The 57,671-nt window shown below is 46.6% G+C and carries 55 protein-coding genes and 1 riboswitch (2 of these 56 running past the window's edge); of the genes, 36 read left to right on the top strand and 19 right to left on the bottom strand.

All coding sequences use genetic code 11. From position 1 onward, the window contains the following. On the top strand, positions 1 to 753 hold the 3' portion of the coding sequence (locus tag VNE01S_RS03410) for an IucA/IucC family C-terminal-domain containing protein (RefSeq protein WP_053395967.1). The gene continues 27 nt to the left of window position 1, outside the view; only the last 753 of its 780 coding nucleotides appear in the window; its start codon lies off the left edge, out of view; its stop codon occupies positions 751 to 753. 49 nt (positions 754 to 802) lie between these two features. Here VNE01S_RS03410 and VNE01S_RS03405 read toward each other — a convergent pair whose 3' ends face one another. Together VNE01S_RS03405 and VNE01S_RS03400 are read right to left on the bottom strand one after the other, a co-directional pair. Then, positions 803 to 2,911, bottom strand: a complete 2,109-nt coding sequence (locus VNE01S_RS03405; protein WP_053395966.1) for a TonB-dependent receptor — start codon at positions 2,909 to 2,911, stop codon at positions 803 to 805. 208 nt (positions 2,912 to 3,119) lie between these two features. Continuing rightward, positions 3,120 to 4,004 carry an AraC family transcriptional regulator gene (locus VNE01S_RS03400; RefSeq protein ID WP_053395965.1) on the bottom strand — a complete coding sequence of 295 codons (885 nt, stop codon included), beginning with the start codon at positions 4,002 to 4,004 and terminating at the stop codon, positions 3,120 to 3,122. A gap of 179 nt (positions 4,005 to 4,183) precedes the next feature. Here VNE01S_RS03400 and VNE01S_RS03395 point away from each other — a divergent pair, with 179 nt between their 5' ends. Next, entirely contained in the window at positions 4,184 to 5,395 is a 1,212-nt protein-coding gene (locus tag VNE01S_RS03395; protein ID WP_053395964.1) for a sugar efflux transporter, read from the top strand. Between the two features lie 98 nt (positions 5,396 to 5,493). On the opposite strand, the gene ribB is transcribed toward VNE01S_RS03395, so the two are convergent. Both ribB and VNE01S_RS03385 read right to left on the bottom strand, forming a co-directional pair. After that, positions 5,494 to 6,150, bottom strand: a complete 657-nt coding sequence (gene ribB / locus VNE01S_RS03390) for a 3,4-dihydroxy-2-butanone-4-phosphate synthase (protein ID WP_053395963.1) — start codon at positions 6,148 to 6,150, stop codon at positions 5,494 to 5,496. Between the two features lie 169 nt (positions 6,151 to 6,319). Then, a riboswitch (FMN riboswitch) is annotated at positions 6,320 to 6,459 on the bottom strand. Between the two features lie 189 nt (positions 6,460 to 6,648). Next, positions 6,649 to 7,008, bottom strand: coding sequence for a DUF4870 family protein (locus VNE01S_RS03385; RefSeq protein WP_053395962.1), 360 nt, complete (start codon positions 7,006 to 7,008; stop codon positions 6,649 to 6,651). A gap of 548 nt (positions 7,009 to 7,556) precedes the next feature. Between VNE01S_RS03385 and VNE01S_RS03380 the strand changes: the two genes are divergently transcribed. From VNE01S_RS03380 to VNE01S_RS03345, 8 genes are all read left to right on the top strand, one after another. After that, the gene (locus tag VNE01S_RS03380) at positions 7,557 to 7,904 is read left to right on the top strand and encodes a hypothetical protein (protein WP_156309877.1); all 348 of its coding nucleotides are present in this window, start codon (positions 7,557 to 7,559) and stop codon (positions 7,902 to 7,904) included. Between the two features lie 210 nt (positions 7,905 to 8,114). After that, positions 8,115 to 8,684, top strand: a complete 570-nt coding sequence (locus VNE01S_RS03375; RefSeq protein ID WP_053395961.1) for a GNAT family N-acetyltransferase — start codon at positions 8,115 to 8,117, stop codon at positions 8,682 to 8,684. Positions 8,685 to 8,839: 155 nt separating this feature from the next. After that, positions 8,840 to 9,262, top strand: a complete 423-nt coding sequence (locus VNE01S_RS03370; protein WP_053395960.1) for a hypothetical protein — start codon at positions 8,840 to 8,842, stop codon at positions 9,260 to 9,262. Positions 9,263 to 9,387: 125 nt separating this feature from the next. Then, complete coding sequence (locus tag VNE01S_RS03365; RefSeq protein WP_053395959.1) at positions 9,388 to 9,783, top strand: OsmC family protein; 396 nt, start codon at positions 9,388 to 9,390, stop codon at positions 9,781 to 9,783. A 233-nt stretch (positions 9,784 to 10,016) separates the two neighbouring features. Next, positions 10,017 to 10,466, top strand: a complete 450-nt coding sequence (locus tag VNE01S_RS03360) for a GNAT family N-acetyltransferase (protein ID WP_053395958.1) — start codon at positions 10,017 to 10,019, stop codon at positions 10,464 to 10,466. A gap of 70 nt (positions 10,467 to 10,536) precedes the next feature. After that, positions 10,537 to 10,887: a hypothetical protein gene (locus VNE01S_RS03355; RefSeq protein ID WP_053395957.1), complete on the top strand. Its 351-nt coding sequence runs from the start codon at positions 10,537 to 10,539 to the stop codon at positions 10,885 to 10,887. 24 nt (positions 10,888 to 10,911) lie between these two features. Beyond that, positions 10,912 to 11,286: a GFA family protein gene (locus tag VNE01S_RS03350; RefSeq protein WP_053395956.1), complete on the top strand. Its 375-nt coding sequence runs from the start codon at positions 10,912 to 10,914 to the stop codon at positions 11,284 to 11,286. 44 nt (positions 11,287 to 11,330) lie between these two features. Next, complete coding sequence (locus tag VNE01S_RS03345) at positions 11,331 to 11,948, top strand: NUDIX hydrolase (protein ID WP_053396143.1); 618 nt, start codon at positions 11,331 to 11,333, stop codon at positions 11,946 to 11,948. Between the two features lie 20 nt (positions 11,949 to 11,968). Here VNE01S_RS03345 and VNE01S_RS03340 read toward each other — a convergent pair whose 3' ends face one another. Further along, positions 11,969 to 12,523 carry a TetR/AcrR family transcriptional regulator gene (locus VNE01S_RS03340; protein WP_053395955.1) on the bottom strand — a complete coding sequence of 185 codons (555 nt, stop codon included), beginning with the start codon at positions 12,521 to 12,523 and terminating at the stop codon, positions 11,969 to 11,971. Between the two features lie 96 nt (positions 12,524 to 12,619). Between VNE01S_RS03340 and VNE01S_RS03335 the strand changes: the two genes are divergently transcribed. The 5 genes from VNE01S_RS03335 to VNE01S_RS03315 all read left to right on the top strand — a co-directional run bounded on the left by VNE01S_RS03335 (position 12,620) and on the right by VNE01S_RS03315 (position 15,705). Next, the gene (locus VNE01S_RS03335; protein ID WP_053395954.1) at positions 12,620 to 13,066 is read left to right on the top strand and encodes an HPP family protein; all 447 of its coding nucleotides are present in this window, start codon (positions 12,620 to 12,622) and stop codon (positions 13,064 to 13,066) included. A 271-nt stretch (positions 13,067 to 13,337) separates the two neighbouring features. Next, complete coding sequence (locus tag VNE01S_RS03330; protein ID WP_156309875.1) at positions 13,338 to 13,655, top strand: DUF6176 family protein; 318 nt, start codon at positions 13,338 to 13,340, stop codon at positions 13,653 to 13,655. A 199-nt stretch (positions 13,656 to 13,854) separates the two neighbouring features. Continuing rightward, a complete protein-coding gene (locus VNE01S_RS03325) occupies positions 13,855 to 14,457 on the top strand; it encodes a histidine phosphatase family protein (protein WP_053395952.1) in 603 nt (200 codons plus the stop codon). A gap of 233 nt (positions 14,458 to 14,690) precedes the next feature. Continuing rightward, a complete protein-coding gene (locus VNE01S_RS03320; protein WP_053395951.1) occupies positions 14,691 to 15,113 on the top strand; it encodes a GFA family protein in 423 nt (140 codons plus the stop codon). Between the two features lie 52 nt (positions 15,114 to 15,165). Further along, positions 15,166 to 15,705: a hydrolase gene (locus VNE01S_RS03315; RefSeq protein WP_053395950.1), complete on the top strand. Its 540-nt coding sequence runs from the start codon at positions 15,166 to 15,168 to the stop codon at positions 15,703 to 15,705. A 60-nt stretch (positions 15,706 to 15,765) separates the two neighbouring features. On the opposite strand, the gene fdhF is transcribed toward VNE01S_RS03315, so the two are convergent. After that, the gene (gene fdhF, locus VNE01S_RS03310) at positions 15,766 to 19,989 is read right to left on the bottom strand and encodes a formate dehydrogenase subunit alpha (protein ID WP_053395949.1); all 4,224 of its coding nucleotides are present in this window, start codon (positions 19,987 to 19,989) and stop codon (positions 15,766 to 15,768) included. Positions 19,990 to 20,351: 362 nt separating this feature from the next. Between fdhF and VNE01S_RS03305 the strand changes: the two genes are divergently transcribed. From VNE01S_RS03305 to VNE01S_RS03285, 5 genes are all read left to right on the top strand, one after another. Beyond that, positions 20,352 to 21,248: a Fe(3+) dicitrate ABC transporter substrate-binding protein gene (locus VNE01S_RS03305; RefSeq protein WP_053395948.1), complete on the top strand. Its 897-nt coding sequence runs from the start codon at positions 20,352 to 20,354 to the stop codon at positions 21,246 to 21,248. 2 nt (positions 21,249 to 21,250) lie between these two features. Beyond that, positions 21,251 to 22,249 carry a FecCD family ABC transporter permease gene (locus tag VNE01S_RS03300; RefSeq protein ID WP_245649866.1) on the top strand — a complete coding sequence of 333 codons (999 nt, stop codon included), beginning with the start codon at positions 21,251 to 21,253 and terminating at the stop codon, positions 22,247 to 22,249. Continuing rightward, positions 22,246 to 23,223 carry a FecCD family ABC transporter permease gene (locus VNE01S_RS03295; protein WP_053395947.1) on the top strand — a complete coding sequence of 326 codons (978 nt, stop codon included), beginning with the start codon at positions 22,246 to 22,248 and terminating at the stop codon, positions 23,221 to 23,223. The genes VNE01S_RS03300 and VNE01S_RS03295 overlap by 4 nt, the downstream gene beginning before the upstream one ends. Next, positions 23,223 to 23,987 carry a Fe(3+) dicitrate ABC transporter ATP-binding protein FecE gene (gene fecE / locus VNE01S_RS03290; protein ID WP_053395946.1) on the top strand — a complete coding sequence of 255 codons (765 nt, stop codon included), beginning with the start codon at positions 23,223 to 23,225 and terminating at the stop codon, positions 23,985 to 23,987. The genes VNE01S_RS03295 and fecE overlap by 1 nt, the downstream gene beginning before the upstream one ends. Before the next feature lie 288 nt (positions 23,988 to 24,275). Then, positions 24,276 to 25,856: an ABC-F family ATP-binding cassette domain-containing protein gene (locus VNE01S_RS03285; RefSeq protein ID WP_053395945.1), complete on the top strand. Its 1,581-nt coding sequence runs from the start codon at positions 24,276 to 24,278 to the stop codon at positions 25,854 to 25,856. A gap of 46 nt (positions 25,857 to 25,902) precedes the next feature. Here VNE01S_RS03285 and VNE01S_RS03280 read toward each other — a convergent pair whose 3' ends face one another. Both VNE01S_RS03280 and VNE01S_RS03275 read right to left on the bottom strand, forming a co-directional pair. Continuing rightward, a complete protein-coding gene (locus tag VNE01S_RS03280) occupies positions 25,903 to 26,337 on the bottom strand; it encodes an acyl-CoA thioesterase (RefSeq protein ID WP_053395944.1) in 435 nt (144 codons plus the stop codon). Between the two features lie 199 nt (positions 26,338 to 26,536). Further along, the gene (locus tag VNE01S_RS03275; RefSeq protein ID WP_053395943.1) at positions 26,537 to 26,863 is read right to left on the bottom strand and encodes a hypothetical protein; all 327 of its coding nucleotides are present in this window, start codon (positions 26,861 to 26,863) and stop codon (positions 26,537 to 26,539) included. A gap of 193 nt (positions 26,864 to 27,056) precedes the next feature. On the opposite strand from VNE01S_RS03275, the gene VNE01S_RS03270 reads away from it, so the two are divergent. After that, positions 27,057 to 27,404: a DUF6404 family protein gene (locus VNE01S_RS03270; protein ID WP_053395942.1), complete on the top strand. Its 348-nt coding sequence runs from the start codon at positions 27,057 to 27,059 to the stop codon at positions 27,402 to 27,404. A gap of 89 nt (positions 27,405 to 27,493) precedes the next feature. On the opposite strand, the gene arfB is transcribed toward VNE01S_RS03270, so the two are convergent. Then, positions 27,494 to 27,907, bottom strand: coding sequence for an alternative ribosome rescue aminoacyl-tRNA hydrolase ArfB (gene arfB / locus VNE01S_RS03265; RefSeq protein WP_053396141.1), 414 nt, complete (start codon positions 27,905 to 27,907; stop codon positions 27,494 to 27,496). Positions 27,908 to 28,081: 174 nt separating this feature from the next. Between arfB and VNE01S_RS03260 the strand changes: the two genes are divergently transcribed. Next, on the top strand, positions 28,082 to 28,462 hold the full coding sequence (locus tag VNE01S_RS03260) for a VOC family protein (protein ID WP_053395941.1): 381 nt from the start codon (positions 28,082 to 28,084) through the stop codon (positions 28,460 to 28,462). Between the two features lie 70 nt (positions 28,463 to 28,532). On the opposite strand, the gene VNE01S_RS03255 is transcribed toward VNE01S_RS03260, so the two are convergent. The 3 genes from VNE01S_RS03255 to VNE01S_RS03245 form a co-directional block, all read right to left on the bottom strand. After that, a complete protein-coding gene (locus VNE01S_RS03255; RefSeq protein WP_053395940.1) occupies positions 28,533 to 29,321 on the bottom strand; it encodes an EAL domain-containing protein in 789 nt (262 codons plus the stop codon). Positions 29,322 to 29,543: 222 nt separating this feature from the next. Then, complete coding sequence (locus VNE01S_RS03250; RefSeq protein ID WP_053395939.1) at positions 29,544 to 30,956, bottom strand: YfcC family protein; 1,413 nt, start codon at positions 30,954 to 30,956, stop codon at positions 29,544 to 29,546. Positions 30,957 to 30,999: 43 nt separating this feature from the next. Continuing rightward, the gene (locus VNE01S_RS03245) at positions 31,000 to 32,064 is read right to left on the bottom strand and encodes an alanine/ornithine racemase family PLP-dependent enzyme (protein WP_053395938.1); all 1,065 of its coding nucleotides are present in this window, start codon (positions 32,062 to 32,064) and stop codon (positions 31,000 to 31,002) included. A 620-nt stretch (positions 32,065 to 32,684) separates the two neighbouring features. Between VNE01S_RS03245 and VNE01S_RS03240 the strand changes: the two genes are divergently transcribed. Next, positions 32,685 to 33,602 carry a LysR family transcriptional regulator gene (locus VNE01S_RS03240; RefSeq protein WP_053395937.1) on the top strand — a complete coding sequence of 306 codons (918 nt, stop codon included), beginning with the start codon at positions 32,685 to 32,687 and terminating at the stop codon, positions 33,600 to 33,602. Between the two features lie 49 nt (positions 33,603 to 33,651). Here VNE01S_RS03240 and VNE01S_RS03235 read toward each other — a convergent pair whose 3' ends face one another. Then, a complete protein-coding gene (locus VNE01S_RS03235) occupies positions 33,652 to 34,947 on the bottom strand; it encodes an alpha/beta fold hydrolase (protein WP_053396140.1) in 1,296 nt (431 codons plus the stop codon). A 167-nt stretch (positions 34,948 to 35,114) separates the two neighbouring features. Between VNE01S_RS03235 and catB the strand changes: the two genes are divergently transcribed. From catB to VNE01S_RS03215, 4 genes are all read left to right on the top strand, one after another. Continuing rightward, positions 35,115 to 35,747 carry a type B chloramphenicol O-acetyltransferase gene (catB, locus tag VNE01S_RS03230; RefSeq protein ID WP_053395936.1) on the top strand — a complete coding sequence of 211 codons (633 nt, stop codon included), beginning with the start codon at positions 35,115 to 35,117 and terminating at the stop codon, positions 35,745 to 35,747. Between the two features lie 125 nt (positions 35,748 to 35,872). Further along, a complete protein-coding gene (locus VNE01S_RS03225; protein WP_053395935.1) occupies positions 35,873 to 36,721 on the top strand; it encodes a pirin family protein in 849 nt (282 codons plus the stop codon). Positions 36,722 to 36,898: 177 nt separating this feature from the next. Then, positions 36,899 to 37,492, top strand: a complete 594-nt coding sequence (locus VNE01S_RS03220) for a LysE family translocator (protein ID WP_053395934.1) — start codon at positions 36,899 to 36,901, stop codon at positions 37,490 to 37,492. Positions 37,493 to 37,512: 20 nt separating this feature from the next. After that, entirely contained in the window at positions 37,513 to 38,340 is an 828-nt protein-coding gene (locus VNE01S_RS03215) for an AraC family transcriptional regulator (RefSeq protein ID WP_053395933.1), read from the top strand. A gap of 19 nt (positions 38,341 to 38,359) precedes the next feature. Here the strand turns inward: VNE01S_RS03215 and VNE01S_RS03210 are convergent, their stop codons facing one another. The 3 genes from VNE01S_RS03210 to VNE01S_RS03200 form a co-directional block, all read right to left on the bottom strand. Continuing rightward, positions 38,360 to 39,082, bottom strand: coding sequence for a PilN family protein (locus VNE01S_RS03210; protein ID WP_156309873.1), 723 nt, complete (start codon positions 39,080 to 39,082; stop codon positions 38,360 to 38,362). Positions 39,083 to 39,109: 27 nt separating this feature from the next. Beyond that, a complete protein-coding gene (locus tag VNE01S_RS03205) occupies positions 39,110 to 40,240 on the bottom strand; it encodes a hypothetical protein (protein ID WP_053395931.1) in 1,131 nt (376 codons plus the stop codon). A gap of 718 nt (positions 40,241 to 40,958) precedes the next feature. Continuing rightward, entirely contained in the window at positions 40,959 to 42,803 is a 1,845-nt protein-coding gene (locus tag VNE01S_RS03200) for an ABC transporter ATP-binding protein (RefSeq protein WP_053395930.1), read from the bottom strand. A gap of 313 nt (positions 42,804 to 43,116) precedes the next feature. Between VNE01S_RS03200 and VNE01S_RS03195 the strand changes: the two genes are divergently transcribed. Next, a complete protein-coding gene (locus VNE01S_RS03195; RefSeq protein ID WP_053395929.1) occupies positions 43,117 to 44,094 on the top strand; it encodes an arginine deiminase-related protein in 978 nt (325 codons plus the stop codon). A 130-nt stretch (positions 44,095 to 44,224) separates the two neighbouring features. Here VNE01S_RS03195 and VNE01S_RS03190 read toward each other — a convergent pair whose 3' ends face one another. After that, on the bottom strand, positions 44,225 to 45,103 hold the full coding sequence (locus VNE01S_RS03190) for a LysR family transcriptional regulator (RefSeq protein ID WP_053395928.1): 879 nt from the start codon (positions 45,101 to 45,103) through the stop codon (positions 44,225 to 44,227). A gap of 155 nt (positions 45,104 to 45,258) precedes the next feature. On the opposite strand from VNE01S_RS03190, the gene VNE01S_RS03185 reads away from it, so the two are divergent. From VNE01S_RS03185 to VNE01S_RS03150, 8 genes are all read left to right on the top strand, one after another. Then, on the top strand, positions 45,259 to 45,657 hold the full coding sequence (locus VNE01S_RS03185) for a RidA family protein (protein WP_053395927.1): 399 nt from the start codon (positions 45,259 to 45,261) through the stop codon (positions 45,655 to 45,657). 74 nt (positions 45,658 to 45,731) lie between these two features. Next, positions 45,732 to 47,192, top strand: coding sequence for an aldehyde dehydrogenase family protein (locus VNE01S_RS03180; protein ID WP_053395926.1), 1,461 nt, complete (start codon positions 45,732 to 45,734; stop codon positions 47,190 to 47,192). Positions 47,193 to 47,261: 69 nt separating this feature from the next. After that, on the top strand, positions 47,262 to 48,251 hold the full coding sequence (locus VNE01S_RS03175; protein ID WP_053395925.1) for a membrane dipeptidase: 990 nt from the start codon (positions 47,262 to 47,264) through the stop codon (positions 48,249 to 48,251). 110 nt (positions 48,252 to 48,361) lie between these two features. Further along, positions 48,362 to 49,963, top strand: a complete 1,602-nt coding sequence (locus VNE01S_RS03170) for a BCCT family transporter (protein ID WP_053395924.1) — start codon at positions 48,362 to 48,364, stop codon at positions 49,961 to 49,963. A gap of 101 nt (positions 49,964 to 50,064) precedes the next feature. After that, complete coding sequence (locus tag VNE01S_RS03165; protein WP_053395923.1) at positions 50,065 to 51,801, top strand: hypothetical protein; 1,737 nt, start codon at positions 50,065 to 50,067, stop codon at positions 51,799 to 51,801. Continuing rightward, complete coding sequence (locus VNE01S_RS03160) at positions 51,798 to 52,529, top strand: DUF3726 domain-containing protein (protein ID WP_053395922.1); 732 nt, start codon at positions 51,798 to 51,800, stop codon at positions 52,527 to 52,529. The genes VNE01S_RS03165 and VNE01S_RS03160 overlap by 4 nt, the downstream gene beginning before the upstream one ends. A gap of 224 nt (positions 52,530 to 52,753) precedes the next feature. Then, a complete protein-coding gene (locus VNE01S_RS03155) occupies positions 52,754 to 54,802 on the top strand; it encodes a TonB-dependent receptor (RefSeq protein ID WP_053395921.1) in 2,049 nt (682 codons plus the stop codon). Between the two features lie 100 nt (positions 54,803 to 54,902). Then, positions 54,903 to 57,008: a TonB-dependent receptor family protein gene (locus VNE01S_RS03150; protein ID WP_053395920.1), complete on the top strand. Its 2,106-nt coding sequence runs from the start codon at positions 54,903 to 54,905 to the stop codon at positions 57,006 to 57,008. Between the two features lie 70 nt (positions 57,009 to 57,078). On the opposite strand, the gene VNE01S_RS03145 is transcribed toward VNE01S_RS03150, so the two are convergent. Together VNE01S_RS03145 and amrA are read right to left on the bottom strand one after the other, a co-directional pair. Then, entirely contained in the window at positions 57,079 to 57,564 is a 486-nt protein-coding gene (locus VNE01S_RS03145) for a peptide-methionine (S)-S-oxide reductase (RefSeq protein WP_053395919.1), read from the bottom strand. 71 nt (positions 57,565 to 57,635) lie between these two features. Next, positions 57,636 to 57,671 carry the 3' end of an AmmeMemoRadiSam system protein A gene (amrA, locus tag VNE01S_RS03140; protein WP_053395918.1) on the bottom strand. It continues 543 nt past the right edge of the window, so only the last 36 of its 579 coding nucleotides appear in the window; its start codon lies off the right edge, out of view; the stop codon is at positions 57,636 to 57,638.

The following is a 57,671-nucleotide window of genomic DNA, read 5'->3' as shown; positions in this document are numbered from 1 at the left end:
TCAAACGATGAGTGGGACGTGCTCGCTCGCTTTGGGTTGAAGCAAAGCACGCAACCTTCAGAGTCTCATATTGACTCTGTGCACTTGCTGGATATCCAACAATGCGTATCTACACTTGAAACGATCATGCCAGAGCTTGGGGCGCCTGATCTTAAAGTGACCGCATCGCTGGTGATTAAACGTATTGCCTTTTTGGCCCTTGCTCCGACGTTGTACGCGATGTCGGTCTATAACAAAGGGCTCAACCTATCGCTAGACAATAGTGTGTTTGAGTATCAACTCGACAATCGTATTTGGCAAAACGGTATGCCAGTAAAAAATACCGAGGTGAGCCTAGCACCGGATGAACGTGAGCAGTGGCGAGACAAGGTTTTGCAACGGGTCTTCGCTGAACATTTAACACGCTTGGTCACGCTGCTTCATCAAGTAACCGGAGTACCGCAACGAATACTGTGGGAGAACATCGCTGTGCGTGTGTTCAGTATTTATGAAAGGCGCATTCTGCCGAATGTGCCGTGCACGTTAAAAAGTGCTGCAGAGCAAGATTTGGCATTTTTGGTTGATGCTGATACACAACAGATTTTTGCCATGGATGAAAATCCGCTAACGCGCTTTTATCGTAAGAAGAGGCTGTTTGGTGAACCGCCCCAACCAGTCAGAATGCGGCGGACGTGTTGCTTTTACTATCAAGCGACTGAGCCAGAGGTTTACTGTTCCAATTGTCCACTGCTACTTAAGCAGAAAAAGAAGTAGAGAGCACAGCGCGGGCTGTGCTCTTTTTTATGTGTGTTGGGATTTGGGGTTAGAAGTCCAGTTTGTAAGCCAAAGTGACCGTGCGGCCGCGACCTTTAAAGTAGAGGTCATCTTTGGTGAAGGCACTTTGTGAGTAATAGGTAAAGTAGTCTTCGTTAAGTAGGTTCGCAACCGAGAAGTTCACCTTACCGACAGGGAACTGATAACCCAACGTCGCATCGAATAAGGTAAAACCATCAAATTCAAGTGCTTCATCGTCAAAGCTGCGGTCAAAGGCGTGGTTGGCCTGTATCATTGAGGTAAGCTGGTTATTCCAACGCGCTGTCCATGCTAAACGAAGTTTGTTCGGCGGAACGTCTCTACCCGTCAGTTTAGTATCCACAGACCCATTATCGTCAGTATCGGATTCACCCTGAATGTATGAGTAGCCCGCGTCGATTTTATGGTTTTGCGTTAATTGATAACCTAGTGACGTTTCAACACCCTGGATTTCCTTTTTCTCTCGTTTAACGACATACAGGCCGTTATCTTCAACAATGCGGCTACCCAGTTTGGAGTTCGATTCGTAGTAGCTGATTTCAAAGTTGATGTTGTCACGGTTAAAGCGTAGACCACCTTCGTAGTTGTCTGTCACGATAGGTGACAGGTCGATAAGCTCTTCAACGTTTTGTCCAGGAATGTTCACACCACGCAATACTCGCCCGACATCCGGCATGCCAAAGCCTTGAGAGTAGTTCGCGAAGAGGCTAACGCTTGGCATCACTTTTAGGACAGCACCTGCGTTATAGACCACGTCGTCGAACTCTGGCGACCCACCTTCAACTGTAACGCCATTTCTCGAGGCAACGGTTTGGTAAGTGTCAATGTCGAGTTTGGCGTTCTCATAGCGAGCACCCGCCTGAAGCGTTAATCGTTCAATAGGGGAAAACGCGAGTTGGACAAACGGCGCATAGTTGTTGTACGTGGTTTCTGGAACGTAAGTTCGACCGGTTAAAATCAGCTTCTGGCTGGTGGTATCTCTGAGTAAATCTAAACCGACGGTCGTGTTCAGTTTGCCATCCAGTAAGCCATTTTTGGAGAGATTGAACTTGGCCCCTAATTTTTCCGATTCATTTTGCGATTGGTCGTAAATGGTTTCCGGAGTGTTGGGATCTTGGAAACTTCTAGATGTTGAAGCGCCATACCGTGCGGTAAAGTCTTGATAAAACGCTTGTGCTTTCAGTTTCATGCCCATCATGTCGGTATCTGTGTATTCCAAACTGATGGTTTGCACCTCGTTGAATGGGGCTCTGCCTTCTGGGGTACCCTCTACCGATGAGGTCGCAATGCCGTTGGCTCGATCACCAGTTACCGAAAGGTAGTTCTTTTCCCCTTTTAATTGATAACGGTTGTAGGAAAGCTCAACATTTTGTTCGTCGCTAAACCAGTAGCCCACTTTGGCAAACGCATCGTAGCTGCGGGAGTCCATAATGTCACCACGAGTCGTGTCCGCACCGATATAGTCGCCGTTTGCATCCAGAAAGATACCTTGCGTTTCACCAGTGAGGCCGACCAAATAGTCAAAGTTATCCTTGGCACCTTGCACTTGGTAGCTGAGCTTGTAAGACATCGTGTCACTGTTAATACGTTCAGTTGGCGCGGTCATTTGTACGCTGACGTTTTGTTTTAATTCAGCTGAGCTGTTTGATTTGGTAATAAAGTTGATGATACCGCCAGTCGCACCTAAGCCATGAATTGCACTGGCACCGTGGATCACTTCAATACGCTCTACCATAGAGAGGTCGATGGTATGGGCTGAACGGCTACCTTCTCGGAGAGGGTTAGACTGGGGCACGCCATCGATCATATACAGCACGGAACGGCCACGAAAAGTTTGACTGCTGTTATTGAGCTTTTGGGTATTGAGCGAGTATCCGGGTAACAAGTTTGAGAGCACTTGCGAGCTATCTGTTACGATCGAAAGTTGTTCTTCAATCTGCTCTTTGGTTATCACGGTCACCACTTGAGGAGAATCTTCTCGGCTAACATCAATTCGGCTCGACTCAACCACTACAGCGTCGAATTCAGTGACTCCGCTAGCGAGCACCATTGGTACGTGAGCGGCACAAATGAGCGGCGCAATGGGCAATAATTTTTTGGGTGAAAATGGGTAAAGCATAGTATTCTCTGGAATGATTGAACAAAAAGATAAATATAATGATATTGATAACCATTATCAATCAAGGTTTGTTTTTATTTTATATATGCAATGTTTGCATTTCATATTGTGTGGTGGGTGGGTAATAAGAAGGCAGAGTTTGACTTTTGATCGATATGTTTATTGCTTTTCGTCTCGTTGACTATGGGGCCCTTCTGTTTAAAACAGTCTAAAACCGACGGCGAAACGCACTAGGGGTCATCTCTTTTACCGCTTTAAACTGGCGGTTAAAATTGGATAGGTTCTGAAATCCAGTTCTTTCGGCGACGAGTGAAATGGGTAACGAGGTGCTCGCTAACAGCTCGCAGGCTTTACCGATTCGAAACTGTTTTACGTGGTCAGAAAAACTCATTCCATAGTGCTTCTCAAATAGTCGATAGGCTGAGCTTTCACTGATGTGCAGTGCTTTACACAAGTCAGATATTTTTATTGATGCGCTGTAATTCTTTTCAATAAAGCGAGTTGCACGTTCTACCTTTTGATAGGCGTCTTGGTCGCCGGAAAGTTGTTTGAGTCGGTATGGGGAGGAGGAGAGGCGTAAGTACTCGCTATCATTGGAAAGAAGCAGCAGCACTTCGATGACGCGGATCGCTTGATACTCGCGTTCGATGCTTTCTATTCCCTCCAGCAACACTGAAATCTTTTGTGATGTGTCAGCGCTGAACTTTACGCCATAAGACGCTTGCTCCAATAAGCGTTTAATGTTGCGCGCTTCGGGAATGGTCGCTTGCAGTTTTTCTATCCACGGTTGTTTAAACCAGACGATGACGGAGTGGAGTGCTTTCTCTTCACTGCCTAGTACTTTCCCCGTCAGCATATGGGGTAAGCCTGGCCCATAGAGTAAGGCGGTATTGTGGTGGATTTCGCCGATGGAATCACCGGCAAGATAGCTGCCGTTAAAAACGCCATGAGGGTCTTGATACAGCACCAGTTCGTACTCATTGTGATAGTGCCAAGAACACGAAAATTCTTCTTTATGAATCCGGCAATGGTACTCGCGTACTGTCCAGTCATTGCTGGTGGCGTTAAGAACGTTCTCAATAAATGGTTTCATGATCGTGACTCCTAGCTTGCACACTTAGGCTAGAACAGCTGTTTCTCCACTGTCAAAGTAACTCGTTATTTTGAATGATTAGTATTAGAGGTGGGTCGAATACTATCAATGGCAGAGTCGCTATTTGAGTAGACTGTGAGGGTAGTAACAAAGTGGTCATTCGCTTAATAGGAGTCTCAATGTTCAAAGACAAAACCGCTTTATTGTTTGTGTTCACCGCGTTCGTTACCGGGCTATGCGGTGCCTTTTTTTATCCACTATCCAGTTTATTTATTGTTGAAGAGTTAGGCGCGGCACCGATGATGCTCAGTGTTTACATGGTGATAGCGATTGTCAGCTCGGTGGTCGTGTCGCAGTTAATTGCCAGGCAATCGGATCGCAACTGGCCGCGAAAAACAATTTTGATTGTCTCGCTTAGCTGCTATTTGGTCACTGTCGTGAGCTTTATTTTTGTGCGTGATTACTGGCTTGCTGTGGCGATAGCAACGGTGTTCGGCAGTGTCAGTGGCGCGTCGTTTGGTCAGCTATTTGCGTTGGGGCGAGAGTATGGTGACCGCTATGTGAAAGATAGCACAACGTTTTTATCAACCATGCGTGCGGGGATCGCGATTGCCTGGGTATTTGGCCCTCCTGCGGCATTTATCTTGAAGGCAAGTTATGGTTTCAGTGCTGCATTCGGTGTGTCTGCTGCTGTGGTCACTTTAGCTATTTTAGTGATTATTAAGTACCTTCCGTCCAGCGTTGTGACGAAAGAAACCAAAGAAGATCAAAGCGAGCAACCTGTTCCGATGTCGGGGGGAATCAGCGCTATGATTGTGCTCTACTGTGTGATTGTCGTATGTACCTTTGCGGCGAATAACCTCTACATCACCAGTATGCCGCTTTACTTGTCACAAGAGCTAAAAGTGGACCCAAGTTGGTTGGGGTTACTGTTTGGCGCTGCGGCCGCGTGTGAAATCCCAGTCATGTTGAGTGCCGGCAAAATGGCAGAGAAATTTGGGGCGATTAAGGTGATGACTTTGGGTGTCGCGATTGGCTGCGTGTTCTATCTGACAATGATGCTGAACACGTCGTTCTCAGCGATGTTAGCGGCGCAGTTGCTAAATGGTTTCTATATTGGCGTGTGCGCGACACTTGGCATGGTGGTCCTGCAAGATATGATGCGCGATCGCTTAGGCACCGCGTCAACCTTGTTCTCAAGTATGATGAATATCGCCATGTTGGTCGCGAGCTTATCGGTCGGCTTTGTCGGCGAATGGTTTAACTACTACAGCACCTTGTATGTCAGTTTGGTGTCGTCACTGATTGCGTTGGCGCTGCTGGTGTGGTTCTCGATAAAAAGCAATCACGCGCAGAGTAAGCCACTCGAAGTGAGTTCTAGTGCATCCTAATTTGAGTTTGTGGCAACGCTTAGTTTTGGCTCTATCGGTAGCCACTGCTTTTTCGTGATAGCAAAAAGGCCAAGTTGATACACTTGGCCTTTGTTTGGTTAAGCGAGCTTCAGGTCAGACTGCTTCAGATACTCGACCATATCTTCAATGGTTAATACGGGCATGTTGTGCAGCTTACCGAACGCAATGATCTCTGGTGTTTTGCTCATGGTGCCGTCTGGGTTGGTGAGTTCACATAGTACGCCAGAAGGTTGTAGCCCTGCCATCTGCATTAGGTCAATCGTGCCTTCTGTGTGACCGCGGCGAGTCATTACGCCCCCTTTGCGTGCACGTAGAGGGAATACATGACCAGGTCGAGCAAGGTCAGTCGCCTTTGCCGTTGGGTTGGCTGCGGTTTTGATGGTGGTCACACGGTCTTGCGCAGATACGCCCGTCGTGACGCCAATTTTCGCTTCGATAGAAACCGTAAACGCGGTTTGGTTGGCGCTGTTGTTGTTTTCTACCATAGGTGGCAGCTCAAGTTTATCGGCTTGTTCTTCCGGCAGACACAAACATACGATGCCGCTGCATTCGCGGATCATTAGCGCCATTTGCGCGTTAGTTAGGTGCTCGACAGAATAGATAATATCGCCTTCGTTCTCGCGATCTTCGTCGTCAAGCAACAGAACGCCGCGGCCTTCTTTAAGTGCGATAAGTGCGTTTTCAACGCGTGTGATTGGGTTGCCAAATTCGGCAAGTAGTGATGACTGATTCATGGTTAACTCCTAAATATCACCAGAATCAGGGCATACATGAGCACTGAGCCTGCACACAACCTCATACGGAAACGTGGTGATTACTGTATCCAAGGGGCATGTACAATGCTGCAGTCAAAACGAAATACACCAAATCTTCTAGACCAACAGGCCAGAGACGTTGATGTGTTTTCATTCTCTCTCATCCGGACTATAACCGTCGGCTCTGGCTTCTCACCAGATCTGCTGACCTCGACGAATCGAGCGCTCGCGGGCTCACCTAGTAGGCATACCGCCGGTGGGGAATTTCGCCCCGCCCTGAGAATAAATTAAACGTTTGCTAAGTAGCGTTTGGATTCTATCGCTTCTGATAATAAAAGCAATAAAGCGAGACTCGGATTGGTAACTTGGACACGTTTAGAGACGGGAGGTGGCGAGATAGTAGGCGTTCACGTAGAAATAAACAGCGAGAAGAATGGGGTAAGCAGCAAAGGTCTTCCCCTTGCTGCTTGTGATTTATTAGTTGTAGCTTTTGTCTGAAGTGATGCGCGCTAGACCTTTTACCACTTTCCATAGCGTATAAATGAAAGCGACAAGGATCAGCAGGTAACCGACAATGAATACAGCTGTTAGACCACCAACAATACTCAATACAAGAGAAACTAAAAAGGTTTTAGTAATGTTGTCGTAGTGGTCGGCAAAACGAGTGTTTTGTGCGTCAGACTTTTTCACAATCCCCCAGATACCACCAATTAGAAAACCGATACCAGTAAAGAAACCAAGCAACATCAGAGCATAAGCCACGATGGCGTGTGTTTTGGCATTTTTGTCCGCTTCGCTAAGTTGAGCTTGAGGTTGGATTGTTTGAGTGTCACTCATTTGATAATTCCTATGTAGGTAATGACGTATATCAATGTACGCCGGTTCAATGATATATATGAAACTGGATTATATGCATTAAAAATAATGCGAGCAATGCGAAGTGATATCTCTTGTTGCTATTTAACGCCAATACAACATTTATTTTAATTTAGATATACAACTCAAAAGAATAGTGAGTAAATAACAGTCAATTAGGTTTGTGATTAAATAGTGACTTCAAATTATTATTTGATCAAATAACAATCAGGCATGTTTAGTTGTCTTATTTTTGTTCATATTATGCAGTGGGCGATAATGGTCTTATTCTCTTGGATTGAGCGATTATTGCTCATTTTTTGCGATTTATAGCCCAAATGAATTATTTTTTATTGATAGTATTAATTTTAAATTAATCGTTATTGGTGACGGGTTTCAATTTAATCAATAAAAGCAATCAAATAGCTCGTTACGGTAAAGTTCTTTATTTTTTAGTTTTGTATACTTCAGCGAAATTCTTCAATGAATATTAAAACGGTAATACGTTATACCGAGAAAGGAGTAATCAGTTGAACTTTATTAAATTTGCGTCAGTTGCAGCATTGGCAGGGGCTTTGGTTGGTTGTGGTGGTCACGGCTATGAAGGTGAATATCAAACGAAAGCGGGCTCTTCCAATGAATTTATGAACGCATTTGCGGGATCTGTAGGCGCACAAAACCTTGTTATTGGATCGGACTACATTGAATCTGAAGGTGAGCGTCACGAGTTTGAAGAAATCTTCGTTCGTGAGTCGGGTACAGACAAGTACTTAGTATTCAAAGAAGAGGGTTCTGAAGAGGCTTGGAAAATCCTTGATGAAGATACTTTGATGCAAGGCAATGGCCTAATGAACATCAAGCTTGTTCGCATCAAATAAAGCGCCTGCGTAACACCCAAACAATACACTTTTGGGTGTTACTGACCCACCTTTCTCTCCCCCTTGTTACCATCACATTCGTTTTCTACGCCGCATTCCTTTATATTTTTACAAAAGACGTGCAGACTCAAGATCTCAAAGTATATAAAAGTCCTGATATCCAGATATTGGGCGAGTCATAAGGAACATGAATAAAGGAGTCATCCGTCAATGATGGAAACGAAACGATTAATTATCAGAGAATGGAAGCCAGAAGACTACGCACCTTATGGCGAGCTTACCGCTGATCCCCACGTCATGAGGTTCTTTCCCGAGACACTTTCCAAGCAACAAAGTGATGATCAACTGGATTTGATGCGTCGCTTAATAGCTGAGCGTGGCTGGGGATTTTGGGCGGTTGAAACTAAAGACACGGCTCAGTTTATAGGCTTTGTCGGCTTGCATTATCAGGATGAAAATAGCGGCATTCCTAATGCGCCTTTTGTCGAGATAGGCTGGCGTTTAGCCTCTGAATTTTGGGGGCTTGGATACGCACCGGAAGCGGCTAACAAAGTGTTGGACTTCGCCTTTAATACGTTAGATAAGCCTGATGTTTATGCATTTACAGCGCTAGTCAATGCCCCTTCCCAAAGAGTGATGGAAAAGCTGGGTATGGTGGATACAAATCAAGACTTTAACCACCCTAAATTGGCGTCTGGTCACCCGCTTGAACGTCATTGCCTGTATCGTATTACTAAAGCGCAGTTTTGCAGCAAGGATAGGCACGCTAATTGTACCTAGTCGGTAGTGCTTTATTTGATCCAAAGCCCTATTTTATATTGAACTGATTGATTATTGTTGCTTGTTCCATCTTTCGAGTTTATAAGTGAAAAATCATCAATAACTCCATGATTATATTAGTTTCTACTAACCTTTATTAACGTGGAGATAAGGTGATGAAAAAAGACCAAAAACAAAAAAGTGCGTTGAGTTGGTTAAGATTACGTAGGCCGTACGTAGAAGCAGATTTCTGCATTACTAGCGATGAACTTATTGTTAGAAAAGACGTATATCAATTACGAAAAATCAAACAGTTAGAGGTTCGGAAGCTGGGTGTTAAAGAGAATGCGATCAATGTGCTTTCTTTAGCCTTGATGTTATCGGCAGCCACGTGGGCATTTGTTCCTCAATTTGGTTTTCTGATGCTTGCTCTGACTTCCATTTTGGCATTTATGTCTTGGAGGAAGTACGAATTACGAGCGGAGTTTGTAGGAACAGATGAATGCGGCGACCAGTGGGTGTCCATCGTCCGAGCTTGTACGGATGATGAATTCAAGGCGCTTCAAGGTGTTGAAGCTCAACTGCTTTCTAAGGTCTAACGTGATAAGACTCGTCCTCAGTGGCGGGTCTTTTTACTTATGGCATCTTTATTTTGGTTCCGGTAAGGTTGCGGGCGTAAATAATAACGACAGTTCGGTATCTTAGAGCAGACTTCGGGGGAAATATGAGTATTCAAGTGGATTGGAACAAAGAGTGCCAGTTTAATGTGACAACGAGCAATGGCTCCGTGATAGCCGTCGATTCAGAAAATAATACTGCGCCGTGTCCTACAGAATTATTGCTTTCTGCCCTAGGGTCTTGCAGCGCAACCGATGTGGTTCTTTATTTGCAAGATCAAGGAGTGGAAGTCGAAAGCCTTAACAATACGGTGACTCACACTCTTACAGACAGTGAACCTAGGCTGTATAAATCCGCCAACCTACACTTACGTGTCAAAGGCGTAGGTGTGACAGAGGCGATGGTTAATGCTGCGGCTCAGCAAGCGGTGTCTAAGTATTGCCACGTTTGTCTGATGCTACAGCCTAATATTGAAGTGACTTACTCCGTTGAAGTCATTTAAAAATTAGTGGCGATATGTCGGTGGCTATGAAGTGAAAGGGGCGACTCTTTGATGGCTTTGGTAACCTAACCATCTGGTGCTTATCGTTTAAGGAATGACTTAGCTCAAACTATCAAACTTCCAATCATTTAGGTCAGCTGAAAGCGTAGACTTTCTCACTTTTTTTCAGGCAAAGTGGTTGAACAGGAAATAAATCTTCGATCACTAAATCCTGACAAGGAGTACAAAGTATTATGGAAGTAAGAAAAGCGGATTTAAGCGATTTACCTAATTTAATCGAATTTACGGTGGAAGAGGCACGCGAAGCAGAAAACATCGCCAAGTTCCCTGATACGCTGGAAAGAGGAATTAGCGCAGCGTTAAACGACAATTCGATTGCGATTTACTGGGTCTTAGTGGATGAGAACGATTGCCCATGCGGTAATGTTTCTGCGGTAAAAGAGTGGAGTGATTGGAACGCGGGCTACTACTGGTGGATCCAAAGTATGTACATCAAGCCAGAGTATCGTGGGCGTGGGTTGATGGAAAAATTGATCCATGTTGTTGAAGAAGAAATGCTTAGCCAAGGTGGCCTAGAGCTGAGAAGTTACATTCACAAGAGTAATGAAGTCGCTAAAAAAGCCTATCAGAAAGTCGGTTTCCATGACTCGAATTATCAAATGATGGCACTTTCTACTAAATAATTAGCGCCTGGTTTGATACGCGCTGACGCACCAGCACGCCAAACGTGCTGGTAAATATGGAGGTATTTCGTTGTTTCATTTACTGAAAACGGTCACGATTATTAACCTGTTCGCTGCCCTGAGTGTATTTGTCCTCTCTCATTATGTTGCATTGTTTAAAGCGACCAATCTGATCGATTTTCTGTTCTTTATTGTGGTTGTAATTTGGGTGTTCGCCAAACTAATGTGGGAAGGCGGCATCCATAGCAAAACTACCCGCTTAGATGACACCAGAACAGACAAGGTGTACAGCATGGTGAAAGGCCATGACTTCGACACAGAGCAGCAACACCACTACCGCCAAAATTATCAAACAGGCTTTGTTTTGTTTATTGCTGGATTACCAGCGTTCATCACTTGTTTGATTTTACAATTTATGTAAGTACATCAACATAGGAGTAATGATATGGAAATCAAGCCTATACACAGAGCAAGCTGCCACTGTGGTGCTGTCGTATTAGAACTAACAATGCCAAATGGTTTGGAAGACCCAAGACGGTGCAGCTGTTCGATGTGCCGTAAAAGAGGCGCAATTGCCGCGTCTGTATTGTTGGAAAATCTTCGCATTGTTCAAGGGGAAGAAAACCTGACTCTGTATCAGTTCAATACTATGACGGCGAAGCACTACTTTTGTAAAACTTGTGGTATTTACACTCACCATCAACGCCGCTCTAATCCACATCAATTTGCTATCAATGTGGCTTGTCTTGAAGGGGTTAATCCGTATGAGTTGGAACCGGTTAGGATTGCTGATGGTATTGCGCATCCTTCAGACCAATGACCGATCAACTTGTAGTTTCAGATAAAAAACGGGGGGGAGGTAATATGAGCCAATGGATGAATTGGGCCAAGCAGTTGCAGGCGTTAAGCCAAGCAGGGAAAGCCTATTCAAAAGATAAGTTCGATCTAGAGCGTTTCGACGAAATTGCCAACATTTCACACCAAATGATCGCGCAGTTAGCGAATACGTCGGTGGAACGAGTCGAACAGCTTTTTGTGCCAGAGGCCGGTTACCCAACTCCCAAAGTGGACTTACGTGCAGGTGTGATCAAAGACGGTAAGATCCTCTTAGTTCGAGAGCGGGAAGATGATTGTTGGACCATGCCTGGTGGTTGGGCGGACGTCTGTGAAACGCCATCGACGGGTGTAATTCGAGAAGTGCTGGAAGAGTCGGGTTATCACGTCAGCCACCCCAAACTGGTGGCGATTAAAGACCGTGATGTCCATCCTTACCTACCCAAATACCCGCAGCATATTTACAAGATGTTTTTCCTCTGTCGCTTTGAGTCTGGTCAGCCACAGACCAATATTGAGATTTCAGATATCGGTTTTTTCGCCTTAGATGAGTTACCGCCGTTATCTGAAAGTCGTGTGCTGAAAAGTGATATTGAGCTGATGTTCCAACACGCTGAGTATCCACAAAGCGAAATTCTCGTCGATTAACGAGGTCAACACGCCCTAGACTATTCTTGTCGTAGAGCGTTCAGGATCTGAATGCTCTTCTCACTTGCTTCTTTCCCTTGCCCTGTCATGTACGCAGTGGTGATCGCCCCTTCTTTTAGCAGGCAAATGGCATCCAACAACAGCGGGTTATTCGTGGTCATTTGACGTTGAATTAGCTCTCGCACGGTTTGTTTGTGCTGCGCGCAGTAGCGAGCGATTTCACCGTTCACATCACTAAACTCCGCGGCGGTATTGATAAAAAAACAGCCTCTAAAATCGCCAAGTGTCGTTTCTGCGCTGTTAAACCATCGCTCAAGTGCCCTGAACAAGTCTTCTATCAGCTCCTGATCATTGTTTGAGTTGGAGATTTTCTCGTCTAACCAAGTACAAAAGATCTCGTGTCTTTGTGTTAGCGCCGCTAATACTAGCGATTCTTTACTTTCAAAGTGAGAGTACAGAGTGCGTTTAGCAACACCTGATACCTTTAGTATTTCATTGATACCAATCGAATTTATCCCGTTCTTGTAAAACAGATCGAGCGCTGTATCGATCAGTAGTTGGCGTTTTTTACTCATAATTCCCTCCTGGTTAAAAATAGTTTGACAAAAGTAGACCGACTTGTCTATTTTAATTTGTGTAGACAGGTTGGTCTACTTTTTGAGGAGGAAAATATGAATCAAGTACTTGTGTCTGTCATTGCTGGAATTGGCGCAACGTTAGCCATTGGCTTATTGTCATTTTTGGAGCTATCACTCAGCGAAGTTGCGCTTATTATGGCGCCTTTTGGGGCAACAACCGTGTTGGTTTTTGGTGTGCCTGACAGCCCGTTAGCCCAACCAAAGAACGTGATTTTTGGGCATTTGATTACAGCAATCATCGGTATTGCGTTTACCCAATATGTGGGTGTGACGCCGCTGACTTTAGCGATAGCAACGGGGCTAGGTGTAAGCGTGATGCTACTGACCAAAACCACTCACCCGCCAGCGGGTGCGAATCCAATGTTGATCATGCTGGCGGGTCAAAGTTGGAGCTTTTTATTCACCCCAGTATTGATAGGTGCAGTTTTGATCGTGTTAGTGGGTAAGAGTATGCGTCGAGTCCAACAACAATGGGCATAAGAAAGAGAATCTCCACTGCTAATTGAAGTGAATATATTTTTAAAAATTCCATTTTATAATGTAATTAATGAACCTTGATTTTATACATTAGAATTTTATCGCTTATCCTAGTGTGATAAGTAATAGTAATTTATACGCGTAAATGTAGATGGGTTCTCAGTTGAAAAATACTATTTACTCTTAGGTTTTAAATAATTTATCTCTGTAATAGATTGAGAGTTAAATATCAATCAATCGTTATTTTTTTAAAATAGGAGTATTAGTGGTGGAGATGTCTTCTGGTCTTATTAAGCTAAAAAAAGGAAGTGAGCAAGCGGTAGCAAATTGGAAGGAGGTTATGTCCTCTCGCTCTGATGAAGTGCATGATTCAATGTGTGCGGAAGAGGTACATATTGAGTCCTGGTTTGAAATCGAAGTCAACGGTGACACCTATTTACAATGGTATATGTCTGCTGATTCAATTGACAAAGCCGTCGAGATATTTCACCAATCAACCAAACCAATTGACAAGTTTCATTTGGAGTTTTTAAACGAGGTTGCCGAAGAAGGGGTGATCGTCGCAAAACCAATCATGAACTTTATTCAATAATATGATTATAGATATTCCGCTGTATTTACATGTTAAATGCAGCGTTTTTCTTTATTTACCTTGCTAGAAAATTCAAATTGCATATGTGAAACATCCCTTCAAGTAGTGTCAAAATTGACTCAAATCGTACTTTTTGCACTTATTAACGAATTAATATATTTTCCTCGTTGCGAAAGAAAAACTTCCACAGGATAAAAGAGTGACAAGAAAGATATTTGTTTTAAGGCACGGCCAAACTCAGTTCAATGCTGAACAAAAACTCCAAGGACATTGTAACTCCCCTTTAACGCCGAAAGGTGTAGCCCAGGCGCACGGCGTTGGTGCGACATTGAGTGAATATTTAAAAGGCCGAACTTACACCGTTTATGCGAGTCCACTGGGGCGTGCGGTTCAAACTGCGAATATCGTCTGTGAAGAGGTTGGTCACTCTAGCTCAAAAATCATTGAAGACGACCGCTTAAAAGAATTTTCTTTAGGAGAGTGGGAGCAAACCACTATTCCTAGTTTGGTAGAAGCGAATCCGGATCTTCTCTCTGATCGCGATTGGTATCTCAAAGCGCCCAATGCAGAATCTTACCAGTCGGTAAAATCTCGATTGCAATCATGGTTGTCTGACTTGCCAGAAACGGGTGATATTGTTGTAGTCAGCCATGCGCTAACGGGTGCGGTTCTACGTGGAACATTATTGAACATGACCTATGAGCAAGTTTGGCAACAAGATCTGCCACAAGACGCGTTTTTCATGATTGAAAACAACACCATGACAAGAGTGGACTGCTTGGTTGAGCTTTCAGCCGCTTAACCTTTCAAGTGGCGTCAGTGTTATCGGGGTCGCAACGGCCTCCCCTGACGCTACTTCGTTTACTTTCTCTCACCTTTGGCTTTCTCTCCTCTACTATTCGTTTTATCTAGCCTGCTCAAATAAACAACACTGCGTACTAGCATGAGCCTTCTTTCAGGTCTAAGGTGATTTAAGTACGTTTCTACCTAAACCGAAATGGTTTTAATAGGGTAGAAGATTGCAAGGAGGCTAGTATGAATCACAAACACAGCGGATCATGCCTGTGCGGTGACGTTCAATTTGAGCTGGTCGGGGATTTTGAAAAATTCTTCCTCTGCCACTGTCAACGTTGCCAAAAGGGTACGGGTTCTGCCCATGCGGCTAATCTGTTCTGTCACCCTAAAACGTTCACTTGGTTGAAAGGGCAGGAGTTAGTTAAAGCCTATCGTCTGCCTGACACTCGTCACTCCAAAAGCTTTTGCTCTCAGTGTGGGTCGGCGGTTCCGACTTATGTCGAGAAACTTGGCTTAGCGGTGGTGCCTGCGGGTTGTTTAGATACACCAATCTCGAAGAAACCCGACGCGCGTATTTTTGTCGGTAACTCAGCAAGTTGGACGAAGGCATTAGATAATATTCCAAGCTTCGACCAGTTTATACCTCAACCTGATAGCGAATGAGTACAAACGTCATCTTATTATTCAATTGGCTAGAGTGATACAAGGAAAGATTATGTTAACCAAAGACAATACCGGGCTTATCGTTGTTGATATACAAGGCAAGCTGGCTAGGCTGGTGCACGACAGCGAGACACTGATAGCAAATAGTGCCAAGCTGATTAAAGGGGCTCAGGTTTTAGGTTTACCCATTTTATGGCTGGAACAAAACTCAGAAAAACTCGGCCCGACGGTGGAAGAGTTAGCAAGGTTGCTCGAAGATCAGCAGCCGATCGAAAAGTTTACCTTTGATGGCTGTGCAGAGCCGAGTTTTATGCAGGCCGTCCGTGAGAGCAATGTAGAAACTTGGTTGGTATGTGGCATTGAAACGCATATTTGCGTCTATCAAACGGCTTCGAGTCTGAAACACCAAGGGTATGAAGTTCAATTAGTGCAAGATTGTGTGTCGTCACGTACGCCAGAAAACAGGCAGCTTGGTATCAGCAAACTACACAGCCATGGTGTCGAACTCACCGGACTGGAGATGTGTTTGTATGAGCTGGTGAAAGACTGCCGAAAACCAGAGTTTAAAGACATTCTTTCGTTGATTAAATAATGTACTTAAGATGAAAAAGCCAGCTCAATGCGAGCTGGCTTTGTTTTTTTTAGGCGCTGATTAATGTGCTTCGAGTTCTTGCGGCGCACTTTCAGACAAGGCTTCCACTTTGACCGCCGCCACTTTGAACTCAGGGATCTTAGCATGAGGATCGGTGGCTGAGGTGGTTAAGCGGTTGACCGGTGATTCGACAAAATGGAATGGGATAAAAATCACCCCTTGTTGAATCCGTTTGGTGACAAACGCATCGATTTCAATCTCACCACGACGGGTCGAAACACGCAGCCGCTGCCCGTTATTAATCCCCAGTGCTTCGGCATCCTGCACGCTGATCATCGCTCTTGGCCCAGCCAGTTTGTCGAGTCCCTTGGTTTTGCGCGTCATTGTCCCAGTGTGGAACTGTTCCAGCACGCGTCCGGTCGTCAATACTAAGGGGTACTCTTCGTCCGGCAGTTCAGCGGCATAGCGGAATGGCACACCAACCATCTGCCCCTTACCACGGGTAAACTGAGTTTGGTGCATGATGCGAGTACCATTCGGGTTGTTTTTGTTGCTCGGCCACTGCACACCATCTGGCGTAATGCTGTTCCACAGTAATCCGGCGTACTGTGGCGTAACACGCGCGATCTCGGCGGTGATGTCGGCAACCTTGTTGTAATGCCAGTCTCCGCCCATCGCATTAGCGATTTGTTGGATGATCCACCAGTCTTCTTTCGCTTCGCCCGGCGCTTTTACTGCTGGGTTAATGCGTTGTACGCGGCGTTCGGTGTTGGTGAAATGACCTGATTTCTCAGCAAACGAGCATGAAGGCAACAGCACATCGGCGTACTGTGCGGTTTCAGTCAGGAAGATGTCTTGTACCACCAAGAAATCGAGTGCTTCTAACCCTTCGATGACGTGTGCTTGGTTCGGGTCACTTAAGACCGGATTTTCACCCATGATGTACATGCCACGAATTTCGCGCTTGCACGCTGCGTCGATGATTTCGGTCAGGGTTAACCCCGGCTCATCCGGTAGATCGGGCGCGTTCCATTCAATCGCAAACTTCTGGCTGACCAGCGGGTTGTAGACCTTTTGATAACCTGGGTAGCAGTTAGGCAACGCGCCCATATCACACGCGCCTTGTACGTTTGACTGACCACGCAGCGGGTTAATCCCACCGCCTTCGATGCCAATGTTGCCGCACAGCAATTGCAGGTTGGCAATCGAGCGCACATTGTCGTGACCCGTTGTATGCTGAGTAATGCCCATGGAGTAGTACACCGCGGTGCGTTTTGCAGTGCCTATCATCCGCGCCATCGCGAAAATATCATCGGCGCTCACTCCTGTCACCAGCGCGACTTTATCTAACGCGTAGGCAGGGGACATCACTTCTTGTAGCAGCGTATCAAAACCGTCGACACGGTCTTCAATGTACTCAAGGTCATACCATCCGTGCTTGATGATTTGCTGCATTACGCCGTTAAGCAGCATCACGTCAGTACCCGGTCTGTGGGAGAGATACAACTCTGCGTGCTCCGCCATATCAATGCGTTTTGGATCGGCAACAATAAGCCGAGCTCCGTGGTGGCGAATTGCTTGCTTGATGTGTGACGCGATGATCGGGTGTGCAGAGGTGGTATCTGAGCCGATGATAAAAATGACGTCCGAGTGCTTGATGCTCGGAATGTCATTGGTCATCGCGCCGCTACCTAACGAGGCTTCTAACCCAGTCACACTGGAGGCATGACATAAGCGCGCACAGTGGTCTACGTTGTTGGTCCCTAGTTCACGGCGAATGAATTTCTGGAACGCGTAGTTATCTTCGTTGGTGGTTTTTGCCGATGAGAAGCCTGCTAATGCATTGCCTCCAAAGCCTTGTTTAATCGCGGTAAACTTATCGGCAATTAACTGAATGGCTTCGTCCCAGCTAGCAGGTTGTAGCCAGCCGTCTTTGCGGATCAGCGGCGTAGTCAGGCGTGCATCGCTGGCGACAAAGTCAAAACCAAAGCGGCCTTTCACACACAACATACCTTGGTTAACTGGCGAGTTGGTCCCCGTCACATAACGGATAGCATTGGCGGCTTCGTCGACGTGCATGGTGAGCTTGCAGCCCACGCCGCAATAGGTACAGATGGTATCGACTTTTTTCAGCGTCTCACTGCGACCTTGCGATTTATCACGGCTATCGACCATAGCGCCTGTCGGACAGGCTTGTACACACGCGCCGCATTGCATGCATTGTGAATCGCCCATCGCCACTTTGCCGTTCTTGTTAGAACCAAAGTGCGGACGGTCATCTGGTCTGAGAGCGGGGCGACCATGTTGGTCGGTGACAAAGTTGAGCACGCCGTGCACCGCTTGTTCGCGGCAAGCCTGAATACACTGACCGCAACTGATGCAGCGGTTGGCGTCAAACTCGATAAACTGCGAACTACGGTCAACCGAGAATTTATGCCGTGGGTCTTTGGCTCGTAAGCTCAACCAGTCTTGGTGGTCTTGGATTTCCACCGAGTGGTTAAAGTGTTGCTCCGCGCCATACTCGGTTGAGTAGTCACGCAGGTCACAACTGGTATTGGCCTGACAACCACATTCCAAACAGCGCGCAGCTTCTTGGATCGCGTCATGGTTATCAAAACCTAGCTCGACTTCGGCAAAGCTCTGTTCTCGCTGTGTGGGCGTCAGCTCTGGCATGATGGTGCGAGCAACTTTCTGAATATTCTCAAACTGGAGTGGGTCGACCTGAGAAAGCTTTTTCTCTTTGCGCGAGTTGAACGCCGGTCTTGGCATGTCCGCCATATCCCCGTTGAGGAACAGGTCGATGGCTTTGGCGGCGATTCTACCGTCGCCGACTGCTTCTACTGCGGTGGCTGGACCGCGGCGAAAATCCCCGATACTGAATAAATTGCCTGTACCTGTGTGCATGGTGAAATCGTCGGATTCAGACGTATTCCAGCGCGTGAGTGGAATCGACAAATCGTCGTTATCCAAAAAGCTTAAATCGGGCTTTTGCGACACCGCGGCAATCACAGTGTCAAACGCTTGGGTGAAGTACTCGCCGGTTGGCTCAGGGCGGCGGCGACCGGAAGAGTCGGGTTCACCTAAAGCCATACGCTCAAGGCGGATCGCCTGCACATGGCCGTGTTCGTCGGCGAGGTTTTCTGCTGGATTGGTCAAGAATAAGAAGTTGACCCCTTCGTGTTCTGCTTCTTCGATTTCGTAATCTTCCGCGGGCATTTCTTCGCGGGTACGGCGGTAGATAAGCGTGGTTTCAGCGCCTGCTCGGCGAGCGGTTCTCGCGCAGTCGATCGCGGTGTTACCGCCACCGATTACCGCCACTTTTTGACCGGTTTTGTATTGCTGCTCGGTGACGTAGTCTTTGAGATAATCAACGCCCAAGTAACAACCTTTCAACTCACTACCCGGGTAATGCATTTCGACCGCTTGTGACGCACCTACGGCGAGACAGACGGCATCGTATTCTTCACTCAAGCGTGACAGAGTGAAGTCTTCGCCGAGTTTCTGATTGGTTTTGATTGTCATCCCGTTGCGACACATCAACTCGATCTCTTTGTCGAGGATATCTTTTGGCAATCGGTACTCAGGAATGCCGTAGCGCAGCCAACCGCCAGCTTTTGGCATCGCCTCAAAAACGGTGACTTGGTACCCTTCGTTCGACAGATAATAACCTGCCGTTAACCCACCAGGACCGCTGCCAACAATCGCAATCGAATACGGTTTGGCTGGTTTTTTCTCGGGGACGTACGCTTCGTGCGCAGCGAGATCGGCGTCTGCGGCATGACGTTTCAGCTGACGAATGGCGATCGGCTCATCGACTAGGGAACGTCGGCATTCACTTTCACAAAATGCCGGGCATACTCGGCCAATCGATAATGGCATTGGCAGGGTTTTCTTGATCACCTCAATCGCTTTTTGATGGTCGTTTTGCGCGATGAAGTAGAGATAAGATTGGATGTCGACACCCGCAGGACAAGCGGTTTTGCATGGCGCTTCACAATCGGCGTAGTGATCCTGCATGATGCGGTTCAGCGCTTGTTTACGATGCGTGCTGAGTGCGTCTGACTGTGTTTTTACATTCAATCCGCGGTAAACGTTCAGTTCACAGGCGCGTTGCATTCCGCCGCTTTCGACTTCGACCACGCACAAATCGCACGGCACTTTTTCGTTGGATTTGTTTAATCCGCACAGTGAAGGGATGTCTACACCACAGACTTTGGCGGCCTCAAGTAGCGTCGAGCCTTCTTCAACAATTCGGTATTTTCCGTCGATGATGATTTCAATCATGTCATCCCTCGCAGATTTAATTAAACCATACATTTTATAAGGATAACCTCTCGCATGGAAAGTTCGTGTGACAAAAAACTCACTATGCAGTTAATTTGGTTAGGTTAATAAGTCGCTATGTCTGGTTAGGTGAGGTTAATTCGCTAATATGAGGCTCTTATCAAGCCACTTTATTGATAAGCATCAAATCAGCTTAGATACACCCCTTTAGGGGTAGGTAGGGTACGCCGATCAGCGCGGAATATAGCCAAAAGGCTGAACAGTATAGGAACGCGTGTTTATGAAGTGTATATGATTTTGATATTGATTCTCATTATTTAATTGAATAATATTCGTGCTGCTCATTTGTAACGGATATTATTATGACTAAAGGATTTTTCACCAAACTTCTCATCGCTTTACCGCTGCTTTTTTCTGGCTTTTCAAATGCCAATGAGCGCACCATTCAAGATGAACAAGGTGCGTTCACGATTTCTGGTACTCCTCAACGTATCGTTGCGCTCGAATTTTCATTTGTTGATGCACTTGCTGCCGTTGGCGTTTCACCGATAGGTGTTGCAGACGACAAAAACAGCGATCGTGTTATCCCCTCTGTTCGCGCTGCGATCCAACCGTGGACATCAGTAGGTATGCGCCCTCAGCCGAGTTTGGAAGTGATCGCAGAGCTGAAACCAGATTTGATTATTGCCGACGCAGAGCGCCATACCGCGATTTACCAAGACCTAATGCGTATTGCTCCGACGCTAATACTGAAAAGCCGTGGTGAAACCTACCACGAGAACCTTGAGTCGGCGCAATTGGTTGGCATTGCGGTTAATAAAGAGCAAGAGATGAAAGCGCGTATCGCTAAGCACAAAGCCGTGATGGCAGAATACAAAACCCACTTCTCTAGCCAAGATACGATTCAATTCGCGGTTGTGACCGATAAGGGAATGTGGATGCATGGCCCGGCGTCTTACGCAGGTGGTGTGATCAATGAGCTTGGCTTGAATAGCCCAATTCCGAACCAAACGGAAAAAGCCTACTTGCCAACCAGCTTTGAGCAATTTTTGAAAGTGAACCCTGATTGGTTATTGCTGGGTGCTTACACAGACCAAACCGTTGTCGATGAATGGAAGAAGAACCCTTTATATAAAATGCTAAAAATTAGCCAGAAAGAGCAAGCGGTTAACGTGCTGCCTGCCTTATGGTCGTTGAACCGAGGTATGCTAGCCGCAGAGGGGATCGCGAAAAATCTAGAGGAAATTTTGGCGCAGTAACCATGACAAGTTCTATTCAAAGGCTGACCACATGGGCGTTTTTAGCCGGCATACCGATTGCCGGCTTTTGCTTTTCTATGATTGCATGGTCGAGTTTTTCTCTTTCTTCCCATCACCTGTTTGGTTACCTGTATTCGTTTGATGAAACGAGTATGGAACAACAGATCCTAGCGACGCTGCGAGCACCGCGGGTATACGCGAGCCTGCTGATTGGCGCGAACTTGGCAGTGGCGGGGGTGTTAATGCAAGGGCTAACGCGCAATCCACTTGCGTCTCCTTCGATCCTTGGAATCAACGCCGGCGCTGCGTGCTGTATGGCACTGGCGAGTGTCGGTTTTGCTTCATTGCAGTCGGTTCCAGGTGTGGTAGTTGCAGGATTGGGGGGCGTTGTCAGTGGCGCGTTGGTTATGATGCTAGGCGGCTTCTTCTCGGCTCGGCCACATCCGTTAAAGCTGGTGTTAGCCGGTATCGCGGTGAATGCATTGCTGATTGGTGTGACTCGTGCTTCTGTCATCTTGGCTGACGACATGGCTTATAGCGTGATCTACTGGTTGTCGGGCAGCGTATCTAATATCGGTTGGGAACAATGGCAGCAACTGTGGCCAACCAGCTTGCTAGGGTTGGGGGTGGCGATGGCGATCGCTAAGAATTTGAACCTACTTGCTCTGGGCGATGATGTTGCCACTGGTCTGGGGCTCGACATTCGTCAAACACGCATATTTGCTTGTGTGGCTATTGTGCTACTTACGGGCTCAAGTGTGGCGGTAGCGGGCCCGATTGGGTTCGTAGGGTTATTGATCCCGCATATTGCTCGCAAGCTGGTGGGCAGTAATTTCTTAATTTTAATTCCGGCCAGTGCCTTATGTGGCGCGGCATTGCTCGTCTGGGCCGATGGTTTTTCTCGTTCCATTGCTTTTCCGACCGAAACCCCGGTCGGTGTGATCACCGCGCTATTGGGCACGCCGTGTTTCATTCTTCTCGCGGTAAGGAGCAAGTTATGATCTCCTCAATTAATACGCGTCTACTCACCATTTTGGCGATGGTTCTGACAGTTGGTTTTAGCAGCTTATTCATCGGCGCGGTGGATTTAAACCTCACTCAAGTCAACCATACGCTGTTTAACGGCGGAGAGTTTGATTTCATCATCAATCAATATCGTCTGCCACGTTTGATTTTAGCCATTGGCGTTGGGGCTGGGCTCGGGCTTTCAGGCGCATTGGTGCAGGGAATTATCCGCAATCCACTTGCATCACCCGACTTAATGGGGATCAGCGCAGGCGCAGGGTTGGCGGCGACCGCGTTGCTGGTTTACATGCCCCAAGCGCCACTGTACATGTTGCCACTGAGCGCCATGCTTGGCGGGCTTTTTGCAGCGGCGCTGATCATGGGTTTAGCTTACTTTTCACACCCAACGCCTGCACGTTTGGCCCTGATTGGCATCGCAATTAGTGCCTTTCTAAGCAGCGGCATCGATTTTCTGATGATCATCAATCCGATTGAAATCAACACTGCCATGGTCTGGTTAACTGGCAGCCTGTGGGGGCGTAATTGGGATCAAGTGCCGTTTATTTGGTGGACATTGGCCATACTGGTGCCGTTTGCCTTCTGGCTAGCGTGGCGTTTAGACATTATGGGCTTAGGAGAAGAGGTGGCAGGTTCACTTGGCATCTCTCCAAGTAAAGTTCAGTTGATGGCTTTGGCTTGCGCGGTGGTGCTTGCCAGCGTGAGCGTGTCTGTGTGCGGTACTATCAGTTTTGTTGGCTTATTGGCACCGCATTTAGCGCGAATGTTGTTTGGTCACAATCACAAATTGCTTTTGCCAAGTGCAGCGATGATCGGCGCGTTACTAGTGCTCGTTTCTGACATTCTTGCCCGTGGCCTTCAGCCACCGATAGAGCTACCAGCAGGGGTACTCACCTCGCTGATTGGCGCACCTTACTTTATTTTTCTTCTTCAACGTTATAAGGGCTGGTAATGATCTCAACACAAAAGCTCTCTGTCGCGTACGGCGATAACACCATTATCGAAAATCTCTCGCTCACCATTCCGAAAGGCAAAGTGACCGCCCTAATTGGCCCGAATGGATGTGGCAAATCAACCTTGCTGAAAACCTTATCACGCATCAACAAACCCAAAGCGGGTGAAGTGTTTATTGACCAACAACCGCTCACTCGCATTAAAGATAAAGCCTTGGCACAGCGGTTGTCTCTATTGCCGCAAGTATTGGTTAGCCCAGAAGGTATTACCGTGAGAAAGTTGGTGGAGTACGGCCGCTCACCGTATGTGTCGCATTGGGGCAAACTCTCTAAACAAGATAAAGAAATCGTTGAGCAGGCGATGGCTGAAACGGGTGTGCAGGACTTGGCTGAGCATAATGTTGAAGCACTTTCCGGCGGGCAAAGACAACGTGCCTGGATTGCCATGGTGCTGGCTCAGGATACCGAGATAGTGATGCTGGATGAGCCCACTACTTATCTTGATTTATCACATCAAATCGAATTGATGTCGCTAATGCGTTCGATGAACGAGCAGGGCAAGACGGTCATTGTGGTGTTGCATGACTTAAACCAAGCGTGCCGTTACTGTGAGCATCTGGTGGTGCTTAAAAAAGGTCAGCTTGTCGCGCAAGGATCGCCAGAGCAGGTCTTTACCGAGCAATTATTGGAAGAGGTGTTTGCATTGGATGCGGTGGTGGTGAGCGATCCTGTATCCAATAGCCCGATGTGTGTGGCTAAATAGCCTGTTATGTTTTGGGGAAGCACTTCACCTTCCCCAATTCTAAAGCTTGTTTTTTGTACGAAATATCACCTATACTCGCCTCATCACTTCTTTAGGAGATTACGCCAACATGAACAACTAACACCTGACATCCATTTTTACTTTTATTAATCGGATTTACAGGGTTAGTCGGCGTAGCTTCGTTCCTCGCTTCATTGCGGACACAGAACTTCCACATTACTTCATTTTAAGCGCACCCAGCGCCTTTCGGTATTGCTACGCGTAATCCTGTTCTACAGGAGGCAAACTATGCCATTGCTACAAGCAAACCAGATCAGTTATCAGTTTGATAACGGTGACGTTCTTTTTAACGACATTTCATGCACCTTGACCCAGCGTCGTGTGGGGTTAGTGGGGCGAAACGGTGTCGGTAAATCGCTACTGGCGGCGTTATTAACCAAACAACGGGCGCCAACACATGGATGGGTCGAACTTTCTACCAACATCGCTGTGTACACTCAACAGCCGTCAGAGTTGTTATCCAGCGAGATGACCATTGCACAGTTTATGAAAATCGACCACGTGTTAGAGGCTATACAGCGCATCGAATCTGGCGAATGTGATGAGAAATGGTTCGACATCGTCGGTGAACGCTGGCAGCTTAATCAGGCGTTAAATGAACAGCTCTCTGACTTAGGGTTGCCAGAAGACCCCAACTTTCTTTGCCAGCAATTAAGCGGCGGCCAGTTGGCGAGGCTCCAGCTGTGGCAGTTGTTCGAGTCACAAACGGGGTTGTTGGTATTGGACGAACCCTCTAATCATTTAGATAGCCAAGCGCGCGAGTGGCTGGTGGCACAGATCCGCGCTTATCCAGGAGCAATTCTGCTGATCAGCCACGATCGCCAATTATTGCGTGAGATGGAGCATATCTGGGAGTTGAGCTCGCTTGGCTTAACCGAGTACGGCGGCAATTATGATTTTTACCGTAAACAAAAGGATCAAGAAAGCGAGGCGGTCGAGCGGCAACTTCACAGCGTGCAGAAAGAGCAAAAACGATTGGAAAAGCAAGCGCAACTAAACAGAGAAAAAGCCGACCAGCGCGCCGCGCAAGGCAACAAGATCCGCAGGAAAGGAGGGCAGCCGAAAGTCTTCCTAAATGGTTTACGCAGTATGGCAACTGCCGCCGCGTCTAATCGGTCAAAGAATGAATCCAGCCGACGCCAGTTATTGCAAACCAAGCAAAACACGTTACAAGCGAGGCAAGAACAGCTAAAACCACAAAAAATGCATTTGACCGCGCAAAGCCATGGCGGCAGCAAGTTACTCTCTGTGGTTAATGGTGTTCTACCAGTCGGCAGTTCACGTCCGATTAACTTGCAGATACAGGTAGGCAGCAGGCTGCGTCTTAGTGGCGTGAACGGGTGTGGTAAATCAACCTTGCTCAAGGTTATTAACGGTAAACAGAAACTAGAAAGTGGCGAGATACGTGTTAATGGCAGTGTGTTCTACCTCGATCAGCATTTTGGGTTGTTGGATGACTCGCGCTCAATGCTCGAAAACTTGATGGCGTTTTGTTCTGGTTTAGCCGAGTGGGATGCGCGTACCTTATTGGCGGGCATTGGCTTTCGCCGCGATAGCGTGTTTCGCTTAGTGAGCCAGCTCAGTGGCGGTGAGAAAATGAAGCTCGCGATGTTGGTGGTAGGCCATCAGCCTGACTCACCGTTATTGCTGCTCGATGAACCCGATAATCACCTCGACTTAGACTCTAAAATTTTGCTCGCGCAAACTCTAAAGCAATATCAGGGGGCATTTATTCTGGTTAGCCATGATGATGAGTTTGTTGCAGATTCTGGTATTAGCGAGAGTTATCAATTAGAAGCCGATGCGTAATGGACGCTATTTCGCCTGCCAAGTGCAGGTGAAATAGCGTTTTGGGTTATTCTGCGCTGGCTTCAAGATCCAGAATCGATTGCTTAATCTCGTCTGGCAGTTTCGCCTTGGTGTTGTTTTTAAAGTCAAACATCACTCCAGTTGCATGGCCAACGGTACTCACCTTGCCCAGCTTTTTGCTCACAATGCAGTATTCCATCGTAAAGCGATCGTCTTGTATATCAATCACTTTGGAGCCAATCAGCAAGGTATCGGGATAGGTGATGGGTAGCTTGTAACGGCAGTTGGTTTCGCTTAGTACAGGGCCAATCTGACTTTGTCCCAAGTTCACCAATAAGTTGATGGCGTTGAAATACTCAAGTCGCGCCGTTTCGAAATAGCGAAAGTAAACCACGTTATTAACGTGTTGCAGTGCATCCATTTCACCCCATGCGACAGGAATTTCGGTGATGACCGGAAACCCTTTCAGCAAGCTTTCCATAGTTCTTCCTTGGTTGATGTGTAAGCTGAGTTTTTATTCTAAGATTCAAAAATTGTCTTGTGGGCAAAATGTTATAGAAATGTGATCTTGAGATGAAAAGAGACACTGACGGTATACCTAACACTCCCACGCTTTAACGATGAGTAGCACCGCTAAAGTGAAAGGTACAAAGTTGAGGATAAATAATGAGTAGTGAGAACTAGGGGTTGTCGCTCAGTTCCCACATTTTGAGGACATGACTGGTATCAACACATCGACCCATCAAAATTTGATATTTGGGATCGTAGGGATCACCAATATAAGTGGTGCGGATCAGTTCACTGGTTCTTAGATCCACCTGTGTCACTGTACGGCCGATAAAATTCTGAAAAATGGCAAACTGGTTGCTCTTGTAGACCATCTGCTCTTTATAGAACCAAAAATTATCAGCCGTGTTGAGTAAATGGCACTTGAGCGGAAGCGCGCCTGCATCGACCGTTGGCGATGGTGTAGATAGCAGCAGTGCGTATAGAATTAGGGTGTTCATGTGGTTGTCCTTTTACCACGTTCAATATTAAGTTAATTATAGATAGCGCGCGCTGCTTTGCAGAAATGGCGGAAGAATTCGTAACAATTCGATACGACTTTTCAGGTATCACTGCGTTAAAAATTTGAAATGACTCGAAACTGTTTTGCAATAGTTGCAGTACACTCCCGTTTTTATTGATAGAAAAATAGTTATGAGTTACGACACTAAAATGGATAAGGCGGTAGATGAGCTAGAGCGCGCTGGTATTCGTTCTTCAAGCCACCATGCCTTTTCCCACAAATTTTTGCGCAAGTTGGGCGTGAAAGTTAGGCCTTCTTACTACGAGCCAATTTGGCGCAATTTCCTTGTTTTAGGCGTGGAGTTCTTTGTTTTATTCTTCATTTTCAGCGTGATTTTCCGCTATGACCCACCCACCGACACTTACCTAACACTCGCAAACGAAGTGATGATGGGCACCAGTGCGTACGCCTTATTGATGAGCATGTATTACATTTTCATGGCCAGACGCTGCAATTTAAGCAAGTGGGAAAGCCTTTAATTACTTTACATGTGAGGGGAAGAGCGAAGTGACACTCCTCATTTGGACTGGGCCTCAACTCATCGAGTTGAGGCTTTTTCATGTGCGAATTAGTGTTTTACACGACCGCGCAGCGATTTGGTTTGCGACTTGATGTTTTTGCCTTTTAGGCGGCGTTCTTTCGAAGCGCGGGTTGGTTTGGTCTCTCTGCGTTTTTTCTGAACCACCATCGCAGAGCGAATCAGATCGGCCAGCCTATTTAATGCATCTTCTTTATTCTGCTCTTGCGTACGAAACTGCTGCGCTTTAATGGTGATCACGCCATCTTTGGATATTCTCGAATCTTTTAGCGCTAGAACGCGTTCTTTATAGATATCTGGCAATGTGGAGTGCTTAACATCGAATTGAAGATGTATGGCTGAAGAAACCTTATTAACGTTCTGTCCCCCAGCGCCTTGTGCGCGGATCGCGGTTAATTGAATTTCCCAAGCTTGCAGGGTGACGGTGTTCGATATCTTTAGCATAAGGTGGCGAATTGGGTTCGTGTTGTAGAGATTCAATGGCCATTCTATCGCATATCAAAGGATGGGGTCGCGCTTTTATTATCAGTGAGAAAGTGTGCAAATAGTGCGCATGGTGCTGGCAAGTTATTGGTGTTGGACTAGGTTTAAAGCGACGGCACGAAACCAGGAGGCCACATGAATACGAATCCAGTTTGTTGGTTTGAGATCTATGTTGATGATATGGATCGAGCAAAAGCATTTTACGAAGCAGTGTTCGAAGTTACGTTAGAAAAAATTAATGATGAAGCCAACGTTGGCGTTGTGATGTGGGGCTTTCCTTCATCAATGGACCAGTATGGCGCGACGGGAGCACTGGCGAAGATGGAAGGGGTTCGATCGGGCGGCAATAGTACCATGGTGTATTTCACTTGTGAGGATTGCGCCACCGAAGAGGCTCGCGTTGTCGAAGCTGAAGGAAGCGTTGAACACTCAAAATTTTCTATCGGTCAGTACGGGTATATTTCAATTGTCAGTGACACGGAAGGCAATATGATCGGTTTGCATTCGATGAAATAGTTGATGCTGACTGATACACGGTCTGGCCTTTTTGTTGGTGCATGTGGCCAGATCGCATCATAAGTATAAGTTAGGCTAACTGAGCCATGGAATCTAACTCACTAAAATCGACTTGTGGTAAACATTCAAATCCTGGTTTGGCAAAGAGATAACCCTGCATCAATTCGATGCCAGAATCGCGTAAGTATATAAATTCTTCTTTAGTTTCAACACCTTCAGCCAACGGTGTGATATTTAACTCTCTGAACATATTTAAACAGTTTTTGATGATGGATTGTCGAGCGCGATCTTCATTAATATCCCTAATAAGGCCCATGTCAAATTTGACGATATTCGTTTGAAAATCGGCTAATAAACCTAAACCAGAATAGCCGGAACCAAAATCATCGATGGCAGTTTTGAACCCTAATTTGTTGTAGTATTCGACGATGCTTTTAATAAGCTCACTATCTTCAATCTTTTCAACTTCGGTAAACTCAAACATGATTTGTTCAACTGGAAAGTTATATTTTCTAGCAGCATCCAGCGTCGTTCGAATACAACGCTCAGGGTTGTAAATCGCATTGGGAAAAAAGTTGATACTGAGCATTGAATCCAGTTTCAGTGTAGATGCCAGGGATATGGCTTTAACTCGACACAACTGATCGAAAAGGTAACGGTTATCATCATTGACTTTAGAGATGACAGAAAAAGCTGACTCGTTATTTAATCCCCGAACTAAAGCTTCATAACCAAAGATTTGATTCGTTTTGCAGTTAATAATGGGCTGAAAAGCCATTGTGAAGTCAAAGTCTAAACTGTTTTTATCACCACAGTTTTTACATGAAAACCGATTATACGTATTTGACTCTTTGTTCATGGCTTAGACCTTTTTATTGTAACGCAACAACTACATTTTCTAGGTAGTACGCAATCACACTAGCCGATTTACACAAAGATCGCCATACGTTATTCGGTCAATAAGGTGTGGCAGCTTGCTCTTCTTCAAAGTTTTAAATCAACCCATTTAAATGAAATAGCCCCCAATCATGTTGGGGGCTTGGTGTTTATATAGGGTTCAATCTTGTCACATAATAAGTAGTTAGAATGATACGCCTACCGACAAGACGATACTATTTAGCACGACGAAGAAGGCAACCAATGGCGCAATAAACTTGAGCCAGGTGATGTAAGGGATTTTGGCGATGGCTAAGCCGCCCATCAACACACCATAAGTTGGCGTGACAAATAGGATGGTTCCGATGCCGCTCATAAACGCCGTCACCACCAACTCGCGTCCGGTATTGGCAAAGTCACTCAGTGGCGCAAGGATAGGCATACTCATTACCGCTAACCCTGAAGTGGATGGAACAATGAAAGAGAGCAGCATTTCAATCCAGTAAACGGTGTTAATAAACAGCACGTTGCTTTTGCCGGCGACTAAGCTTTCCGCATAACTTAAGATGGTATCGGTGATATTGCCCGCTTCCATCACCACGACGATCCCGCGTGCGACACCCACAATCAGTGCAACGCCAATCAGATCCGCTGCGCCCGCGACAAAGGAGTTGATTAAGTCGTCTTCTTTTAGTCGGCCAACCAAGCCACAAAGAATCCCCATAAAGATAAACAGCGTTGCCATTTCTGCCATCCACCAACCCAGTACAGATACGCCGTAAATCATGATCACAAAGGTCAGAATGAACAGGATCAGAACGCCTTTCTGAGCAAAAGTGAGCGGGGCAAGATCATCGCCGGATGGTTTGCCCGCGAGGAAGTGTTCTTCATGATCTTTACGTAAATGAGCCACCAGTGAGGCATTTGGATCGCGCTGCACTTTTCTCGCATAGTGCATTACATACGCAGTCGCCACCACCAAAGCAACGGCAAGAATAATAAAGCGTAACTCGATACCACTGATAAAATCGACGCTGGCAGCGTTAGACGCGATCACCGTACCAAATGGGTTAATGGTTGAGCCCAATGTGCCCACGCCTGTGCCGATGAAGATGACCGAAACGGCAACTAACGGATCGAAGCGTGCGGTCATAAAGATTGGGATCATCAGCCCGTAAAAAGCGAGCGATTCTTCTGCCATACCATAAGAGGTTCCGCCCAGAGCAAACAACACCATTAGGATCGGGATCATGTAAATCTCCCGTCCTTTCAGCAGGACCATGACGCGCGCAATGCCAGTATCAATGGCGCCAGTTTTGGTCACGATGCCAAGGAAACCGCCCACCATCAGGACAAACAAACTGACGTCGATTGCGCCAATCACGCCCGAAACAGGGTCATAAAAGCCAGAAATAGGGGCCATCAGCGTATCGAACATGCCCTGCGGTGTGCTTTCAATGATTTCATAAGAGCCAGGAATCGGTACTTCGCGGCCTAGCTGTGAGTTCATCTCACGAACGTATTTTCCTGCTGGGAGGATGTACGTCAGCATGGCAAACAGGGCTATCAAGAAAAAGAGGATAGTAAAAGTGTTGGGAAATTTTTTGATTTTTAACATGGAGCTTCCTTAGCAACCCAAACTTGGCTGCAAATTAAGGTTTCTAAATCATATGTTTGTGCACGTATTCAGAGGTCATGCACTGCAAAACCGCGCCGTAAGACAAATCGAACTTAACTGGGGTGCCGATCTCGTAGGGCTGTTCGCAGTCATTGATGTCCAGAATTAGGTGATCGCTGCTGCCGCCGATGACGATGATGTTCTTATCCACCGGAGTGAGCTCACTAATATCCACGTCCTGCTTGCCTATTGCGCATAACGCGCGGCGACGCAGGCCGCGATCGACAAACTCGGGCTTATTACCAAACGCATCCAGCGCGGTAGAGTTGGTCGGAACGGAAGGCTTAACTTTGATTTCGATGATCTCGGCTTCAAGCTGAAAGGTATCCTGGCGTGTGTTTGGTACTGGATCGTCGTTTAAGCCAATTCCCATCAGCAGCGAAGCGCCCAAACGAAGCTGGTTAACGCCTTTGGGCAGTTCGCTGCGCATCATCAATCCTAAGCCCGCAGAACTGGCACCGGAGACATATTGCAGTGTGAGCTGATTGTCGGCTTCGACTTGGCGAGCGAGGGCAACTAATTGGCTTTGATTGCTATTGGAAGGTTCGACGCCCCCGTAGCACGCCAAGTTGGTGCCTAGCCCCACCAATTCGATGCCAGGAAGATGGGTGGCTTCACGGCAGAGTGCTAAGGTTTCTTCTTCAAAAAAGCCGCCTTCGCGCAGGTCGCCGAGATCATGCATAACGATCACTTGATGGCGCTTACCTTTTGCCTGTGCCGCTTTTGATAGGGCTTGAAGAGTCACCAGCTCTGAGTTAAGTGAGATATCTGCAAACTCGACCACGTCTTCAACTTCGCTTAATGCTGGCAAACGCAGCAATAGAGTTTGAGCGCGCAGGTGTTTGATTTTTTTCAAGTTGCTTAGCCTTGAGTCTGCCAGCAATGTAATTCCACCAGCCAGAATGGCATTGGCCACTTCAGGTAAAGCGCAAGCCAGTTTGGTTACGCCAGCGGGTTTTACGTTATGGTTGGCACAAACCGAAACCATGTTTTTGGTGTTGTCGGTAATTGTGTCTAGATGAATATTGATTCTTGGGTAAGCGTTCATTTTACCACCTTGTGTTTTTGTTCTAGTGGTTATTTAGCGCTTTGTTTTTATCGAGATAAATTACGGTTTGAACGACGATACTTTGTCGATTTTCGATGTAATGCCTGAATTATGATGTTGAGTGCATATTTAATCTTGTCGGAGTCAGCGCTTGTAAGTACAGGTATTTAGATGGTTAAGCCTTGATTTAAAAGGTTTATGCCGCGTTGGTATGTTACAAACTGCGCGCAGATAGATAGAGCAAACGACGCTGTTTGGTTTATCTAATAGGAATGTGAACAAGTTATCAGAATGAGAAAAAGCTCTTAAAACGGCTATTTCTGTTATCGAGATTGTATGCAAATTAATTGAATGGTTAATGTCGAAATGGTGGTTTTTGTTACGGCTAAGGTACTGGCTTGGATAATTAGTCGAAGGGTAAAATTGGCTCGATTTTTAGCCGCAACAAGCAACACTGTATCTTTGAATACAATCACGTTTGGCCAGATCGTTTTCCCTTACTATTTTGCTGAAAACACATTCATCGAACACACGATTCCAAAGGTCAGTGGTCCCAAAATGCGATTGGGGTAAACCAGTGCTTTGCCTTCTTTAAGCTGTACTACCATTGTTGGGCTAATATGCGAAAACTGAGTGATTTTGATCTAAAGCTACTACAAGTATTCCTTACCATTGTTGAGTCTGGTGGCTTTTCCGCTGCGCAGTTTGCACTTAACATGCACCAGTCGACCATCAGTACCCGTATGCACGACCTTGAAGTCAGGCTGGGGATGACGCTATGCCAACGAGGAAGGCGCGGTTTTAGACTCACGCCGGACGGAGAAAAGGTATACGCGCTGTGTCAAAGCCTGTTTGAGAACATTAACAACTTTGAAAATCAAATCGACAATATCCGTAAAGTCTCACATGGTCATATTACACTCGCCCTAACGGACAACTTGGCGACCAATCCTGATTGCCATATTCAGCAAGCGATCAGAACCTTTTGCGAACGCCACCCCAAAGTCACGCTGGAAACCGTGGTGTGGGACTCACAGCAAATAGAGATGATGCTGCTAGACGGTAAAATAGAGCTAGGCATTACCTCCTCCGAGCTACATAAAGATGGGCTCGTTTATACGCCGCTATTTAGCGAGCATCAGAGCTTGTACTGTAGCTCTGCCCATCCCATCTTATCTCGTGCTCAACCCATTGCTATTGAAGATCTCAGCGAATACTCCTTGGTTGACCGCGGTTTGTCGCACCACATTACGCCGCTTAGCCATCGCAAGGCCATGCCGCATATCGCCAGCACCACCAATATGGAAGCGACGGCGCACTTGTTGTTATCGGGGAACTTTATTGGCTATTTGCCAGACCATTACGCGGCGATTTGGGTGCAAAGGGGGGAGCTAGAGAGAATCGTAGTGCCAGAACTGGAGTATGAAGCAGAGTTTCATCTCACACTATTGGATAAGCGAGAGCATTCTCTGGCGGCAACCAAACTGATTGATGCGATTTTAGAAAATCATCATTGTGGTCAATTGTGTCTGTCTTAGCTGTTACCTGAGAAGAGAAGCCCCCAATGATTTATTGAGGGCTTATTGATTACACTAACGTCGCGGCGGTTTGCTCACCCATCTCAATCAGCTTATCGAGAACACGCTCACCATCGGCACGCAGGCCGTTGTGCTCGTATTCATTGGTGATCCACGCCTTGGAGTGCGGGATCTGTGCTAGGGTTTCGCGACTAATATCCATTTCAACAAACATATCATCCGCATAAACCGCGCAGCTGACGGGTACTTTGTTGTTGGCCAGTTGCTCTGTGTCGTAGAGCGGGCCCCAGTCTTCTTTCTCGGCCAGAATATGTGCCGCTTGCTTCAATGGTTTTAAGCACTCGTATTGATCGAACATCCACGGGAAAACCATTTCACCCGTAAAGTAAAACGGCTGCCCTTTTTGGTAGTTGAACTCGTCACGGATCTGGCGCACGCGGTGTGCACTCCAGTTGGAAGCAAAGCCTTGGCAGTAAATCGACTCGTGCAGAATGGCGTAGATCGGATTGGTCTGGAAACCTTGCTGCATCAGCATGCTGTTCAAAAACTCATAGCGCAGCTGAGGCTTGCCGTTAATCGTCACAAACGCGTTTTCTAGCTGGTAATACGTCGGCAAGAAGGTGTCACTCATGCCAAAGCTAATACCAATTTGCTGGAATTGCTCAACCGTGAAACGTTGGCCGTTCGGCAAGAATTCGTCGTTTTCCAACAGGTGGTCAGCAATCTTTTGGCACATTTGTTGTGCTTGTGGAAACTGCTGGAAGAACGCTTGGTTCTTTTCCATGGTGCGCTTGAATGTGGCGTTATAAACATCATCCGGATGGCGAGAAATCGAAGGCACGCCACCTGTGATGTAACTGCGAGACAGGCTTTCTGGGAACATTGATAGGTAGGTTAACGAACAAAAGCCACCAAAGCTTTGGCCTAAAATCGCCCACTTATCGACATTAAATTGCTGACGGATAAATTCGGCGTCGCGCACGATGTTGTCCGCGCGGAAATGGCTGAGATATTCCGCCTGTTCTCCAGCGCTTAAATGGCTGAGAGTTTGCGTATGGATGACGGAGCTATTCCCTGTGCCGCGTTGATCAAGCAGCAGCACACGATATTGCTGCAAAACGCGTTTGACCCAGCCATTGTTGCCATTTTGACGTGGTGACGGAAATCCCGGACCACCTTGAAGGTACACCAACCACGGCTTAGTGCTTTCGCCATCAGCGACGAGCGACAATGCGCGCGCAAACACCTCTATATGGCCTTTGCTTTCATCGGAATAGTCCAACGGTACTTGGAACGTGTGTGGGGTGTATTTGACCCCTGCGTCTGTGAATTCTAGAGCATGCATCATTGTTGTTATAACGTCCTTGATAATAGGAATCGTTATATTAGCGCGATGACCTTTGATTACCAGTCTCCGTTTGGGGGAGTGCGATGCCGCTCGATTAAACGAAATGGGCAAATTATGTTAGATTGGTGTTCAATAGAACGTATATAGACAGTGTCACTAACCTTATGAATTATTTTGAATCTCCTTTTGCGGGTAAGTCTATTGTTGAGCAAATCACCAACCCAAACATTATCGTTGGCCGCCACAGTTATTACTCTGGTTATTACCATGCTCACAGCTTTGATGACTGCGCTCGCTATTTAGCCCCTGATCGAAATGACGTCGATAAACTCATCATAGGCAGTTTCTGTTCGATTGGCTCTGGTGCGGTTTTCATGATGGCGGGAAACCAGGGCCATCGAACCGACTGGGTGACAACCTTCCCTTTCTTCTATCAAGACAATGAGAACTTTGCGGGCGCTGCAGATGGTTTCCAGCGAGCGGGGGATACTGTTATTGGTAACGATGTATGGATTGGCTCAGAAGCGATGATTATGGCCGGGGTTAAAATTGGGGATGGCGCGGTCATTGCCAGCCGAGCCGTCGTAACCAAAGATGTGGCTCCTTATGAGGTCGTCGGCTCCAACCCTGCCAAGCACATTAAGTTCCGCTTTTCTCAATCAGAGATAGAGCAGTTATTGGAGATGGCTTGGTGGACGTGGCAAGACGAACAGCTAACAGGTGTGATGGCGTTGCTCTGCTCTGGAAATATCTCGGCACTTTATCAATATTGGCAAGAGAACATCGCAGTCGATTGAGCTTGATTTCGCTTAGTTAACGGCAAACTACTTCGAATTTTTCGAATAAGTGGCTCTAATCTCTCCAGTCATAGTTTTTCTTACAACGTAATAGACTTATCTCATAAGTCAGACGGAGAAGAACTATGAGCAACTATCGTGAAATCACTCAACAAATCAGATCGCATGCCACCTCTGATGGTGACGGCGTGAAGATCCAGCGAGTTGCTGGTTTTAATAATGCTCGTTTCTCGCCGTTTTTGATGATGGATGAACTTAAGTCCGATCAGCGCTCAGATTATGTGGGCGGCTTTCCACCGCATCCACACCGTGGTATCGAAACGTTAACGTATATGCTGAAAGGGCATTTTCAGCATCGCGATCATATGGGTAACGTTGGCGAGTTGAAAAGTGGTGGCGCTCAGTGGATGGCTGCTGGACGAGGAGTGATCCACAGCGAAATGCCGATTATGGAAGACGGCGATTTACACGGATTCCAGATCTGGATTAACCAGCCTGCACGCGACAAGATGAAACCTGCGCAGTACTTTGATTTTCAGCCGGAGATGATCACTGAGCATCAAACCGAGCAAGCGGGTATGTTACGCGTTTTGGCGGGGTCAATTATCGCCAATGGTGAAGAACTCAGTGGCCCGTTGACGAAAACCGGGGTTGCAGCGACGGTTGCTGACTGGCGCTCAAACGCGGGACAGACGCTTGAACTAACCACGCCCGCTGGTTTCAACATGATGCTGTATGTGTATCAAGGCGCGATTGAAGTGGGCGACCGCGAAGCCAAGCAGGGTGAGATGGTGCTGCTTTCCAAAGGTGAACTTGTCAACCTGAGCGCGAGCCAATCAAGCGGTGTGTTGATTTTTATCGGTGAACCGATTGATGAACCCGTTGTTCACTATGGCCCGTTCGTGATGAACAGCATGGAAGAAATTGAGCAAACCATTAAAGAATACAGTTCGGGCGTATTTGAAACCTATTAATTGAGGTTTACTTTAAACCTCTTTGATGTGCGAAAGGTGACAAATCCACTGCCAACCTTATGAAGCACTTGCCACGCGATTATGCGTGGCTTTTTTATGCCTAACGTTTGCAATTTCATACAATAATGCGTGCACCGATTTGGTTATCTTGTCTCTTCCAAGGAGAAGGAGATAACAATGAATAATGTGATGCTAGCGATGATGGGGTTTGCTTTGGTTGGCGCCGTTACGCCTGGCCCTGTCAATATTCTCGCGATTTCGACGGCGGTGCAGCAGGGCAAAGCAGAAGCAACCAAACTGGTGATGGGAGCGTCGTTGGCTTATGCCTTCGTCGTCTATGTATCTGGCGCGCTATTGCATCAGCTCTCGCAATGGTTGCCAATGCTAGAGCGGGGGTTACAGGTATTTGGCAGTCTTTTTCTTGTTTATCTGGCTTATAAAATTTTCACAGCCCCCGTGGAAAAGGTCACCGTGGGTAAGGCCGAGCATTCAGGCTGGTGGCAAGGCTCGTTGACTCAGTTACTGAACCCTAAAGCTTGGTTGGTCGCGATGTCGGGCGTCAGCTTATACGTCATCGGCCAATTAGAACAGCAAAAATGGCTGTGGATGTTTACGCTGGTTTCTTTGATTGCGTGTGTGATTGGCGTAGGGTGTTGGGCGATTTTAGGACAGGCGTTCACGAAATTTCTTGAAACTCCGCGTAAGCAGCGTACTTTTAATCAAGTCATGGCGATCACATTGATGGCCTCTGTCAGCATGATTTGGATTTAGCGACATGGAAGGTTAAGGGAATGAAAAAGGACACAAGCGCCCGCTTTAAACAAAGTACCATCCTGCCTTGGATAGAGTTACGCATTGCCAATCGCAGCAGTGCTTGCTACCAGTCCCATTCGCACGATGAATTTTCGTTCGGCTTGATTGAGCAAGGACGTGCTAGCTACCAAAACCGCAATACCTCTCATCATATTGGTGCAGGCGATATTGTGACCATCAACCCAGCAGATGTTCATTCATGCAACCCAGAAGCAGGAACATGGTCTTACACCATGTTGTTTGCCAATACCGAGCAGATGGGAGAATGGCAGCAAGAGGTATTGGATGCCAGCTCTATCCGTACCTCGATGGATTACAGCGCGTTTCGTGCTGATTTGGAGCGTAATGAGGTGATTAAATCTCGCTATCAACAGCTATTTTCAGCACTTCTCAATGAGTCGACGTTGCTCGAAGTTCAGAGCCGTCTATACGATTTTCTCGAAGCATCGTTGGGCCAATGTACACAAACTCAACCCATGCGGACGCCTTCTGCCGCGCTAACACGGGTGAAAGAAAAATTACTCGATGAAATCGCGCAAATCCACGAGTTAGAGTCACTTTCTCAAGAAGTAGGAATGAGCCGATACCAGTTATTACGCGCCTTTAAACACCAGTACGGTTTGCCCCCACATGCGTATCTGATGGATGAAAAAATCAAACGCGCGAAAGTGATGCTCAAATCAGGGCAGGAAATAGCGCAGGTGGCGTACGAGCTTGGGTTTACCGATCAGGCTCACTTTCAAAAGCACTTTAAAAAGCGTATTGCCGTCACCCCCAAATACTACCAGTCTCACTTTATCGAATAAAAAAGCCTAACGGCTCCTTTTATTTCATTAATAAGTCACCCATATCAACAACAATTGGTTGTATTTTCTCTGGTTCCGTTTTTTCAACATATATGTACTTGGAAGTAAACCAGTGGCCAGCATCATCAACTTTTTCGGCAGTTGTTTCGTCAGTTTCTGCTTTAAAAGTAATGTAGTAAAGACCTTCTTTAGGTAACTCTACAAAGAATGAAAGTTCTTTCCTGACACCAACGAATAAGTGTAGTTTCTCGTAAAATTTCTTTTTATTTGGAGATGGAGCCCAAATTTTAGGTGTGTAAACATCGCGAAATGCAACTTTATCACCATCCTTATAGTCCATCCTAAATACTTTTAACGGGGAATTGGTCCAACTCATAGCTACATTATTTTCACCAGTGTTTTGGACAAGTACATTAATTATTAGACCAAATTTATCGTTTGGTAACTCGGTTACTTGTCCATTTATTTGAATGTTACTTGAGTTGGCACCTTTAATTCGTTCTTTTAGCTGCTCTAATTTAATTGTTTTCTCTTCAAGCTGTTTTTCAACTTGGATCTGATCTTGCTGGATTCTAGCTAATTCTTTTTGCGCCATTTCGATCTCTGAGGTAGAAATGAACGTGTAAGCAGCCCAAACGCCACCGATCAAAATCGCCAAGCTTAGAACCAAATAATGAATTGGTTCTGCTTTGTCTAGAAGTTTGGCAAATATACTTTGCTGATTTTCCGAAGAGTTCATCATTATCTGTCGCGAATACTAGTCGCTAGACTATAGCATGCTATCGTCAATTGCTTCACCATCACCAAAACCATCATCAGTAGATTCCAGTATGGCAGAATCGTTTGACGGTGAAAGATCTGGCTCAGGCAATCCAACACTCAAACTCTCTCTTAGTGCGTCAAAGTTTGAGATCTTATTTTTTATTGATGCTGTAATATGTTGTACTTCTTCAACTGGTAAGTCAGGTGGAAGCATCTCAGCCATAGCAGCGGCATCAGGGTTGAATAATGAGTAAAGTACGGCAGTGAAAAGAATGGTTTTAGCTGTATTATTTTCAAATGAAGCAAACTGGAGGAACTGATAACCAGGAGACATAAATAAGTGCTGAGCAGTCAGCGTATAGACGTATGACTCTTCGTTTGTGCGTACAAATGACTTATAACCCGAAATACTTAAGTTATTTAAGTCATCCTCTAAAGAGTTGACGTAACCAGACAAAAGCTCTAGTTCATCTAAAGCTAAAGAAAGGCGAGTTAATTGTCGATTCTGAATTTGTTGTGTAGTAGCGATCTTAAGGGTACAGCGTATTTGCTCATTGGTATAATAGACAGGAAACAACCAGTGATTAAGAGCAGCAACCTGATCTTCTTTGTTTAAGTGGGCGACAGTTAGAGGTGTGCGAAGTGTTTTCTCTAAGTTATATGGAACTAAACCGCGGTCTTTGCGTTTCCCCCATTTTACATTGAAGCGCAGAGTATATCGGCATGGTTCGCTAGCTTGCTTATCATCATCGGTATAGTGGTGAGGATGGATAGCTTCACTGCTGTAGTAACAGTCAGAAACCACCTTACCTGCAACGATACGGTCACCTTTGACAGTAACAATGATATCGTCTTTTTTAATCTCTTTCAGGAACCTTGTTAACTGTCCTCCAATATTACCCACTACGCTTGGCTTTTTCCGTCGATTACGGAGATAGACTTTAACTGCGTTAATAATTTCATCTTTATTTTTGTCTGTAAGTATATGTCCATTTGTAAAGTTGAACGGAGTTTCGTCAGCGTGACCAATAGCGATTACAGAACTGTTATTAAAATGTTCGAAGAATTCACCGCCGTCTTGCCCCGAGCGGACAAACCAGTAATTTCGAATTGGGGAAAGGTAGTTGTTTTCAAACATTTTTAAGGCACACCAGAGTTAAAATCTTAATCGCTACATTATATTGTCGCTCAGTAAATTTTCCACGATAATTCGCGTCATTATGTATGCCAGTATCTAAAATATGCTATAAATTTTTTTAACAGTTGAATTGTTGCATTGAGTCTCTGTTTTAGACTGTGCTTACAACTTATATTATATCATCCATACTAGAAGAGCTAAGTTCAGTGAAGCTTGATAGGACTTTATATATTAGCTTGTTGGCTAGAAAGTACCTTAATAATCCAATGAACTGGATAACTTTCATTCAAGCGTATGGCATCGTTCGTAGAGAGTAGAACTGGTGGCGTGACTATTTACAACTTGCTCACACATTTGATGATGCTGAAGGATAGCTAAGCTTTTTGGGAAAACAAATCTATGCAGAGTGGGAATGTGTAAAAAGTGCTTTGCCTAAACACTTTCTTAGTGGACAAGCTACATATATTGCGGCATAAATTCGTGAGCCACATGTATGATGCATGGTCGCTATATATTGGTAATGTAGTGTATTCAGAGTCACAAAAAAATGAACAAGCTAGAACGTATGTTCGCTTTCCTTTGATTACCTGATGTAAGCGGTTTAGCTAAATCCACATGAAAATGAATAGCGAAAACTGTCAGCGAACCCCGTTTTTAATCGGCTATGGCCAGTTTGTCGCCATTCATTAGTTTACTTATATTTTAATAAAGTAAACTTTTAAGCTATTTTCGCATCTTCACCGATAAAGCCACCCGTCTGGTGTGCCCAAAGCTGGGCATAGATACCGTCGCTCTTGATCAGCTCTTGGTGCGTGCCTTGTTCCACCACTTCACCTTTATCTAGCACGATTAGGCGATCCATCGCGGCGATGGTTGATAGGCGGTGTGCAATCGCGATCACCGTTTTCCCTTGCATTAGCTCGTTCAAACTTTCTTGAATTGCTGCTTCCACTTCTGAATCCAGTGCCGAGGTGGCTTCATCCAGAATCAGTAATGGCGCATCTTTCAATAGAACGCGGGAAATCGCGATACGTTGACGTTGACCACCCGAGAGTTTCACCCCGCGCTCACCCACTTGGGCATCATAGCCTGTGTTACCAAATGGGTCGCTCAGCGTTTCGATAAACTCATGGGCGTGAGCTTGTTTGGTCGCGCGCAGTAAATCTTCCTCTGTTGCGTCCGGATTGCCGTAAAGAATGTTGTCGCGAATCGAACGGTGCAGCAGTGACGTATCTTGCGTCACCATACCAATCTTCGCGCGCAGGGAATCTTGTGTGACGTCCGAAATCACCTGACCGTCAATCTTGATTTTGCCGCTTTCTACATCATGGAAACGCAGCAACAAGTTCACCAGCGTCGATTTACCCGCGCCAGAACGGCCCACTAAACCGACTTTCTCACCCGGTTTGATGTGTAAGTTCAAATCGCTGATCACGCCTTTGGTTTTGTCGCCGTAGTGGAAGCTGACGTTATCAAACTCGATACCACCTTCACTCACGACAAGGTCTTTTGCATTCGGCTTATCTTGGATATCGACAGGCTTCGATAGAGTTTTCATACCATCAACCACGGTACCCATGTTTTCAAACAGGGCACCGACTTCCCACATGATCCACATCGACATGCCGTTGATGCGCAGCGCAAGGGCAATCGCGATCGCAATCGCACCCACGCTGATGGAGTTGTCCATCCATAAGTAAACAGACATTGCGCCAATCGAGAACACCAAAATGTAGTTGGTGATTTCAACCGCAACGTCGAAACCAGTCACTAAGCGCATTTGGCGATACACAGTATCTAGGAACCCACGCATGCCTTTTTCTGCGTATTCAGTTTCGCGTTTACTGTGCGAGAAGAGTTTAACGGTTGCGATGTTGGTGTAGCTGTCTACGATGCGGCCTGTCATGGTCGAGCGAGCATCCGCCTGCTCTGACGCGACGCGCTTGAGCTTAGGTACGCAATAAGCCTGAATGCCAATATAGCAAGCCAGCCAGATAAGCATTGGGATCATCAGGCGGATATCGGCTTGAGCAAGTAGCACAACCATTGAGGTGAAGTAGACGGACACGTAAACAAACACATCCATGGTTTTCATCACCGTTTCACGTACCGCGAGCGAGGTTTGCATCACTTTGGTGGCGACTCGGCCTGCAAAGTCATCCTGATAAAAGTTGATACTTTGCTTTAGTAGATAGCGGTGCGCCAGCCAACGAATCGACATTGGGTAGTTGCCAAGCAGTGTCTGGTGGACAAGCAGTGAATAGCCCACAACCAAAATCGGCATGACAACAACCAGTAACACCCCATAAAAAATCAGTTGGCCGCTGTTTTCTTGCCAGAAGGTTTCTGGGTTGCTGTTGGATAGCCAATCGACCAAGTTACCCATGGCGCCAAACAGCGACACTTCGACGATGGCAACAATGGTCGACATGATCGACATAATGATAAGTGGCACTTCATAACCACGTGTGTAATAGCGGCAGAATGCAAAAATGCCACTGGGTGGTTGTGTAGGCTCTTGATCCGGGAAGGGGTTAGTAAATCCTTCAAATTTCTTAAACATACATGTTTCCTAAACGCGCAAAAGACAAAGGAATGTCTCTACTACGAGCGCATAAATCCATCAATGGGAGGGGGAAAGCCAATGGTATACTTTTGGTAATCAAAATGTAACCAGTAGAATATCAGTAGCTTTGCATATTATTCAGACAACTCCGCTGTTTAGTTTTCGTGACAATAAATATTGCTGCTATAAAAATAAAAAGCAGTAATATTTACTGATCAAAGACGCTAATTGTAGGTTATTTCAGTGATTATTCATTTAACATTATGTCTACAATTTGCAGCAATGAGTGAGAAAAAGTGAGTTTGTCACGATGTTGAAACAGCAAGCATTACCAGAAAAAAAACAAAAAACGCTTCAAAACGCGAACTGCGTAGTAATGGTGCCACCAAAAGAATTTGCTTTTAATGCCGAAACTGCAAAAGACAATGAATTTCAGCATAAAGTGAACGACACCACAGAGCATATTCGCGAGCTAGCGATGCAAGAGTTTAATACGATGGTCGACCAGCTTCGTCACGCAGGCGTGCAGGTTGTGGTGTTCGACTATCCACTGGGTGACATAGAAACCCCCGATGCGGTGTTCCCGAATAACTGGTTTAGCACCACAGTTGAGGGCGAGCTATTTACTTTCCCCATGGCGTGTACTAACCGCCAGCATGAAGTGAAACCAGCAGCATTGTGCAGTGCTTTAGAAATGGCTGGGCGTGAAGTGGCGTCTGTGGATTCGATGTTGTCTTATTTAGACATTGACGCACACTTAGAAAGTACAGGCGTGATGGTAATGGACCACATTAACCGCACCATTTATGCGGCGCTGTCTCAGCGTTGTGACCGAGAAGTGCTGGAAGATTATGCTGAGCGCATCGGTTATGAGCGCGTGGTATCGTTCCAAACGGCGCTGCCTTCTGGCAAACCGATTTATCATACCAATGTGATGATGGCTGTCGGTGAAGGTTTCTGTGTGATTTGCGATGAAGTGATCCCTGAATTCGAGCGTCGTTTTGTCATTAAATCTTTAGCCAAAGATAAACAGGTGATTTCGATTTCACTGGAACAGATGAACCAGTTCTGCGGCAATATCCTTCAGCTTGAAACTGTGAATGGTGAAAAGGTGATTGCGATGTCTCAATCCGCGTTTGATGCGTTCTCTCCTGCGCAGCGAGCACAGCTTTCTAGCCACGGTCGCTTAATGCCGTTCAATGTGCAGACGATCGAGAATATCGGCGGTGGTAGCGTACGTTGCATGTTGGGTGAAGTATTTCTACCAAAACGCTCGCCGAATCTATAGTTAGAACACTGACAAATAAACAGTTTATACGAACACCACTCCAACTGATGGAGTGGTGTTTTTGTATGTGGGCTACAAGCGTCCTATCTTGATGAAGAATCAACGTTAACTCTCTTTCTCATAACGTCACTTATTCATAACGTAAGTAGTGCACACACAAATCATGAAATGCCTTGGCTTGAGGCGAGATCGTGCGGTCGGTCAACGTAAAGATACCAATTTGCCTTTCAAGCGGTGGATCGATAAGCGGGATCCAAACCAAGCGTGTTTCATTGGTTGGGAAGGCGAGTTTAGGTAAGGTGGTGACACCAATCCCAAGCTCTAAGACAGAAAACAGCGAAGTGATGTTTTCCACCGAATAGAGCGCTTGCTCACTCAGTGCTCTGGCTGGAGTTGGATCGAGAAGCGTACAGGTGCCGTTGCGAATAAAAGGTTGTTCGAGCAAGGTTTGCCACTCGATTCCCTCGGAGTGACTTGCAATAGGGTTATCCTTTAAACACACCACACCAATGGGGTCGGACAACAGCGGCTTAAAGTCAATACCGCCCTCATCAAGGTGAGAAGGGTTACCAAGCGCCAAGTCGACTTCACCAGAGAGTAGACGAGCCTCGACACCTGCCGCGTTATCGTCGATCAAGCTCACTTCCACATTCGGATACTGTTCACAAAAGGCCCCCAACACGCTTGGGATAAGTTTAGCTGCTACAGAAGGAACGCTCGCAATTCGCACTCTCCCTTGCTGTCCGGCCGCGGCAGCTTTGAGATCGTTGTCTAGTGCACTGTAGATATTGAGAAACTGAACCACCTTGGGCAAACAAATTTCACCAAAGGGAGTTAACTTGGTTTTGTTTCCGGGTTCAAACAGCATTTGTCCCAGCATTTTCTCTAGCTCTTTTATCGACGTGGAGAGTGCAGCCTGAGATCGATTTGCACGATGTGAAGCGGCTCGAAACCCACCTTCCTCGACTACCATCACAAAATGCATTAATTGTTGAAGCTTAATACTCATCCCTAATGCCTCTTAATCCCTTTATTTACGTTATTTTCAATGAGGTGATAAATTTAATTTATCAAATGTAAAAAATTTACCGTTAGATTTATCGCCTGTCAATGTGCATCATTTAACCATATTGAAACAAATCTGTTACAAAGGTTGAAAGGCACGTGAATACTCCTACTAAAAAACACCCAGTAAAAACCAGTCTGTTTGCTTCTAAAGCGCCGCTCGAATGGGCAATTGTTAACAATGGAACTTTGTATACGGCACAAATTCCTATTGATGACACGGGCGCGGTTGTTGAAGGTGGCATCGAAGCACAAACACGTCAAACCTTTAACAATCTCATTCACACCCTGGAGTGCGCGGGGGAGTCTTTGGACTCGGTGTTGCAGGTCCTGATTTACGTGACCGACAGAGAATACTTAAAGACCGTTAACCAAATTTACGCGGAATATTTTGAAGCGCCGTATCCAAACCGCGCCGCCATGGTGGTTGCAGGTTTAGCACGAGAAGAAATGCTGGTGGAGTTCGTCGTCTACGCGTCGGCAAGCCAACCAGAATAAATCCCAACAAGAATAATTAGAGATCAGTGAGTGGGTGGCTTGCCATCACAAATCGGAAGAACAAGGAAAGAACCATGACTTTTATTAACAATGTTCAAGCAGAAAAATCCCTCTACATCGCGGGTGAATGGCAATCGGGCATGGACGCCATCGCCAATATAAACCCTTCTGATATCAGCGAAAACATTGGCGATTTCGCTCAAGCGAGTGTGTCGCAAGTAGAGCAAGCGATTCAAGCGGCTAAATCAGCGCAGCCAGAGTGGGAAAAAACACCAATCGAGCGCAAACAAGCAGTGCTGCAAGCGATTGGTGATGAGCTCATTGCCCGCTGTGACGAACTGGGCACCTTGCTGTCGCGTGAGGAAGGTAAGCCATTTGCTGAAGGTCGAGGTGAGATTTACCGTGCTGGCCAATTCTTCCAATACTTTGCTGCTGAGGTACTGCGTCAAATTGGCGATAACGCTGCTTCCGTCCGTCCAGGTGTCTCCGTTGAAGTTACTCGCGAAGCCGTCGGCGTTATCGCCATTATCTCTCCTTGGAACTTCCCAACAGCAACAGCGGCTTGGAAAATCGCGCCAGCACTTGCGTTTGGCAATAGTGTCGTCTGGAAGCCTGCCAACCTAACTCCAGCGAGTGCCGTTGCACTGACTGAGATTATCCATCGCCAAGGTTTACCTGCTGGCACGTTTAACCTCGTTTTGGGTAGCGGTTCGCAAGTTGGTAATACCCTTATCAATTCGAAAGATGTGAACGGCGTGAGCTTCACTGGTTCTGTGGACACAGGCCGTAAAGTAGCGGCGGCAACGGCACCAAACTTTGTGCGTTGTCAGCTAGAAATGGGCAGTAAAAACGCGCTCGTAGTGGCAGATGATGCAGATATTCAAATTGCGGTCGAAGCAACAATCGCAGGCTCATTCTCGGGTGCGGGTCAAAAATGTACCGCGTCGTCTCGTCTTGTGGTGATGGATGGTATTCACGACGCGTATGTCGAAGCGCTAATCAAACGCATGAGTGAGCTGAAAGTGGGTCACGCACTTGAGGATGGCGTGTTCATGGGCCCAGTGGTGGATGGTAACCAACTGAATGCGAACTTTGAGTGGATTGAAAAAGCACGCCAAGCGGGCGCAGAGCTGGCTTTCGGTGGTGAGCGTCTGAGCCTAGAGCATGACGGTTACTACATGTCACCAACCTTGTTCTTGAACACACAAAACAGCTGGGAAGTGAACCAAGAAGAAGTCTTTGCACCAATGGCGAGCGTGATTCGAGTGTCTGATCTGGATGAGGCGATTTCCGTGGCGAACGATACGCGCTTTGGCCTGACAGGCGGCATTATCACGCAAAGCCTGCGTAACAGCGCGATCTTCAAGCAACAAGTCCAAACGGGCTGCGTCATGGTTAACCTGCCAACAGCGGGCACGGATTACCACGTTCCATTTGGCGGCCGTAAAGAATCTAGCTTTGGTCCTCGTGAGCAAGGTCAGTACGCCAAAGAGTTCTACACCGTGGTGAAAACCGCTTATCAGCGCCCTTACTAATAACAGTTGGGTAGCTGATGGTGTCAGCTACCCGCACTGAAAGGCAAAGAAATTGTTTAAGGAGTGGTTATGTACCAACAACGGATTGTGATTGACGGATTGCAGTACTGCAATTGGGATCGAGAGTACTTCCAAACGCTTAAGGCAAGTGGCATTACCGCCGTTCATGCCACCATCGTCTACCACGAAACTGCTCGCGAAACCTTAACGCGTTTTGCTGAGTGGAACTTACGCTTCGAGCAAAATGCAGATCTCATCATGCCTATCTACTCAATGGCAGATGTAGAAAAAGCCAAAGCTGAAGGCAAAGTCGGCATCTTCTTCGGCGCGCAAAATTGCTCACCGATTGATGATGAAATTGGCCTGATTGAAGTGATGCGCCGCCAAGGCCTGCTGATCATGCAACTGACCTACAACAACCAAAGTTTACTGGCGACAGGTTGTTACGAACAAAATGATTCCGGCGTGACTCGCTTCGGTAAGCAAGCGATTGAAGAGATGAACCGAGTCGGGATGATCATTGATATGTCCCACAGTGCCGAGCGTTCAACGCTGGAAGCTATCGACCTTTCTTCGCGTCCAATTTGTATCAGTCATGCCAACCCGACGTTTGCGCATGATGCACTGCGCAACAAGTCCAACACCGTGATCAAAGCGCTGACGGAGCGCGGTGGTTTAATTGGATTCAGTTTATACCCGTTCCATTTGCCAAATGGTAGCCAATGCTCCTTGGATGATTTCTGCCAGATGGTTGCGAAAACCGCAGACATGTTTGGCGTTGACCATTTAGGTATCGGTAGCGATCTGTGCCTAAACCAGCCGCAACAAGTGTTGGAGTGGATGCGCAACGGTCGTTGGTCAAAAGCGATGGATTACGGCGAAGGTTCAGCAAGTAACTCGGGCTGGCCAGATGCGCTGCCATGGTTCTGTGGCAGTGCAGGGATGGAGAACATCTACAACGGATTAATGCGTCACGGATTCAGTGAATCTGAGGCAGGAAAAATATTGGGTGAAAACTGGTTCAACTTCCTTAAAGAAGGATTAGAGCCTATTTCATAGCATTCCCCAAATTAGGAACCGCCTGCCCACATAACAACAATACGGCAGGCGTAAAACTCACATTTTGTAGCCAGTCTTTGGCAGCTGCAAAGAACCTCTGGAGTCAGAGTATGTCTGATTTAACCGATAGCATGAAAGCTTCCACGATGAGCGTGTCATCAGGCGAGGCACAAGCAACACACAACACATCAACCGTGAATAGCACCACTGATAAATTAGGTCTGAATAATCCTGTACTTTGGTACAGCGGTGGCTTTATTGCGCTATTCGTTGCTATTGCACTTTATGATGGCGAACTATTATCTACGATCGTTAACGCCGGATTTGGCTGGTCAGTGCAAGTGTTTGGTCCTTACTGGCAGTTACTGCTGCTTCTCACTTTTCTTATTGGTCTTGGCTTGGCTGCAGGGCGAACAGGCAAGGTGATGTTGGGCGGGATTGCGAAACCAGAAATGGATTCTTTCCGCTGGATGGCGATTATTTTCTGTACCTTACTGGCTGGTGGTGGCGTTTTTTGGGCTGCGGCTGAGCCTATCGCACACTATGTTAGCCCACCACCTTTGTACGGCGCGCAAGATAATCCGCAGCAAGGCGCGGTGAATGCATTGTCGCAATCCTTTATGCACTGGGGCTTTCTGGCTTGGGCGATTGTAGGTAGCTTAACTTCCATCGTGGTGATGCACCTGCATTACGACAAAGGTTTGCCACTAAAACCACGTATTTTACTTTACCCAGTGTTGGGCGAACGAGCGCTTAAAGGCCAGCTCGGTGCATTGATTGACGCGTGCTGCATTATCGCGGTAGCCGCGGGCACCATCGGCCCAATTGGGTTTCTCGGTTTGCAGGTTAGCTATGCGTTAAATGCACTGTTTGATATACCTGATGGCTTTACCACTCAGCTCATCATCATTTTATTTGCGATTGCGCTCTACACCTTGTCTGCGCTCAGTGGATTAAGCCGAGGCATGCAACTGCTTAGTCGTTATAACGTGATTCTGGCCATGGCGTTGATGGTTTACATCCTGTTTTTTGGCCCGACGAATTTTATCTTTAATGGATACATTCAAGGTGTAGGGAGCATGCTGGATAACTTTATCCCAATGGCGACCTACCGTGGTGACGAAGGTTGGTTAAGCTGGTGGACAGTATTTTTCTGGGGCTGGTTCCTTGGTTACGGTCCGATGATGGCGATCTTCATTGCACGTATCTCTCGTGGTCGCACTATCCGCCAAGTTATTTCCACCATCAGTGTTGTGGCTCCGCTAACCACCTGTTTTTGGTTCACGATTGTTGGCGGCTCTGGCCTCGCGTTTGAAATTGCTGAACCGGGCAGTGTGAGTGCGGCGTTTGAAGGCTTCAATTTGCCAGGTGCTTTGCTTGCGGTGACTCAGCAATTGCCAATGCCAATGCTGACGTCGATTCTATTTCTGATTTTAACCACGATCTTCATTGTCACGACGGGCGACTCAATGACCTACACCATCAGTGTTGTGATCAGTGGTGAAACGGAGCCGAATGCGATCATCCGTACCTTCTGGGGCGTGATGATGGGCGTGACAGCTCTGATCCTGATTTCGCTTGGCTCTGGCGGCATCTCTGCACTGCAATCTTTCATTGTGATTACCGCGGTTCCGGTTTCGCTGATTCTGTTGCCGTCACTTTGGAATGCACCGCAAATCGCAATCAAAATGGCGAAAGAGCAAGGGCTATAACAATTATCTAATTCAAACAACGTGGAGCTTGTGCGGGTGTTTTCCTCCTGCATCCGTACAAACCCTAGTATTCTTACAATAACAAATAGGTGGTGAGCAAAATGGATGCACATCGTTCTACTTATACGGAAGCAACTATGCGCGACGCAGCGATTGTCATGGCAGCCGAAAGGCTTGGCGCAATGCACCAAAACCGAATCAGCTTTGTTCGTAGTCTGATTCGTAATATGGCAAGCCAAAACTGGCAAGTCATCAAGCATGAATGGCAACTTTGTCCGCGTGGTTATGGTCACGTGATTTACAAATTGACCACGCCAGAGCACGTTTATCATTTGGTGGTATTCTGTGATGAAATTGCTGATGACGAGCGTAATGACCGCGTAATTGCTGAAAAGTGGGACGTCACATTCGCACTGGTTCAAGGCGATGTTGATGTTACTTTGTTAGAAAGATTGCGAGCAAATGTACCGCTGCAAGAAGCGGGACGTAATCCGAATAACGTGCTTGTTCTGGCTCGTGCAAACAAAAGCGTGCGCGTGTTTGAACACATTGTTAGCGCACTTTCTCAAGGCAAGCAGCCCGAGCCGAAAGAGTTAGCGGAAGTCGGTTATATCCTGCGTACCACTGCTGTGTATGGTAACGGAAAGTTTGGTATCGCCGATTTCAAACTGCTGGAGAACAACCCAGATTTCAGCCAGTCTTTTAGTGCGCAAATGTGCGCGGTGTATATGTTGCGTGAATTCAGCCTGGATTGGGTACACTATCTGGCACTTCAGCAAGGTGGCGACAACGCGGTGGCATTGCATCGTGGTTTACAGCGTTACCTTGGTGTCGGCAACGCCACTGGCTTAGGCATGGCCCCATATTTGATTAATCACCCGTGTATCGTTGACCAATGGATGACCTCTCGCGAGCGTGCGGTAGCGCGAGTCTTTGCCATGCCATGTGAAGCTTCATTCCATGCTCCTTTACAAGGATTACTACATAAAGCGCAGCGTCATTTAGAGCAAGTCATCACCATCAATGAACATCAAGACAGGCTTAATCACCAAGCGATAGCAGACATCAAACAACTGCTATCAGAGCTAACAACGTTAATGGCATCACATCCGAACTGGGCGAGTTTGGTCGAGCAAAAGAAAACAATGAGTGTGGAAGCCCAAGAAATCCTCACCTCTTGCTTGATCGAGCTCTACCCATCTTTAGTGGACGAATTTGCCAGCCAAATGAATACGGATGAAACGCTATCGATTCCGGGCGGGAAAAAGATCCAAGATTTACTGGAAGTGTTGCAAAGCAAATACCTCTGGGCGATTGATGCCGATTACTCACTAGCCGAGAACAACTACTGGTTCTGGTATCGCTCGCAAGACAAAGAAGAGCCAAGGCTTGGTGTTCGTGGGGAGGAATCAGGAGAAGAAAAAGAACTGCCGCTTGATATCGGCAGACAAGTGAATCGCTTGTACCACGCTTTGCTTGGTTGTGATGAAGAAATGTCCGTAGCGGAGTTTTTGTTGCAGAACCCGACTTATCGTTCGATCACACGTCGTGTATGGACGTTAGGTAACCGAGCAATGGGTGATATTCAAATGAACGTGCTGCGCCAAGATGCACTGCCAATGCACTTATTGCGCTGTAAATTGGCGATCTTTGGTGCGACTAAGTTTGATCCGCGCTCGGATCGTTGGGTTCGAGTAACTTTCTTCCAAGGTGCGCCGCTGTTAGATGAAATTCACGATCCTAAACTGGCAGATACATGGATTTTCCCAAGCATGCCAGAAAGTGAAGAAATTGCGCAAAGTGACAATCAAAAAATCAACGGAGGATTTGCATTATGATCGTCTCGCACAACGAATTGGTGGCCGCGGTTAATAAGGCATTTCTTGGCATGCGCCGTCACTGTGGTGAGGCGGATGTCATTGCGAACATGGTGGCGGATTTGCAAATGGTTGGCTTGCACGGGGTGCGTCACTTTAATAACGCCAGCCTGTTTCTTGGGTTAGATTCGGACTGCGCCGTATCGGTGACCAACAGTACGCCATCGAGTATTGAGATGGAGTTACACAATGGCAGCGTGGCGTGTCACTTACCTGCCGTATTGGATTTTGCGCTTGAGAAAATGATCAACAGCAAGTCGATTACTATCACATTGAAACAGTGTCATAACCGCTGGTTAGGCTTCAGTGAGTTGTTGAAGCTCTCTGCGAAAGGCATCGCATGTCGCGCGCAATGGGTCAATGGTACGAGTCCGAAAGGGATACTTTATGTGTTGAATCGTGGTTGTGTCGCTCCTGAGGTGTTCTTCTCTGAGCGAGTCGAAGAAGATAACTGTGATTATCACGCTATGACTATCGAGCTGTCAGTGAATGACTTTGATATCACCCAAAGCGCACAAGGCTATTCCACACATATTACAGGCGAAGCGTTGAGTCAGGCGCAGAGTACTTCTTGGCAAGAAGGCATTTTTGTTGAAGACCAAGAGTGGGAAACACTGAAACAAACCGCTACAGCCTTACTGGTAGAAAATAGTGAACGTTCTATGCAAGGCGCGGGTGGCGTGGTCTAGATGACACCCAGATGCAAAGTAAGAATTGAGGCTGCCATTGTGTGCAGCCTTTTTTTATTTTCAACGGCTTAAGAATGTAGTGAAAATGGAATGGATGTGTTTTTCTTGTGAGTTTTATTCATAAGGCAAACAAATATAGAACATTAAAAATATATTGCAAACATAAATGATATTTGTTTTCATTCGTATCCAGTTGATTTTACAAACTCAAATGGAACTGAATAATGAACAAACGCCTGCCCTTGCACCCCATTGCGTTAGCTGTTGGCGCATCACTCGCTACTCTTACTTTTTCCTCTTCAACTCTGGCGTCAGAAGATGTAACAACAGCAAAAACGAATTTAGATACGTTGACGGTATACGGGCACAAATACGAAGGCTACGCGGAGCATTCTCCTCAATCAGGGACCAAGACTGATGTCGAGTGGCTGGATGTGCCTCAAGCGGTCTCTGTCGTGACCAAAACCGAAATGCAAGACAGAGGCGCCGCGCGATTAGTTGACGCATTAGATGGCGTAGCTGGCGTCAATAACACCCTTGGGGAAGGTAGTCGCGACCAGTTTGTGATTCGTGGCTTTGATGCGTTGAACGATATGTACCGTGATGGCATGCGAGATGATGGCACGCTGCAGTCTTACCGCAGTTTAGCCAATATCGAGCGTGTTGAGGTCGTTAAAGGCCCAGCTGGGGCACTTTATGGCCGTGGCTCGGCGGGCGGCATCATCAACTTAGTCACTAAGCGAGCTAACGGCGAAACCTTCACCCATGTCAATGGTAGTGTCGGAAGCAACAGCCAATTTATCGGCCAAGTCGATAGTTCTGGCTCTTTCTCTGATAACGTCAATGGTCGAATTAATTTGGAGTACCGTCAGGCCGACTCTTATGTAAGCCATGTTGACTCAAATGACTTCTTTATTGCGCCCACCCTACGAATCATGCCCGCAGATGGCCACGTCGTTGATATCGATGTTGAATACGCGCACCAAGAGTTAGTTCCGTATCGCGGAGTACCGTCCAAAGATGGCAAACCAGTTGACGTGCCAGTTAAGACTTACTTTGGTGGTACCGATGATTTTCAAGAGTCTGACAGTGTACGCTTGGCGGTCAACTATGAGTGGCGTTTAAATGACCAGTGGGTCTGGAACAACCGTGCGTCTTACAACCATATTGAGTTGGAGCATAAAGGGACGCGTCAAGGCACGGTAACGGGAGATCAAGTTTCTCAAACCGCTAACACTTTTGGTTACGATCCTCGCACGAGTACTGCGCTTCAATCTGAATTGGTGTGGGAAACTGAAAACAATCAGCTGCTAATGGGGGCTGATTACAATCAGATTAATATCGACTTAACCTTGGCGGTTGATAGAACGCTTCCGTCACAAAACATTTATCATCCTGTGGTTGGCACAACCCCTAACCCTGGCTTTAAGCCATTTCGCGACAATACCACCAGCAGCACAGGACTCTATCTGCAAGATGTGTTGACGCTTGGTGACTTATCACTGATTGGTAATGTTCGCTATGACTCTATGGATTTGGAACAGCAAAAGGTTGGCTCAGAGAAAGAGTACCTAGATGACAGCAAACTCAGCTACCGCACTGGTTTGGTATACCGCATTAACTACGATGTTTCGCTGTATGCAAGTTTAGCTCGTTCTTGGCAGCTTCCATATTCGGGTATTTACATCAATCCCAAGTTGGCGGAATTTTTCCATACAGACCTAAAAGAAGTCGGGGCAAAAGCGTACTTATTGAATGATGCGTTAATGCTGAACGCGGCCGTGTTCCAAATCGATCAAGAGCAGCCACAAACTAATGTGGAAGGAGATGTGATTGACAAAGTGGAAGCGCGTCATCAAGGAATAGAGCTTGAAGCTCGTGGTCAGATTAACGATCAGTGGGATATTTCCATCGGTTACAGCTACCTGGACGCAGAAGATAAAGAGACAGGTAAAAAGCCAAATGATGTGTCTGATCATCTGTTCTCACTTTGGAGTTCTTACCAACTTGATGAGAATTGGCGATTCGGCGGTGGTTTGAAGTATGTCGGTGACCGTTACTCAGGTAATAGTGAAACGGTGGCTTTGGGAGATTACACCACCGTAGATTTAGTGGCAGCGTATACATCTGGCCGTCATAAAGTACAAGCCAACGCTTACAACATCTTTGATGAAAAATACATTCTGGGCGCAACGAATGGTAAATCTGGCCTTAACCAAATCGGTTACGGCGCACCAGCGGAATTCATGCTCAGCTATGGCTACCAGTTTTAAATCATCTTGAAACCTATTTACCTCATTTCGAGGTCATGAAGCCTTTTGGGCTATGACATATCAGTCTGTTGTAGCCCTAACCCCCCTTAAAGGAGAACCAATGTCTTACCAGAATTTGGATGGAAAAGTGTGCCTGAGATATAGCCTGCTAGCCGCTGCTATCGCAACAGCAACGTCTATGAATGCCGTAGCGAATACCGAAACCACCAATTTAGATACCGTAGTAGTGAGTGCCAGTGTGATTGGTGATTCGCAAACCGAGGATGTCAAAGAGTACCCCGGTGCGCGTACGGTTATCGACAGAGAACAGATGGAAAAAACGGCGTCGCAATCTATCGATATGGCGTTGCAGCGTGTGCCTGGTATTAAAGTGCAAGATGAATCTGGCACAGGTGTTTTACCTAATATCTCCGTGCGCGGTCTCAAAGCCAGCCGCAGTGGTCATGCGCAGTTCTTAATGGACGGCGTGCCTCTCACATTAGCACCATATGGCCATACGGGTCAGTCGATCTTCCCTGCTACTTTGTCGATGCTTGATCGAATCGATATTGTACGCGGCGGCGCGGCAGTGCAGTACGGACCGAACAACGTTGGTGGTGTGATTAACTTAGTCACCAAACCCATCCCACATCTGTGGGAAACCGAGATTGGCAATCGCCTGACCGTGTTTGAAGGCGGCGATACGCCGTTAAATGACCTCTACCTGAGAACGGGTGGTTGGTTGAGTGATACTTTCGCGCTGCAACTGGAAGGGAACTTCCTAAAAGGGGAGAGTTTCCGTGAGCATTCAGACACTGAGGTAAAAAACTTCCAAGCGAAGGCGCAATGGTTACTGAGTGACTCGCAAGAGCTACAAGCCTTTCTTCAGCGTTATGATGCAGACACACAAATGCCAGGTGCTTTGTCGCCGGATGCTTACGAGCAAGATCGTCATCAGTCCCAGCGCCCATACGATGAGTACCAGGGTGAATCGACGCGCTGGAGTGTGAAATATCTACAGGATTTAGATTTAGCGGACAGCGCAGAGCTTGAAGTAATGACCTTTGGTCACCGCTCAGAGCGTTTCTTCCAGTGGGGATTCCTCGCTGGTGGTGAACATTGGGCGGATCCTTCTCAGGCATCAACTCATATTCGTACTTCGCCGCGTGAATTCCGTGTGTACGGTATCGAACCTAAGCTGGCGGTGTTTGTTGATGGTACATCGGTGACACAAAACTGGATTGTTGGGACTCGTTACGTTAATGAAGATATTGATTACAAGCTAACTCAAACACCAATTGCTGGCGGTGCAACCGATATAAAGCGTGACTGGCACCTAGATACCGATGCATATGCGGGCTATGTCAGTAATGAAATTGGCCTGTTTAATGATGCGTTAAAAATTACTCCGGGGCTTCGTCTTGAATCTGTTCATATGACTTTTGAAGATCTAAGTACGGAAGAAAAAGCGCATAACAGCGTGACAGAGTGGTTGCCTGGCCTGACGGTGGCATACAACGTCAACGAGCAATGGGTGACGTATGCAAACGCGCAGAAATCGCTGCGTGCTCCGCAGATTGCTTTCATTCGAGGCAAAGGCGAAGAGGGGAGCGAACTGTCCTGGAACTACGAGTTGGGTGCACGCTATACCCAAGGTACAACCAGCTTTAACGCGGCGTTGTACCGCATCGACTTTGAAGATCAACTGCAGTACCAAGTTGCGACGGCGACTTTCGACAACATTGGTAAAACGTTGCATCAAGGCTTAGAGCTTTCAGCTCGTTATGCGTCTGCGTCATTGCCTGAGCTTAGCCTAGGTGCAAGCTACAACTACTTGGATGCAACGCTTGAAGAAGAAGGGGAAACCAAAGGTAACCAGCTGCCTCATACGTCTAAGCATCAGCTCAGCTGGGATGCAACCTACGCATTTACAGGCTTTGATACTACTTTGTCGGGCTTCTACTTCAGCAAAGCGTATACAGATAACAAGAATACCAGTGAAGAGGACGCAATCGGAGCGAAGGGCCAAGTACCGTCTTACATGATATGGAACTTTAACTTAGGCACCGATTTGTACAAAGATGAAGCAAGTACGTTACGCATGAACCTGGCGGTGAATAACCTGTTTGAAGAGGATTACTACTTCCGCGGTATTGATACCAGTCCGGCTGGTCGCTACCCAGCACCAGGCCGTTCTTATACCTTGGACATTAACTACCAGTTTTAATTGGTCTTAGGTTGTAAAAGAAAGTGAGTCGCCTACGCCAGTGGGCGACTTTTTTCGTTTGGGCTTGAAACTATGACTTATTCTTGTACTTGTACAAAAGATCTAAGGGGAGGTGACAAAAGCTGTGATCTTCGGGGTGTAAGCTCAATCGGTTCTGATGTTCTTGATCGCTTTGCACGTAGTTAGATAACGGCAGCACTTCGACGACGATCTTAGCGGCGTCTTCTCGGGCCAAAATATGCTGTTTTACTCGCTCCAAATGTTCAGGATTTACAGTATAAATTCCCGTCCGATATTTCTTACCCACATCGTGCCCTTGCTGGTTTAAACTATACGGGTCGATGATTTCAAACAGATAATCAGTCAGTTGCTCAACCGACACCTGCTCTGGGTCAAACTGCGTGCGTACACACTCTGCGTATCCATCATAGCTGCCTTCCGTGGTGTTGGTTGAACCGTTGGCGCGGCCCGCTTCGGTTGAGATCACGCCAGGAAGGTGCTTGAGAAACTCTTGTACTCCCCACAGGCAGCCACCAGCCAGATAAATTTCTTCCATTTTCGATTTATGCTCTTTTGGTTCATTGAGCGAGACTCTAACAAAATTGTCCGTCGTCGTGAATGACGCCTCTAATTACTGCTGATCACTTCGGTCGTGAAGCGATG

Source organism: Vibrio nereis NBRC 15637, from assembly GCF_001591105.1.
GTDB classification, from domain to species: domain Bacteria; phylum Pseudomonadota; class Gammaproteobacteria; order Enterobacterales; family Vibrionaceae; genus Vibrio; species Vibrio nereis.
This window is presented reverse-complemented; position numbering and strand designations above follow the sequence as displayed.

Bases quoted from the DNA above. Each gene is read 5' to 3' on its own strand.
- VNE01S_RS03215 (WP_053395933.1), top strand. From the start codon at position 37,513: ATGAAAAAGGACACAAGCGCCCGCTTTAAACAAAGTACCATCCTGCCT.
- VNE01S_RS03395 (WP_053395964.1), top strand. From the start codon at position 4,184: ATGTTCAAAGACAAAACCGCTTTATTGTTTGTGTTCACCGCGTTCGTT.
- VNE01S_RS03225 (WP_053395935.1), top strand. From the start codon at position 35,873: ATGAGCAACTATCGTGAAATCACTCAACAAATCAGATCGCATGCCACC.
- VNE01S_RS03165 (WP_053395923.1), top strand. From the start codon at position 50,065: ATGGATGCACATCGTTCTACTTATACGGAAGCAACTATGCGCGACGCA.
- fdhF (WP_053395949.1), bottom strand. From the start codon at position 19,989: ATGATTGAAATCATCATCGACGGAAAATACCGAATTGTTGAAGAAGGC.
- VNE01S_RS03210 (WP_156309873.1), bottom strand. From the start codon at position 39,082: ATGATGAACTCTTCGGAAAATCAGCAAAGTATATTTGCCAAACTTCTA.
- VNE01S_RS03375 (WP_053395961.1), top strand. From the start codon at position 8,115: ATGATGGAAACGAAACGATTAATTATCAGAGAATGGAAGCCAGAAGAC.
- VNE01S_RS03175 (WP_053395925.1), top strand. From the start codon at position 47,262: ATGTACCAACAACGGATTGTGATTGACGGATTGCAGTACTGCAATTGG.
- VNE01S_RS03180 (WP_053395926.1), top strand. From the start codon at position 45,732: ATGACTTTTATTAACAATGTTCAAGCAGAAAAATCCCTCTACATCGCG.
- VNE01S_RS03385 (WP_053395962.1), bottom strand. From the start codon at position 7,008: ATGAGTGACACTCAAACAATCCAACCTCAAGCTCAACTTAGCGAAGCG.
- VNE01S_RS03220 (WP_053395934.1), top strand. From the start codon at position 36,899: ATGAATAATGTGATGCTAGCGATGATGGGGTTTGCTTTGGTTGGCGCC.
- VNE01S_RS03305 (WP_053395948.1), top strand. From the start codon at position 20,352: ATGACTAAAGGATTTTTCACCAAACTTCTCATCGCTTTACCGCTGCTT.
- VNE01S_RS03150 (WP_053395920.1), top strand. From the start codon at position 54,903: ATGTCTTACCAGAATTTGGATGGAAAAGTGTGCCTGAGATATAGCCTG.
- VNE01S_RS03405 (WP_053395966.1), bottom strand. From the start codon at position 2,911: ATGCTTTACCCATTTTCACCCAAAAAATTATTGCCCATTGCGCCGCTC.
- VNE01S_RS03255 (WP_053395940.1), bottom strand. From the start codon at position 29,321: ATGAACAAAGAGTCAAATACGTATAATCGGTTTTCATGTAAAAACTGT.
- VNE01S_RS03300 (WP_245649866.1), top strand. From the start codon at position 21,251: ATGACAAGTTCTATTCAAAGGCTGACCACATGGGCGTTTTTAGCCGGC.
- fecE (WP_053395946.1), top strand. From the start codon at position 23,223: ATGATCTCAACACAAAAGCTCTCTGTCGCGTACGGCGATAACACCATT.
- VNE01S_RS03330 (WP_156309875.1), top strand. From the start codon at position 13,338: ATGTCTTCTGGTCTTATTAAGCTAAAAAAAGGAAGTGAGCAAGCGGTA.
- VNE01S_RS03250 (WP_053395939.1), bottom strand. From the start codon at position 30,956: ATGTTAAAAATCAAAAAATTTCCCAACACTTTTACTATCCTCTTTTTC.
- VNE01S_RS03245 (WP_053395938.1), bottom strand. From the start codon at position 32,064: ATGAACGCTTACCCAAGAATCAATATTCATCTAGACACAATTACCGAC.
- VNE01S_RS03345 (WP_053396143.1), top strand. From the start codon at position 11,331: ATGAGCCAATGGATGAATTGGGCCAAGCAGTTGCAGGCGTTAAGCCAA.
- VNE01S_RS03320 (WP_053395951.1), top strand. From the start codon at position 14,691: ATGAATCACAAACACAGCGGATCATGCCTGTGCGGTGACGTTCAATTT.
- VNE01S_RS03200 (WP_053395930.1), bottom strand. From the start codon at position 42,803: ATGTTTAAGAAATTTGAAGGATTTACTAACCCCTTCCCGGATCAAGAG.
- VNE01S_RS03350 (WP_053395956.1), top strand. From the start codon at position 10,912: ATGGAAATCAAGCCTATACACAGAGCAAGCTGCCACTGTGGTGCTGTC.
- VNE01S_RS03270 (WP_053395942.1), top strand. From the start codon at position 27,057: ATGAGTTACGACACTAAAATGGATAAGGCGGTAGATGAGCTAGAGCGC.
- VNE01S_RS03285 (WP_053395945.1), top strand. From the start codon at position 24,276: ATGCCATTGCTACAAGCAAACCAGATCAGTTATCAGTTTGATAACGGT.
- VNE01S_RS03370 (WP_053395960.1), top strand. From the start codon at position 8,840: ATGAAAAAAGACCAAAAACAAAAAAGTGCGTTGAGTTGGTTAAGATTA.
- VNE01S_RS03360 (WP_053395958.1), top strand. From the start codon at position 10,017: ATGGAAGTAAGAAAAGCGGATTTAAGCGATTTACCTAATTTAATCGAA.
- VNE01S_RS03365 (WP_053395959.1), top strand. From the start codon at position 9,388: ATGAGTATTCAAGTGGATTGGAACAAAGAGTGCCAGTTTAATGTGACA.
- ribB (WP_053395963.1), bottom strand. From the start codon at position 6,150: ATGAATCAGTCATCACTACTTGCCGAATTTGGCAACCCAATCACACGC.
- VNE01S_RS03205 (WP_053395931.1), bottom strand. From the start codon at position 40,240: ATGTTTGAAAACAACTACCTTTCCCCAATTCGAAATTACTGGTTTGTC.
- VNE01S_RS03335 (WP_053395954.1), top strand. From the start codon at position 12,620: ATGAATCAAGTACTTGTGTCTGTCATTGCTGGAATTGGCGCAACGTTA.
- VNE01S_RS03235 (WP_053396140.1), bottom strand. From the start codon at position 34,947: ATGCATGCTCTAGAATTCACAGACGCAGGGGTCAAATACACCCCACAC.
- VNE01S_RS03240 (WP_053395937.1), top strand. From the start codon at position 32,685: ATGCGAAAACTGAGTGATTTTGATCTAAAGCTACTACAAGTATTCCTT.
- VNE01S_RS03275 (WP_053395943.1), bottom strand. From the start codon at position 26,863: ATGAACACCCTAATTCTATACGCACTGCTGCTATCTACACCATCGCCA.
- VNE01S_RS03155 (WP_053395921.1), top strand. From the start codon at position 52,754: ATGAACAAACGCCTGCCCTTGCACCCCATTGCGTTAGCTGTTGGCGCA.
- arfB (WP_053396141.1), bottom strand. From the start codon at position 27,907: ATGCTAAAGATATCGAACACCGTCACCCTGCAAGCTTGGGAAATTCAA.
- VNE01S_RS03280 (WP_053395944.1), bottom strand. From the start codon at position 26,337: ATGGAAAGCTTGCTGAAAGGGTTTCCGGTCATCACCGAAATTCCTGTC.
- VNE01S_RS03340 (WP_053395955.1), bottom strand. From the start codon at position 12,523: ATGAGTAAAAAACGCCAACTACTGATCGATACAGCGCTCGATCTGTTT.
- VNE01S_RS03400 (WP_053395965.1), bottom strand. From the start codon at position 4,004: ATGAAACCATTTATTGAGAACGTTCTTAACGCCACCAGCAATGACTGG.
- VNE01S_RS03160 (WP_053395922.1), top strand. From the start codon at position 51,798: ATGATCGTCTCGCACAACGAATTGGTGGCCGCGGTTAATAAGGCATTT.
- catB (WP_053395936.1), top strand. From the start codon at position 35,115: ATGAATTATTTTGAATCTCCTTTTGCGGGTAAGTCTATTGTTGAGCAA.
- VNE01S_RS03195 (WP_053395929.1), top strand. From the start codon at position 43,117: ATGTTGAAACAGCAAGCATTACCAGAAAAAAAACAAAAAACGCTTCAA.
- VNE01S_RS03145 (WP_053395919.1), bottom strand. From the start codon at position 57,564: ATGGAAGAAATTTATCTGGCTGGTGGCTGCCTGTGGGGAGTACAAGAG.
- VNE01S_RS03315 (WP_053395950.1), top strand. From the start codon at position 15,166: ATGTTAACCAAAGACAATACCGGGCTTATCGTTGTTGATATACAAGGC.
- VNE01S_RS03170 (WP_053395924.1), top strand. From the start codon at position 48,362: ATGTCTGATTTAACCGATAGCATGAAAGCTTCCACGATGAGCGTGTCA.
- VNE01S_RS03190 (WP_053395928.1), bottom strand. From the start codon at position 45,103: ATGAGTATTAAGCTTCAACAATTAATGCATTTTGTGATGGTAGTCGAG.
- VNE01S_RS03260 (WP_053395941.1), top strand. From the start codon at position 28,082: ATGAATACGAATCCAGTTTGTTGGTTTGAGATCTATGTTGATGATATG.
- VNE01S_RS03295 (WP_053395947.1), top strand. From the start codon at position 22,246: ATGATCTCCTCAATTAATACGCGTCTACTCACCATTTTGGCGATGGTT.